This is a genomic window from Streptomyces sp. PsTaAH-124 (assembly GCF_000373685.1).
Classification (GTDB): domain Bacteria; phylum Actinomycetota; class Actinomycetes; order Streptomycetales; family Streptomycetaceae; genus Streptomyces; species Streptomyces andamanensis.
The window spans coordinates 1-57,671 of the sequence record NZ_KB892162.1 but is presented as its reverse complement, the minus strand read 5'-3'; the positions used below and the strand labels follow the sequence as shown (position 1 = coordinate 57,671).

46 protein-coding genes and 6 pseudogenes (1 of these 52 running past the window's edge) are annotated in these 57,671 nt (G+C 71.4%); 27 read left to right on the top strand and 25 right to left on the bottom strand.

Features of this window, described 5'->3' with window-relative positions:
• Positions 1-36, top strand: partial view of a siderophore-interacting protein gene (locus B086_RS0108670; protein ID WP_018566018.1) — the end only. It extends 1,809 nt beyond the left edge of the window; only the last 36 of its 1,845 coding nucleotides appear in the window; the start codon falls outside the window, past its left edge; it ends in the stop codon at positions 34-36.
• Between the two features lie 60 nt (positions 37-96).
• Complete coding sequence (locus B086_RS0108665; protein ID WP_018566017.1) at positions 97-864, top strand: class I SAM-dependent DNA methyltransferase; 768 nt, start codon at positions 97-99, stop codon at positions 862-864.
• Positions 865-897: 33 nt separating this feature from the next.
• Here the strand turns inward: B086_RS0108665 and B086_RS0108660 are convergent, their stop codons facing one another.
• The 6 genes from B086_RS0108660 to B086_RS0108635 form a co-directional block, all read right to left on the bottom strand.
• Positions 898-2,811, bottom strand: coding sequence for a DUF2264 domain-containing protein (locus tag B086_RS0108660; protein WP_018566016.1), 1,914 nt, complete (start codon positions 2,809-2,811; stop codon positions 898-900).
• 81 nt (positions 2,812-2,892) lie between these two features.
• Positions 2,893-5,289: a polysaccharide lyase 8 family protein gene (locus B086_RS0108655; RefSeq protein ID WP_018566015.1), complete on the bottom strand. Its 2,397-nt coding sequence runs from the start codon at positions 5,287-5,289 to the stop codon at positions 2,893-2,895.
• Between the two features lie 21 nt (positions 5,290-5,310).
• A complete protein-coding gene (locus tag B086_RS0108650) occupies positions 5,311-6,669 on the bottom strand; it encodes a M60 family metallopeptidase (protein WP_018566014.1) in 1,359 nt (452 codons plus the stop codon).
• A gap of 132 nt (positions 6,670-6,801) precedes the next feature.
• A complete protein-coding gene (locus B086_RS0108645; RefSeq protein WP_018566013.1) occupies positions 6,802-8,223 on the bottom strand; it encodes a M60 family metallopeptidase in 1,422 nt (473 codons plus the stop codon).
• A gap of 283 nt (positions 8,224-8,506) precedes the next feature.
• Positions 8,507-9,673: a LacI family DNA-binding transcriptional regulator gene (locus tag B086_RS0108640; RefSeq protein WP_018566012.1), complete on the bottom strand. Its 1,167-nt coding sequence runs from the start codon at positions 9,671-9,673 to the stop codon at positions 8,507-8,509.
• 74 nt (positions 9,674-9,747) lie between these two features.
• Positions 9,748-10,818 (bottom strand): hydroxyacid dehydrogenase, encoded by a 1,071-nt coding sequence (locus B086_RS0108635; protein ID WP_018566011.1) that lies wholly within the window; start codon positions 10,816-10,818, stop codon positions 9,748-9,750.
• A gap of 256 nt (positions 10,819-11,074) precedes the next feature.
• Here B086_RS0108635 and B086_RS0108630 point away from each other — a divergent pair, with 256 nt between their 5' ends.
• From B086_RS0108630 to B086_RS0108600, 6 genes are all read left to right on the top strand, one after another.
• Complete coding sequence (locus tag B086_RS0108630; protein ID WP_018566010.1) at positions 11,075-12,034, top strand: ABC transporter permease; 960 nt, start codon at positions 11,075-11,077, stop codon at positions 12,032-12,034.
• A gap of 91 nt (positions 12,035-12,125) precedes the next feature.
• Positions 12,126-12,986 carry a carbohydrate ABC transporter permease gene (locus tag B086_RS0108625; protein ID WP_018566009.1) on the top strand — a complete coding sequence of 287 codons (861 nt, stop codon included), beginning with the start codon at positions 12,126-12,128 and terminating at the stop codon, positions 12,984-12,986.
• Positions 12,987-13,086: 100 nt separating this feature from the next.
• Positions 13,087-14,760, top strand: coding sequence for an extracellular solute-binding protein (locus B086_RS0108620; RefSeq protein WP_018566008.1), 1,674 nt, complete (start codon positions 13,087-13,089; stop codon positions 14,758-14,760).
• Positions 14,757-16,214 (top strand): M1 family metallopeptidase, encoded by a 1,458-nt coding sequence (locus B086_RS0108615; protein WP_018566007.1) that lies wholly within the window; start codon positions 14,757-14,759, stop codon positions 16,212-16,214. The genes B086_RS0108620 and B086_RS0108615 overlap by 4 nt, the downstream gene beginning before the upstream one ends.
• A 283-nt stretch (positions 16,215-16,497) precedes the next feature.
• Positions 16,498-18,720: a right-handed parallel beta-helix repeat-containing protein gene (locus tag B086_RS0108605; RefSeq protein ID WP_018566005.1), complete on the top strand. Its 2,223-nt coding sequence runs from the start codon at positions 16,498-16,500 to the stop codon at positions 18,718-18,720.
• A gap of 144 nt (positions 18,721-18,864) precedes the next feature.
• Complete coding sequence (locus tag B086_RS0108600; protein ID WP_018566004.1) at positions 18,865-20,064, top strand: Gfo/Idh/MocA family protein; 1,200 nt, start codon at positions 18,865-18,867, stop codon at positions 20,062-20,064.
• Between the two features lie 338 nt (positions 20,065-20,402).
• On the opposite strand, the pseudogene B086_RS0108590 reads toward B086_RS0108600, so the two are convergent.
• From B086_RS0108590 to B086_RS45380, 3 genes and pseudogenes are all read right to left on the bottom strand, one after another.
• Positions 20,403-21,001: pseudogene (locus tag B086_RS0108590) on the bottom strand (aldehyde dehydrogenase family protein).
• Positions 21,002-21,012: 11 nt separating this feature from the next.
• The gene (locus B086_RS0108580; protein WP_026252234.1) at positions 21,013-21,930 is read right to left on the bottom strand and encodes an acetoacetate decarboxylase family protein; all 918 of its coding nucleotides are present in this window, start codon (positions 21,928-21,930) and stop codon (positions 21,013-21,015) included.
• 195 nt (positions 21,931-22,125) lie between these two features.
• Positions 22,126-22,248 (bottom strand): annotated as a pseudogene (locus B086_RS45380) (IS701 family transposase); the annotation flags it as partial.
• A 150-nt stretch (positions 22,249-22,398) separates the two neighbouring features.
• Here B086_RS45380 and B086_RS0108575 point away from each other — a divergent pair.
• A complete protein-coding gene (locus tag B086_RS0108575) occupies positions 22,399-22,974 on the top strand; it encodes a hypothetical protein (RefSeq protein ID WP_018565999.1) in 576 nt (191 codons plus the stop codon).
• Here the strand turns inward: B086_RS0108575 and B086_RS44945 are convergent.
• Positions 22,975-23,089, bottom strand: a pseudogene (locus B086_RS44945) (IS5/IS1182 family transposase); the annotation flags it as partial.
• A gap of 638 nt (positions 23,090-23,727) precedes the next feature.
• The gene (locus B086_RS0108570; RefSeq protein ID WP_018565998.1) at positions 23,728-24,660 is read right to left on the bottom strand and encodes a NucA/NucB deoxyribonuclease domain-containing protein; all 933 of its coding nucleotides are present in this window, start codon (positions 24,658-24,660) and stop codon (positions 23,728-23,730) included.
• A gap of 513 nt (positions 24,661-25,173) precedes the next feature.
• On the opposite strand from B086_RS0108570, the gene B086_RS0108565 reads away from it, so the two are divergent.
• Positions 25,174-26,469, top strand: coding sequence for a hypothetical protein (locus B086_RS0108565; protein WP_078531035.1), 1,296 nt, complete (start codon positions 25,174-25,176; stop codon positions 26,467-26,469).
• A gap of 190 nt (positions 26,470-26,659) precedes the next feature.
• On the opposite strand, the gene B086_RS0108560 is transcribed toward B086_RS0108565, so the two are convergent.
• Entirely contained in the window at positions 26,660-27,226 is a 567-nt protein-coding gene (locus B086_RS0108560; RefSeq protein WP_018565996.1) for a rhodanese-like domain-containing protein, read from the bottom strand.
• A gap of 76 nt (positions 27,227-27,302) precedes the next feature.
• Between B086_RS0108560 and B086_RS0108555 the strand changes: the two genes are divergently transcribed.
• Positions 27,303-27,584, top strand: a complete 282-nt coding sequence (locus B086_RS0108555) for a metal-sensitive transcriptional regulator (RefSeq protein WP_018565995.1) — start codon at positions 27,303-27,305, stop codon at positions 27,582-27,584.
• A gap of 29 nt (positions 27,585-27,613) precedes the next feature.
• Here B086_RS0108555 and B086_RS0108550 read toward each other — a convergent pair whose 3' ends face one another.
• From B086_RS0108550 to B086_RS0108530, 5 genes and pseudogenes are all read right to left on the bottom strand, one after another.
• A complete protein-coding gene (locus B086_RS0108550) occupies positions 27,614-28,366 on the bottom strand; it encodes a sulfite exporter TauE/SafE family protein (RefSeq protein ID WP_018565994.1) in 753 nt (250 codons plus the stop codon).
• An 80-nt stretch (positions 28,367-28,446) separates the two neighbouring features.
• Positions 28,447-28,791, bottom strand: a pseudogene (locus B086_RS39565) (rhodanese-like domain-containing protein); the annotation flags it as partial.
• A 42-nt stretch (positions 28,792-28,833) separates the two neighbouring features.
• Positions 28,834-30,222 (bottom strand): MBL fold metallo-hydrolase, encoded by a 1,389-nt coding sequence (locus B086_RS0108540; RefSeq protein WP_018565992.1) that lies wholly within the window; start codon positions 30,220-30,222, stop codon positions 28,834-28,836.
• Between the two features lie 331 nt (positions 30,223-30,553).
• A complete protein-coding gene (arsB, locus tag B086_RS0108535; RefSeq protein WP_018565991.1) occupies positions 30,554-31,687 on the bottom strand; it encodes an ACR3 family arsenite efflux transporter in 1,134 nt (377 codons plus the stop codon).
• The gene (locus B086_RS0108530; protein WP_037873144.1) at positions 31,684-32,076 is read right to left on the bottom strand and encodes an ArsR/SmtB family transcription factor; all 393 of its coding nucleotides are present in this window, start codon (positions 32,074-32,076) and stop codon (positions 31,684-31,686) included. Before B086_RS0108530 ends, arsB begins: the two co-directional genes overlap by 4 nt.
• Before the next feature lie 104 nt (positions 32,077-32,180).
• On the opposite strand from B086_RS0108530, the pseudogene arsM reads away from it, so the two are divergent.
• From arsM to B086_RS0108515, 3 genes and pseudogenes are all read left to right on the top strand, one after another.
• Positions 32,181-32,960 (top strand): annotated as a pseudogene (gene arsM / locus B086_RS39560) (arsenite methyltransferase).
• 243 nt (positions 32,961-33,203) lie between these two features.
• A complete protein-coding gene (locus tag B086_RS0108520; RefSeq protein ID WP_078531026.1) occupies positions 33,204-34,883 on the top strand; it encodes a sulfite oxidase in 1,680 nt (559 codons plus the stop codon).
• A 170-nt stretch (positions 34,884-35,053) separates the two neighbouring features.
• Positions 35,054-35,716 (top strand): fasciclin domain-containing protein, encoded by a 663-nt coding sequence (locus B086_RS0108515; RefSeq protein WP_018565986.1) that lies wholly within the window; start codon positions 35,054-35,056, stop codon positions 35,714-35,716.
• A gap of 577 nt (positions 35,717-36,293) precedes the next feature.
• On the opposite strand, the gene B086_RS0108510 is transcribed toward B086_RS0108515, so the two are convergent.
• The 3 genes from B086_RS0108510 to B086_RS42680 all read right to left on the bottom strand — a co-directional run bounded on the left by B086_RS0108510 (position 36,294) and on the right by B086_RS42680 (position 38,492).
• A complete protein-coding gene (locus B086_RS0108510; protein WP_018565985.1) occupies positions 36,294-37,043 on the bottom strand; it encodes an anti-sigma factor in 750 nt (249 codons plus the stop codon).
• A complete protein-coding gene (locus B086_RS0108505; protein ID WP_018565984.1) occupies positions 37,040-37,624 on the bottom strand; it encodes a sigma-70 family RNA polymerase sigma factor in 585 nt (194 codons plus the stop codon). The genes B086_RS0108510 and B086_RS0108505 overlap by 4 nt, the downstream gene beginning before the upstream one ends.
• A gap of 400 nt (positions 37,625-38,024) precedes the next feature.
• Positions 38,025-38,492 carry a response regulator transcription factor gene (locus B086_RS42680; protein WP_158690374.1) on the bottom strand — a complete coding sequence of 156 codons (468 nt, stop codon included), beginning with the start codon at positions 38,490-38,492 and terminating at the stop codon, positions 38,025-38,027.
• Positions 38,493-38,812: 320 nt separating this feature from the next.
• On the opposite strand from B086_RS42680, the gene B086_RS0108495 reads away from it, so the two are divergent.
• The 11 genes from B086_RS0108495 (at position 38,813) to B086_RS0108445 (ending at position 53,045) form a co-directional block, all read left to right on the top strand.
• The gene (locus tag B086_RS0108495) at positions 38,813-39,562 is read left to right on the top strand and encodes a hypothetical protein (RefSeq protein ID WP_018565983.1); all 750 of its coding nucleotides are present in this window, start codon (positions 38,813-38,815) and stop codon (positions 39,560-39,562) included.
• Positions 39,553-40,845, top strand: coding sequence for an FAD-dependent oxidoreductase (locus tag B086_RS0108490; RefSeq protein ID WP_018565982.1), 1,293 nt, complete (start codon positions 39,553-39,555; stop codon positions 40,843-40,845). Before B086_RS0108495 ends, B086_RS0108490 begins: the two co-directional genes overlap by 10 nt.
• Positions 40,845-41,645, top strand: coding sequence for a HisA/HisF-related TIM barrel protein (locus B086_RS0108485; protein WP_158690373.1), 801 nt, complete (start codon positions 40,845-40,847; stop codon positions 41,643-41,645). The genes B086_RS0108490 and B086_RS0108485 overlap by 1 nt, the downstream gene beginning before the upstream one ends.
• Positions 41,646-41,647: 2 nt before the next feature.
• Positions 41,648-42,658 (top strand): zinc-dependent alcohol dehydrogenase family protein, encoded by a 1,011-nt coding sequence (locus B086_RS0108480; RefSeq protein WP_018565980.1) that lies wholly within the window; start codon positions 41,648-41,650, stop codon positions 42,656-42,658.
• A 64-nt stretch (positions 42,659-42,722) separates the two neighbouring features.
• Complete coding sequence (locus tag B086_RS39550) at positions 42,723-44,456, top strand: amino acid adenylation domain-containing protein (RefSeq protein ID WP_051115790.1); 1,734 nt, start codon at positions 42,723-42,725, stop codon at positions 44,454-44,456.
• 58 nt (positions 44,457-44,514) lie between these two features.
• Entirely contained in the window at positions 44,515-45,216 is a 702-nt protein-coding gene (locus tag B086_RS0108470; RefSeq protein ID WP_018565979.1) for a hypothetical protein, read from the top strand.
• Positions 45,213-46,124 (top strand): SAM-dependent methyltransferase, encoded by a 912-nt coding sequence (locus tag B086_RS0108465; RefSeq protein WP_018565978.1) that lies wholly within the window; start codon positions 45,213-45,215, stop codon positions 46,122-46,124. Before B086_RS0108470 ends, B086_RS0108465 begins: the two co-directional genes overlap by 4 nt.
• 133 nt (positions 46,125-46,257) lie before the next feature.
• Positions 46,258-49,356, top strand: a complete 3,099-nt coding sequence (locus B086_RS0108460) for an amino acid adenylation domain-containing protein (protein ID WP_018565977.1) — start codon at positions 46,258-46,260, stop codon at positions 49,354-49,356.
• A 57-nt stretch (positions 49,357-49,413) separates the two neighbouring features.
• A complete protein-coding gene (locus tag B086_RS0108455; protein ID WP_018565976.1) occupies positions 49,414-50,652 on the top strand; it encodes an aminotransferase class I/II-fold pyridoxal phosphate-dependent enzyme in 1,239 nt (412 codons plus the stop codon).
• Positions 50,653-51,039: 387 nt separating this feature from the next.
• Entirely contained in the window at positions 51,040-52,719 is a 1,680-nt protein-coding gene (locus B086_RS0108450) for a chloride channel protein (protein WP_018565975.1), read from the top strand.
• An 80-nt stretch (positions 52,720-52,799) separates the two neighbouring features.
• Complete coding sequence (locus tag B086_RS0108445; protein WP_018565974.1) at positions 52,800-53,045, top strand: hypothetical protein; 246 nt, start codon at positions 52,800-52,802, stop codon at positions 53,043-53,045.
• A 201-nt stretch (positions 53,046-53,246) separates the two neighbouring features.
• On the opposite strand, the gene B086_RS0108440 is transcribed toward B086_RS0108445, so the two are convergent.
• The 4 genes from B086_RS0108440 to B086_RS0108425 all read right to left on the bottom strand — a co-directional run bounded on the left by B086_RS0108440 (position 53,247) and on the right by B086_RS0108425 (position 55,281).
• Positions 53,247-53,576 (bottom strand): hypothetical protein, encoded by a 330-nt coding sequence (locus tag B086_RS0108440; protein WP_018565973.1) that lies wholly within the window; start codon positions 53,574-53,576, stop codon positions 53,247-53,249.
• A 70-nt stretch (positions 53,577-53,646) separates the two neighbouring features.
• Entirely contained in the window at positions 53,647-53,880 is a 234-nt protein-coding gene (locus B086_RS39545) for a hypothetical protein (RefSeq protein ID WP_420712545.1), read from the bottom strand.
• 107 nt (positions 53,881-53,987) lie between these two features.
• Positions 53,988-54,683: a flavin reductase family protein gene (locus tag B086_RS0108430; RefSeq protein WP_018565972.1), complete on the bottom strand. Its 696-nt coding sequence runs from the start codon at positions 54,681-54,683 to the stop codon at positions 53,988-53,990.
• A gap of 385 nt (positions 54,684-55,068) precedes the next feature.
• Positions 55,069-55,281, bottom strand: a complete 213-nt coding sequence (locus B086_RS0108425) for a hypothetical protein (protein ID WP_018565971.1) — start codon at positions 55,279-55,281, stop codon at positions 55,069-55,071.
• 480 nt (positions 55,282-55,761) lie between these two features.
• Between B086_RS0108425 and B086_RS45885 the strand changes: the two genes are divergently transcribed.
• Complete coding sequence (locus B086_RS45885; protein WP_018565970.1) at positions 55,762-55,896, top strand: hypothetical protein; 135 nt, start codon at positions 55,762-55,764, stop codon at positions 55,894-55,896.
• 75 nt (positions 55,897-55,971) lie between these two features.
• Positions 55,972-57,091, top strand: a pseudogene (locus tag B086_RS39540) (IS630 family transposase).
• Between the two features lie 32 nt (positions 57,092-57,123).
• Here B086_RS39540 and B086_RS0108410 read toward each other — a convergent pair.
• Positions 57,124-57,357, bottom strand: coding sequence for a hypothetical protein (locus B086_RS0108410; protein WP_199790727.1), 234 nt, complete (start codon positions 57,355-57,357; stop codon positions 57,124-57,126).
• Between the last annotated feature and the right edge of the window lie 314 nt (positions 57,358-57,671).

Genomic DNA, 57,671 nt, shown 5'->3' with positions numbered 1-57,671 from the left:
CACCGCCTCTGGGTCGTCTCCCCGGCGCGGGACTGACGCCCGGGGACGGCGGATATTCGCTGGACACCGCGCGGGGCAGCGGCAAGCGTGGGAGGCATGGAGCAGTCAGAGATCTGGGACGAGGACACCGCACAGAGCTACGACACACCCGGTTCGGGCATGTTCGCGCCGGAAATCCTGGGCCCGGCCGTCGAGTTCCTGGCCCGGCTCGCGGGGGACGGGACGGCGGTCGAGTTCGCCGTCGGCACCGGCCGGGTGGCTGTTCCGCTCGCGGAGCGCGGGGTCCCGGTCACCGGCATCGAACTGTCACGGCCGATGGCGGAGCGGCTGCGCTCCAAGGCGGACGAGGCGACGGTCCCGGTGGTCATCGGTGACATGGCGACGACCGTCGTACCGGGGGAGCACACCCTCGTCTACCTCGTCTACAACACGATCTCCAACCTGCTCACCCAGGCCGAGCAGGTCGAGTGCTTCCGCAACGCCGCCCGCCACCTCGCACCCGGCGGGCGGTTCGTGGTCGAGCTGTGGGTGCCCGAGCTGCGCAAGCTCCCGCCGGGCCAGGCCGCCACCGTCTGGCGGTCCGAGCCCGGCTACATCGGCCTGGACACCTACGACACGCTGCGACAGCAGGTCGTCTCGCACCACTTCCGTTTCGACGAGACCAGGCAGGCGCGACTGACCCGCAGCCCGCACCGCTACATCTGGCCCGCCGAACTCGACCTCATGGCCCAACTGGCCGGCCTCGAACGGGAAGCCCGGTACGCGGACTGGACGGGAGCGGAGTTCACCGCCGAGTCACGGTCCCATGTCTCCGTGTACCGGCTCCCGGAACGGACCATGCCGGGGCGGCCTCGAGTGACCTGACCCCTCATGTCCCCTCAGACGGTGACCGTCTCGTCAGACCGTGACCGTCTCGCCGTCCGGGAACGTGACCGTCACCAGCCCGTCGTCCCCGCGCACGCACCGGACCGACTCGCGCAGGACCCAGGGGTGCACGACGTCACGAGTCAGCACCACCAGGGTCACATGGACGCTCTCCCCGCCCGGGTGGCGCACGGCGTGCAGGTACGGCGTCGCCGAGTGGGGACCACAGGCGTTCGCCTCGGCCTCGCGCGCGACGCCCGCCTCCTCGTCCCAGCCGTACAGCGCGGCCACGGCACTGGTCAGCCCCGATTCCGTACGGGCCAGCGCCCAGCCGGGTCCCTGCTCCGCCTGCGGGCGTACGCCGTCGGCGACCGCGTACCCGCCCTCGCGCACCGTCACGCCCTCGGGCGCCCGCACTCGGTGCACGCGCAGCTCCCACGGACCGTGCAGCACACTGGTCGACTCGATCGGGAACTCCTCGTCACAATAGGGGAGTTGTGCGAGGTGGCGGGACGACGCCCGGCGTCCCGCGCAGGCCAGCGGGACGATGCGGCGGCGCCGTGAGGGGGTGCCGTCGGCGGTGAGCAGCGCGATGTGGTTGTCGACCGTGCGGGCCCAGGCGTGCGGCGCGGACTCCGGCGCGGTGGCCGTCGAATAGGCGAGCTTGGCGTAGTGGGGATCGTCGCTCCCCGGTCCGTCCGGCGGGTTGTGGTCGCTGCCGTGGTTGACCAGGCGCACGACTCCGTCGTGCGGGGTGCCGTGCAGCAGCCAGCCCGGCGCGGGCAGTGCCGTGTACTGCGTGGACTGCTCGACGGGGAGCGGGAGTTCACGGTCCGCCCACACCGGATGGTCGGCGGGCAGCAGCAGGCCGAGGAATCCCTTGCTCGCCCAGTACGGCGACGCGGGCCCCGAGTACGCCTGCGTCGCGGGCAGGAACGTGCCGTACCAGCCCAGCGGGAGCAGCCCCCGCTCGTCCGGCACCCCGCGCTCGGCGAAGTGCCGGGCCGCACCCGAGGCGAGGCGCCGGGTCAGGCCCGGGGCGAGCGGGGTGCAGTCGGCGAGCGCGCCCAGCCACACCGGCGCCGTCGCCGCGACGCGGTACGTCAGCGACCGGCCCTGGTGCACCGGCGCGCCGTCCGCACCGAAGAACTGCGGGTAGGTGGTGAGGAACTGGGCCAGCCGCTCCCGGTACACGGCGCCGCGCCCGCCGTCCCCGTCCGGTCCCGCCATGCGGGCCCACAGGAGCGGGTACAGGTGCATCGCCCAGCCGATGTAGTAGTCGAAGTTGCGGCCGTCGCCGTCCGTGTACCAGCCGTCGCCGACGTACCAGTCCTCGATCCGGTCCAGCCCGGCGTCGATGTCCTCCTGGCTGTACGGCGCGCCGACCGAGGCGAGGAACTGCTCCGACACCACCTGGAAGAGACGCCAGTTGTTGTCCCAGGTCCGGGCGCCGACGAACCCGGAGAACCAGTCGACGACCCGCTCCTGCACCCGGGAGTCGAGCCGGTCCCAGATCCAGGGACGGGTCTCGTGCAGGGCGAGTGCGACCGAGGCGGCCTCCACCATCTGCTGGGAGCAGTCGGTGAGCACCGGCCAGGCCTCGTCGCTGTCACGGTCCGTGCCCGTTGTCAGACCCCGCGTGTACCTTTCGATGAGATGGGAGACGGCCGTGGGATCAGCGCCCTCGCGGTCGTCCTCGCCGCCCGCGCCCGCGATCCGGAAGGAGGCCAGCAGAAATGTCCGAGCGAACCCTTCGAGGCCGTCGGAGACGACCCCGGACCAACTGGCCCGGCCCGGCAGCCGGTACTGCGCGAAGCCCGGAGTGGCGTACGGCAGCAGGGCCGCGAGCTGCCGGTCGGCCAGGGCCTCCCAGTGCGCCCGCGTCCAGCCGGTCAGGGGCGAGCGGACACGGTCGGTGGGCGGGAGGGGGAAGTGCGGGGCGGGCATGGCGGTTCGCTGGCTCCTTCGTCGGACGGTGTGCGATACGGGTGGCCGGGGGTGGCGGGGCAGGAGGCGAGGGGACCGGTCTCACCGGAGCCGGGCCGTGTGGGTATGACCCCGTGAGCCGCCCACGCGGACGGTGAGCACGGGGCGGCGGCCCGGCACCACGGACACGGTGTCGTCGGCGTGGACCACCTTGCGCACGGCGAAGGGCAGCCGGACCGTCAGCTCCGTCGCCGTACGGCCCGGATCGGCCACCGCCACCGTCACGTCCCCGCCGCGGCGGCACACCAGGACGGTGCCGGGGCCGTCGGTGCCGAGCCCGTCGACCGAGCCCGCCGCCCAGAAGTGCGCCGCGAGCAGGCCGTGGCGGGGTGCGGCAACAGCCTGGACGGTGGCGTCGTTGGCGAGCACGCGCGCCGGGCGGGAGCGGGACCAGGCCAGGGTCGCGGCGGGGGTGGCGCGCGGCAGCAGGACATAGGAGTAGGACGCGGAGGCGGGGGAGGGCCCGTGGTCGAACCAGAGAGTGGCGTAGCGGCGCGTGACCGGGGTGGTGCTGCCCGCGGTGTCCGCACCGGTGTTGAGGGCGCTCCATGTGCCGGTGCGTTCCTCCCGCAGCGCGCGCAGCGGCCCGCCGGAGGGGAAGACGTACCCGCCCGTGCCCTCCAGATGGGCCCAGCGGGCGTCGTCCAGCGCGGCCGACCACCCCTGCCGCGAGGACTGCCGGTGTCCGTCGACGACGAGCCGGGGCGCGCCCTGGGCATGCAGGTTCCGGTTCTCGACGACGGTCTCGACGGTCCTGCCGTCGCTCGCGGTGATCCCGGCGCCGAGGGCGACGACCGCGTTGTCCAGGAAGAACCACGCCTTCTTGGCCCGCAGCGTCGACCCGTCCGCGATCAGCTCCATCGCGGCGGCACCGTGGCGGGCGTCGAGCACCGCACCGCCCGCGACCGCGTTCTGCGGGCGGAAGGTGCCGGTCCCGCCGCCGGTCCCGAGATCGGCCCGGACCCGGGTGTCCACCGTCGTCCCCGGCAGCCGGTACGGGTCGACGGTGGGCCAGAAGGCGTCACCGAAGACGTCCGTGTCGTCGCCGTCGTACAGGTACGTCATGCCGTCGCCGGTGTACCAGCCGTGCAGGTTCTCGCCGTTGCCCGCCTCGTAGGCGGCGATGCGCCGCGACGACAGCGACAGCGCGCACGCCCACGACCGGCGCCGGTGCACCACCCGGTCCATGTCGGCGAAGACGAAGTGCCCGTCGGGGCGGTCGGCGGGCCGCACGGTCCGATCGCCGAGGACGGCCTTCGCACGGGCCAGGTCCGGGATCCCGACGAGCGTCCGGTACGGCGTCCTCGTGTTGCGCAGGATCCAGCCCTTGGCCGCGGCGCGCCAGCGGTCCGCGTACGCGTCCGGTGCCCCCTCGGCGAGCTGGAGGATGTGCGCCACCGCGGCGGCCCCGTCGGCATGGTCCCGCGCGCGCTCGCGGGAGACGGCGCGGCCGCGCACCGCGTCCATCATCACGCCGTCGAACAGGAGAGGCTCGAAGGAGCGCTCCACGGCCTCGTACAACACCTCGACCGCCGGGTCGGTGACGGCCCAGTCGGAACCGGCGAGCAGCGCGATCAGCTGACCGGCGCCCCCGAGCAGGACACTGCCGTACGTGCCCGTGTACGCGACGTCCGAGTGCTGCACGAACGAGCCGTCCCGGTAGAAGCCGTCGCCCGAGGTGACGTACTGGAACAGGCTGTTCTTCCCCTTGTCCCGGACGTCCGACAGGCCGTCGCGGGCCAGGGCGAGCGCGGCGGGGTCGCCCGCGAGCAGCCCGCGCAGCGCGACGATGACGGCCTTGTCGGTGCGGTTGGCGCCCGTCTCGGCGAGCGTGGGGGAGTTGGTGCGGCGGTCCGGGTCGGGGACGAAACGGGCCACCGTCGCCACATAGGCGTCGCGGTCCTGCGCGGACAGTTCCGCGCGCAGCAGGACGCAGACGTCCATCAGCGCGCGGGGCGCCCCGATCTCCCAGAACCACCAGTTGCCGGTCTCGCGGCGGGAGGCGTTGTAGCCAGTGGTGTGCAGGAAGCGGAGCGCGTCGAGGAGGCCGTCGCGCACCGCCGCCTGCCCGGTGAGCGAGGTGCCGGGCGTGGCCCACGCGGTCGCGATCGTGCGCAGCCGCGGGTAGCTCTGGCCGAACATGCCCGGATCGGAGGCCGGGGACAGGTCCGCCCACAGCGCGGTGCGGCCCGCGGAGGTGTCGATCTGCCGCCACCAGGCGGCGGCCTGGGTGTCCAGGGCGGTGAGCGCGGCGGCGAAGTCCGGGTCCGCCGGGTCGAAGGCGCCGCCGGTCAACTGCTGCGCGGCCCGTGCGAGCAGCGGCTCGTAGGGGTCGTCGCCGGATGCGGCGGCGGCGCTCGCACCGCCCGCACGGGCGACGAGTCCGGCGGCGGCGCCCGCCGAGGCGAGCGCGAGGGTCTGGCGTCTGCTCAGTTCCATGGCGGATCTCTTCCTGCGGGATCAGTCGGCCAGCGTGGCCGGGTCGGTCGACGGTGCGGGGAGCTGGAGTGCGGCCAGTTCGGCGCGGCCCTCGGCGTCGATGGGGAACGCCCAGGTGGTGACGAAGAAGTCGGTGAGGTCGCGTCCGGCGACCCGGCTGGCGTAGGTGGCGAGCGCCCGGTAGCGCAGGGCCGTCTCGGTGGAGTCCGACTGCGGGTTCTCCTCGCGCACCAGCTTGTGCAGCCGGGGCCAGAAGTCCGCGCCGAAGGCCAGCTCCAGCTGACGCAGCGGCACCAGCTTCTCGTACGCGCCGAAGGACTTCTCGTACGTCAGCCCCGCCGTGCCGAACTTGGCCCGCGCGGACTGGAAGTAGTCCAGGCCCGTCTTCGGGTCGACGGTGAGGAGATTGGAGGTCCGGCCGAGGGCGCGCTGCACGGCCAGGGAGTAGATGTTCACCGTGACCTCGGTGAGCCCGGACGGCTTGTACGCGAACTGCTGATGCAGATGCCCCAGTTCGTGGTACAGCCCCCAGCCGCGGGTGAGCAGCCCCTCCACGGTCGTGGCCCGGTCGAGATAGGCGCGCGGGAACCCGTTGTACCCGTGTGTCGCGTACGCGCCGACGCCGGACGGCACCACCGACACCTCGGTGAAGTGGTAGCCGCCGGCCTTGGGCCGGTGCACCGCCTTCGAGCCGTCCAGACCGCTGATGTCGGACTCGGCGTCGATGATCCGCTCCAGGAGGCCGAGCAGCGCCGCGTGGTCCTCGTCGCGGTACAGCAGCGCTCCGTCCCGGGTGAGCGTCACGATCGAGCGCGGCCCGTGCAGCTCGACGACCGGCACATCGGTGCAGGTGTCCAACTGGTGCTGGTAGCGGGCCTCGGAGGTGCGCCCGAGCGTGAAGACCGGCATGGGCACGGAACCGCTCCGCAGCCGGACCGCTGCGCGCTGCCCGTCGCCCTCGAGGGTGAGATACACGGGTCCGCCGTGCGGGTCGGTCACGGTGTTCGCGCCGGGCCGGAGCGGGTAGGCGCGCGGTGCGGTGACGGTGCCGTAGTAGTCCCACTGCCCGATCCACAGGGTCGGCGCCGCACCGTGGTGGGGCAGTACCTCGCAGCGCAGCACGGTGCCCGGCGGGAGATAGCGGCCGGTCGGCTGGAACTCGGCGGCGCGCAGGGCCTGGCCGAGGCGCAGCCGCTCCGCCTCGGCGGAGGGACGGGCGACGAGCGGTACGACGAGGTCGCCGTGGCCATGGGCGGCGCTCGTGGTACCGGCGGGGCCCGCGGCGCGGGCGGAGCCGGCGCCGAGGCCGCCGACGGTGAGCGCGGCGCCCGTGGCCGCGGCGAGGACGGAGCGGCGGGACGGGGATGCGGGGGTGCGCATGGACATCGTCTCCTTGGGGCGATCCGTACGGTGGGCGCCGGTGGGCGGAGTGAGGGGGCGGGGCGCGCTACGGCCCGGCCCTCGCCGCGTCCTCGGCGCGGGGAGGGGACGCGGTGGCGCGGGGGAGCGCCGTCAGTCCGAGAGCGTGCTCGGGTCCGTGTCCGGCTTCGGCAGGCGCAGGGCGGCGATCTCCGCGATGCCCCGCGCGTCGACGGGCATCGCCCATGTGCCGACGAAGAAGTCCGTCAGATCGCGGCCCGCCGTGCGGGAGGCGTAGGTGGCGAGGGCGCGGTACTGGCGGGCTTCGACCTCCGGCGGGTGGTCGTAGTCCTCCACCGGCGCGTCGTGCTGGTGCTCCGTGCGGACCAGCCGGTGCAGCCGGGGCCAGAAGTCGTCGCCGAAGGCGAGTTCCAGCTGGCGCAGCGGGACCAACTGCTCGTAGGCGCCTAGGCCGTCGACGTAGGAGAGGCCGGGGGTGCCGAGCTTGGCGCGGGCGGACTGGAACCAGTTCAGGCCCGTCCGCGCGTCGACCGTGAGGAGGTTCGAGGGCTGTCCCAGGGTGCGCTGCGCCGCCAGCGAGTAGATGTTCACGGTGACTTCGGTGAGGCTGCCGGCCTGGTACGCGGCCTGCTGGTTGAGGTGTCCCAGCTCGTGGTAGAGACCCCAGCCGCGGGTGGTGAGACCGCTGACCGTGCACAGGCGGTCCATGTAGGCGCGGGGGAAGCCGTTGAAGCCGTGCCAGGCGTACGCGCCGACACCGTTGGGGACGACGCTGACCTCGTTGAAGTGGTAGCGGCCCGCCTTGGGCCGGTCGAGGGACCGACGGCCGTCGAGGCCGCTGACGCGGTCGTGCGAGCTGATGACGGTGTCGAACAGCGACATCAGGGCGGTGTGGTCCTCGTCCCGGTACAGCAGCGCGCCCTCGCGGGTGAGCGTCAGGACGGCCCGTGCCGTGACGAGTTCGACCCAGGGGACGTCGGTGACGGTGTCGAGCCGCCGCTGGAACTCCCGCTCGCTCGTCCGGCCCAGTTCGAACACGGCCATCGGCCGGGCGCCGGAGACGAAGGTGACGGCGGCCCGCCGGCCGTGTCCGGCGAAGCTGAGGTACACCGGCCCGCCGTAGCGGTCCACGACCTTGTTCAGCCCCGGACGGAGCCGGAACACCCGGGGGGCCTTCAGGTCCGTGTTCGTGTGGTAGTCGTCGAAGGTGCCGATGTGCAGCACCGGGAGCGCCCCGTGGACCGGCCGTACCCGGAGCGTGACGGCCGCGCCGGGTGCGGCGTAGCGGCCGGTGGGGATGAACTCGCTGGCCCGCAGCGACCGGTCGAGCCGCAGCCGCTCCGTCTCGGCGTCCGGAAAGGCTTCCACGAGCAGTGTGTCGCCGCTCCCTGCGCCGTGTGGCGCGGGGGAGGCGGCCGACGCGGGGGTGGCGGCCGCGGATCCGCCGCCGAGGGCCACGGCCGCACCGGCACCCGCCAGTGCGGCGAGCACGGCACGGCGACCGGCGACGGGCGGCTCGGCGGGGGCGTGGAGAGGCTTGTGGGCAGGGCGCATCCGGGAACTCCCATGGGACGAACGGCGTCAGGGCGACGAACGGGACGAGCGGGCGGCGCTGCACGTCAGCATGTAAGCGTTTGCTGTCCGGTCGCAAGGGGGTGCGCCGAGTTTCTGCTCGTTACTATGCGAACCAGCGCTCTTGCGAGCAGGATCGAGCACGTTCCTGTGTCCGGCACCGCAGGAGAGCGGCGGCACGCGCGTCCAGGAGCCCGGGCCCAGGTGCCGACGCCCCCGCGCCCCGGGTAATCGAGGGCGCGCGCAGGCACGGAGACCGCGTGCGTCAGCCCCGGCGCGCGCGCCCGCTCCCCGGGAACCCGCCCCGCGGCGGCCCCGCCGACTCCCGCACGACGATGTGCGTACCCAGGCGCAGCGTCCCGGTCGTCGGGGCGCGCCAGTCGTCCTCGTCCCCGCCGTTGAGTGCCACCCGCACCGCCTGCCGGCCCATCTCCTCCAGCGGGATCCGGACGGTGGTCAGCCGGGGCCGCAGCTCCTGGGCCACCGGGATGTCGTCGTAGCCGACCAGCGACATGTCCTGCGGGATGCGCACCCCGGCCTCCTCCATGGCCTGCGCCGCGCCGGCCGCCACGATGTCGTTCGCGGCGAACACGGCGGTGAACTCCGGTCCTTCCCGGAGCAGTTCGGCCATGCGCCGGTGACCGAAGGCGCGGCTGAAGGCGCCCGGCTGCTCCAGCAGGGGGTCCCGCCGGATGCCGCGCAGTTCGAGCGCGCGCCGGTGTCCGGCGAGCCGGTCCCGCGCCGTGGAGAGGCCGGGCGGCCCGCCCAGGTAGAGGATCCGCTCGTGGCCCTGGGTGATCAGATGGTCGGTGATCGCGAAGGCGCCGCCCTCGTTGTCGTACTCCACCCCGACCGTCGGGACGTCCTCGCCGAGCGAGGGCCGTCCGCACAGCACCAGCTTCGAACCGCCCGCGTCCAGTTCGCTTGCCCTGCGCGCCAGTTCGGCCTTGTAGGCGCGGTCCTCGACGCTGCCGCCGACCAGCACCACGGCATCCGCGCGCCGCTCGTGCATCAGCTCGATGAAGGCGAGTTCCCGCTGCGGGTCGCCCTGGGTGCAGCACACCAGGCAGAGCCGGTCACCGGCGGTGGCCTCACGTTCGACGCCGCGCGCGATGTACGCGTAGAACGGGTCGATCAGTTCACCGACGATGATGCCGACGGTGCGGCCGGAGGCACCGGCCAGCGCCCGCGCATGGGCGTTGACCACATAGCCCAGCTCCCGCATGGCCGCCTCGACGCGCTCGCGTGTGGCCGCGGCGACCGGGTAGTTGCGGTTCATGACCCGCGAGACGGTCGCCGTGGACACACCGGCCCGCCGCGCGACGTCGACGACGGTCGCGCGGCGCTGCCCGCTCCGCTCCCCCTGCCCGTCGCCCTGTACCTCGCCGTCCGGCCCGGGTGCCGTGGAACTCTGCCGGGACATCCGGTCCACCCCCTGATGGTCGTGCTGGTCTGCCTGTGCTCGGCCCGCCGCCCCAGAGACTATGGCGTGCGGCGCGGCTGCGCTCACGCGATCCGCTCCAGGTCCTCCAGGAGCACGGCGTGCGCCAGCGGCACGCCGCGCGCGTACCGGGCCAGTTCGTCGACGGCGAGCGCGCCGAGCCGGCCCACCTCGTTGCCCTGGGCACCGGCCAGATGCGGGGTGATGAAGACGTTGGGCTGGTCCCACAACGGGTGCCCGGCGGGCAGCGGTTCGGGATCCGTGACGTCGAGAACGGCGTCGATCCGGCCGCTGACCAGGTGGTCCGTGAGGGCGGCGGTGTCCACGAGCGGACCGCGCGCGGTGTTCACGAGGAGCGCGCCCGGACGCATCAGGCCCAGCCTGCGGGCGTCGAGCAGGTGCCGGGTCTCCGGGGTGTCCGGCGCGTGCAGGGTCACCACGTCGCTGGTCGCCACCAGGGTGTCCAGATCGGTGCGGGTGGCGCCGAGCAGCCCCGCCTCGGCGTCGCCGATGTACGGGTCGTACAGCAGCACCTCGGCGTCCAGGGTGCGCAGCAGCTCGGTGACGCGGCGGCCGATGCGGGAGGCGCCGACCACGCCGACGGTGATGCCGCGGGTGCCGAGCCAGTGGTGGCGGTCCAGGTCGGCGTCGGTGCGGTGGGTGCGCCGGTCCTGGAAGAGACGGGCGAGCGGGAAGGCACGCTTGGCGCCCAGGATGATCGCGGCGAGCGTGAACTCGGCGACCGGCACCGCGTTGGCCGCCGCCGCCGAGGAGACGGCGATGCCGCGCTCGTAGGCCTCCCGGCCCAGGAACGTCTTCACGGTGCCGGCCGCGTGGATCACCGCGCGCAGCCGGGGCGCCCGGTCGAGCGCGGCCCTGTCGACCGGCGGGCAGCCCCAGCCGGTGAGCAGGACCTCGCACTCGGCGAGGGCCGCGCGCGCCGACGGGCTGGTGAACTCCGCCACGACCGACGGAGGCCGGATGTCCGCGGTCTCCTCCAGGCGCGCCCGTACGGACGGCGGGAAGACGTCGTCCACGACGGAGGAGTCCATCGCGAGAACCGTGCGGGGCCGCCGCGGGGGCGGTGTGGCGTCGGCGGCCGTGGCCTCGACCGGCGCCTCGTCAGTGGTACGCACCCTGCCTCCGGACAGTAAACGTGTTCTATGGCGGACCGAACGCTAGGGAGCACGCCGCAGGACCGTCAAGGTCGGGAAGAAAATCTGACAGCCGAGTTGCCCTGTTTGCAGCAGAAATACCCCGCATAACTGGCCTGTTCGCGCTGTCATCACGACCCGTCAGATCGCCGAATCTATTGACGATGAGGTTAACCGCTTACTAACTTGCCGCCGCAGATACCAGTTCCTGCGCCAACCGGCCGAACAGGACCGCTCCATGACTGTCTCCGTACCACCGACCGCCGTCGACCGCGTTCCCCGCAAGACCCTCTGGCAGCGCGTCAAGCGCGACAAAGTGATGCTGCTGCTGTGCCTGCCCGGCTTCCTGTACTTCGTGGTGTTCCACTACGTACCGCTGCTCGGCTACCTGGTGGCCTTCCAGGACTACCAGCCCTACCTGGGCTACATGCACAGCGCCTGGACCGGCTTCACCAACTTCTCGACGGCCTTCGCCGACCCCGACTTCTGGTCGGCGACCGGCAACACGCTGGAGATCGCGCTCGTCCAGCTCGTCCTGTTCTTCCCGGTGCCGATCGGGCTCGCCCTGCTGCTCAACAGCATCGTCAGCGACAAACTCCGCCGCTTCGTGCAGAGCGTCGTGTATCTGCCGCACTTCATCGGCTGGGTGATCATCGTCTCGATCTTCCAGCAGATCCTGGGCGGCGCGGGCGTCGTGCCCGACGTGCTCGGATCGCTCGGCCTGCCGCGCTACGACATGACGACCGACCCGAACGCCTTCCCCTGGCTGCTCGCGCTCCAGGTGATGTGGAAGGACGCCGGCTGGGGCACCATCATCATCCTCGCGGCGCTGCTCTCCATCGACCGCGGCCTGTACGAGGCGGCGGCCATGGACGGCGCGGCCCGGTGGCGCCGCTTCTGGCACGTCACCCTGCCCGGCCTGTCCCCGGTGCTCGTCCTGCTGCTCATCCTCAACCTCGGCAACATCCTCACCGTCGGCTTCGAACAGATCCTGCTCCAGCGCGACGCAGTCGGACCCGACGCCGGTGAAGTCCTCGACACCTACGTCTACTTCCACGGCATCAAGGACAACCAGTGGGGAACGGCCGCCGCCGTCGGCCTGGTGAAGGCAGTGATCGGCACCGTCCTCGTCATCGGCGCCAACAAGTTCGCCCACCGGCTCGGTCATGAAGGGGTGTACCGCGGTGCTGACCGTTGAGACGTCCGCTGTGAAGACGCGCCGCGTGCGCACAGGCCGGCCCGTCCCCGAGGCGGGAGAGCTGCGCCCCTCCGGTGCCCGTCCCCCGTGGATGGAGAAACCCACCCGGGTGGGTCTCGTCCTCAAGGGCCTGGCCCTGGTGCTCGTCGTCGGCCTGGTGGCGTACCCGCTGCTCGGGGTGATCGGCACGAGCTTCGCCTCGCAGAGCGACATCATCAAGTCCAACGGGCTCGTCCTGTGGCCCGACCACCCCAGCCTCGACGCCTACCGGACCGCGTTCACCGGCGGCCGGGTGACCCGCGCCCTGTTCGTCAGCGTCGGCGTCACCGTCGTGGGCACCGCATGCAGCCTCCTCGCCACCATCGGCATGGCGTACGGACTGTCGCGCCGTGGCATCGTCGGCGGCCGGTTCATCCTCATGACCGCCCTGTTCACCATGCTCTTCAACGCGGGCGTCATCCCCAACTTCCTGCTGGTCAAGGAACTGGGCCTCTACAACACCTTCGCCGCGCTCGTCCTGCCCACCATGGTCAGCGCCTTCAACCTCGTCGTGATGCGGGCCTTCTTCATGAACCTGCCCGAGGAGCTGTACGACGCGGCGAAGGTGGACGGCGCGGGCGACCTCCGGACCCTGGTCCGCGTCGTCCTGCCGCTCTCCAAGGCGGTCATCGCCGTCGTCGGGCTGTTCTACGCCGTCTCCTACTGGAACGCGTACTTCAACGCGCTGCTGTACCTCGGCGACAACGACAAGTGGCCGCTGCCCATGGTCCTGCGCACCTTCATCCTCCAGGGCCAGAACCTCGACACCGCGGCGGCCGGCGAGGTGGTCGCCCCGCAGCAGGCCGTCCAGATGGCCGTACTGGTCATCGCCGTCGTGCCGATCCTGCTCGTCTACCCCTTCCTCCAGCGGTTCTTCACCAAGGGCGTCCTCACCGGAGCCGTCAAGGGCTGACCGCGCCCCGAAGGACAGGGCCACCGTGTCCGGCCGCACCACCCCAACCGCCCCGAACCCCGAATCCTCCCGTGCCCGCCTCGTATTGAGGAGTCCCGCCATGTCCGGCACCACATCCGTCGACCGCCGCACCCTGTTCCGCTGGGGTGCGGGCGCCGGTCTCGCCGTCGCCGCGGCACCGCTGCTCGCCGCGTGCGGCGACGGCGGCACCGCCGCCAAGGCCGAGGCCAAGAGCGCCGGTCTGCTGCCGAGCACCACGGTGCGCAACATCGGCATCAAGGCCGACCTGCCCGGCACCGCGGCGGGCGTCCCGAACGCCTTCCTGAAGTACCCGGCCGAACTGGCCCGCGCCACCCGGGGGACCCCGCTCAAGGGCGCGCAGAAGATCACCGCCGTCACCGAGACCTTCGCGCCGCTGCCGCCCGAGCGCGGCAAGAACGCGGCCTGGCGGGAGATCGAGAAACTGCTCGGCACCGAGGTCGACTTCACGGCCGTACCCGCCGACGACTACCCGGCCAAGTTCTCCACCATGGTGGCCGGCGACCAGCTGCCGGACATCTTCATGTACCCGGAGACCGGCGGCGTCGACAACATGGGCTCCTTCCTCGCCGCCAAGTGCGCCGACCTCGGCCCCCACCTCTCCGGCGACAAGGTCAAGGACTACCCGAACCTCGCGGCCGTCCCGCAGTACGCCTGGCGCGACGCCATCAAGGGCGGCAAGCTCTACGGCATCCCCATCGCCCGCTCGGGCACCGGCGGCGCGGGCTTCTACCGGGCCGACCTGCTGCGGCAGGCCGGTGTCACCGGCCTCGACCAGATCGACAGCATCGAACGCCTCGTCGAGCTGGCCAAGGACCTCACGAACACCGGCAAGAAGCAGTACTTCTTCACCGGCAGCGGCACCATCCTGCTCGCGATGTCCGCCGGGGCCCAGCACTTCTGGCACTTCGACCGGCAGACCGGCAAGTGGCGCTACCAGCTGGAGGACGACAAGTACCGCTACGCGGTCGAGACCGCCGCCAAGCTCTACAAGGCGGGCTGCTACTACCCGGGCACCGTGCAGATGTCCGGCGCCCAGAAGGCCCAGTACACGGACCTGTTCAAGAACGGCAAGGCCGCCTACGTCTACGACGGCATGCCCTCGTACCTGACCACCGCCACCGGCTACGTCGACTCCATGGCGGCCATCGACAAGTCCTTCGACGTCCGGCCCATGGTCCCCGTCGGCAAGGACGCGGTCACCTGGACCGACAACGTCTCGCTCCAGAACTGCTACATCACCAAGGCCGGAGAGCAGCGGGTGAAGGAGCTGCTGCGTCTGGCCGACTTCGCCGCCTCGCCGTTCGGATCCCTCGAATACACCCTCATCAACTACGGCGTGGAGAACACCGACTACCGGCGCGACGCGAACGGCACGCCCGTCCTCACCAAGCAGGGCACCCAGGACGTGACCGTGCCGTGGGGCAAACTCGCATCGGCGACACCCGCGTTCTTCAGCGCCACACATCCCGAGGCCGCCCGCTATGTGCACGAGGCGTACACGGTCCTCATCCCGAGGCTCATCGAGGACCCCACCCTCGGCTACTCCTCGCCGACCTGGGACTCCAAGGGGTCCGGCAGCCTCTACACCATCCACCTCGACGGCCTGAAGGACCTGATCACCGGGCGCAAGCCGATGTCCGCGTACGACGCGCTGGTCAAGAAGTGGCGCCGCGCCGGAGGCGACACCTGTCGCGCCGAGTTCGAGCAGGCCTCGCAGAAGGGGAAGAAGTGACCACCAGCAGACGCGCGTTCCTCACGAAGACGGCGGTCGCCGCCGCGGTCACCGTACCGGTGCTGGGCTCGCCGGCCCGGGCCGCGGGCTTCGACCCCCGCCCCGGCTCCGACGGCGTCGGCGACCCCCTCTTCCCGACCCTCGGCAACGGCGGCTACCAGGTCGACCACTACGACCTCACCTTCGACTTCACCCCGGTGACCTACGACTTCACCGCGCTGGTGAAGCTGAACGCGCGGGCGACGCAGGACCTTTCGGCGTTCAACCTGGACACGGACGGCCACACCATCGACTCGGTCACCGTCAACGGCCGCCGCGCCTCCCACACCCTGTCCCTCGGAATGTCGGGCCAGGAACTGACGGTCACCCCGGCCGCACCGCTCCACAAGGGCGCCCCGTTCCAGGTCACGGTCGCCTACCACGGCAACGGCAAGGCGGCGCGGTCCGGACTCACCGGCTGGCGGTTCGGCTCGGACGGCGGCTTCGCCTCGGCCGCGCAGTCGTCGCGGGCCGACACGTTCCTGCCGTGCAACGACACCCCCTCCGACAAGGCCACCTGGACCTTCCACCTCTCCGCGCCCGCCGGATACGTCGCGGCCGCCAACGGCGTCCTGACCGGCAAGGACCGACGTGCCGACGGCGCGACCGTCTGGCACTTCGCCCTGCGCGAGCGCATGCCGACGGAGCTGCTCGGCATCGCCGTCGTCAAGGGCACCTACCTGTACGGCACCTCGCACACCGGGCTGCCGCTGCGGCACATCGTCCCGCAGGGCCGCGAGGACGAGTACGCGCCGGTCGTGGCCCGTACGGCCGACCATCTCGCCTGGCTGGAACGCAAGTTCGGCCGCTACCCGTTCTCGGTGTACGGCATCCACATCTACGACGGATACACCGACGCCCTGGAGAACACGACCCTCACCCTGATGGGCACCAACTGGTTCAAGCCCGACGCCGACGGCCACCCCACGTACGAGAACACCATGGTGCACGAGCTGACCCACCAGTGGTTCGGCGACAGCGTGACGCCGCACGACTGGCAGCAGGCATGGCTCAACGAGGGGCCGGCCGTGTACTACGCCGCGCTCTACAGCCAGGAGCGCGGCTGGTCGGACATGGCCGCGAAGATGAAGGCGACGTACGCCAAGCTCGACGCGGTCCGCGCGAGCGACGGGCCGCCCGGACTGCCCGCCGCCCTCGGCGGCACCAACATCTACGACGGCGGCGCACTCGTCCTCTACGCCCTGCGACTCCGCGTCGGCACACGGAAGTTCGACCGGATCATGGGCCTGTGGCCGCGCCGCTTCAAGGGCCGCACGGTCACCAGCGAGGACTTCATCGCCCACGCCGTGACCGTGACGGGCGACCGGTCGCTGGACCGGTTCCTGCGGGACTGGCTGTTCGGCGCGAAGAACCCGCCGATGCCGGGCCACCCGGACTGGACGACCACGGCATGACCGACCACGGCATGACTGAGCCCGGGATGACCGAACCCGGCGTGGTCGAGCCCGGCGCGACCGGCTACGCAAGGACCGGCCCCGGCACGACCGGCCACCGGCTCGCCCCGGTGACCGGCTGACCCGGCAGGACGCGCGCCGCCATACCCCATCCGTCCCCCCCCCGAGCGCGAAAGAAGCGTGCCTCCCACCCCGCACCCGAACGCCGCACCCGAACGCCGCACCCCATCGTCCCGGCCCGTCCCGTCCCGTGCGGCGGGCCGTCCGAGCGGAAGGTCCTCGCATGCGACCATTCACCCCCGCGGCCCGCGCCGCCGCAGCCGCCCTGCTCACCGGCGCCGCCCTGCTCCTCGGCCCGCCGCCCGCCGCCCAGGCGGCCCCCTCGCCCAAGGTCCTGCACGCCGCACCCCACGGCTCGGGATCCCGCTGCACCCAGGGCCGCCCCTGCTCCGTCGAGGGAGCGCGGAACGCCGCCCGCGCCGTCGGCGCCCGGGACGTACGCGTCGAACTCGCCGACGGGACCTACGAACTGGACGCCCCACTGAGGCTCGGCGCCCAGGACTCCGGAGTCACCTGGACCGCCGCGCGCGGCGCGCACCCCGTGCTCTCGGGCGGCCGCACCCTGACGGACTGGTCCGTGAACGCCGACGGCACCTGGACAGCGAAGGTGCCCAAAGGCATCACGCCGCGCCAGCTGTTCGTCGACGGGCGACGCGCCGTGCGCGCCCGGGGAGGGGCCTGCGCCGCCGCCGTCTGCGACGCCACCAAGTCCGGTATGACCGGGGCGGAGAAGACCGGCATCGCCCACTGGGCGCGCCCCACCGACGCCGAGGCGGTCATCAGCGTCCGCTGGCGCAACTACCACTGCCGCATCGCCGCCGTCACCGGCGACCTCATGACCTTCGCCCAGCCCTGCTGGACCAACTCCGCCTCCGGAACCGACCGCACGGGACCGTCCTGGGACACGACGACCGTGGACTCCGCCCGCTACAGCGGAGTCGCCCACTTCGAGAATGCCCGTGAACTCCTAGACACACCGGGGGAGTTCGTGTGGGACTCGGCCGCGCACACCGTCACCTACCTGCCCCGCGCGGGCGAGAGCCCGCGCCGCTCCCGCGCCGTCACCCCGGTCACCGAGGGGCTTCTCGTCCTCGACGGCGCCCATGACGTCCGCGTCAGCGGCATCGGCTTCGCCTACGCCGCCTACCGGCAGCCGGACACCGACGAGGGCTACGCGGGCACCCAGGCCGGACTGACCCTGACCGGCGTCACCGGCCCCGTCGACCACGCGGGCCGCTTCTACACCAAGCCCGCCGCCGCCCTCACCGTACGCGCCGGCCGCCATGTGGTCATCGACCACGACGACTTCACCCACCTCGGCGGTGCGGGCGTCACCTTCGAACGGGGCACCCAGGACTCCACGCTCACCCGCTCCCGCTTCACCGACCTCTCCTCCGGCGCCGCGTACATCGGTGACACCGAACCCAGGCCGGCCCCCGAACTCACCGGGGCCCGCAATACGGTCTCCTACAACACCGTCAGCCGCACGGGCGTGGAGTACACGGACTCCGTGGGCATCTGGGCGGGCTACGAGGCCGGCACCGTCATCGACCACAACACCCTCGACCATCTTCCCTACTCCGGGATCTCCGTCGGCTGGGGCTGGAACCAGCCCGAGGCCCGGCAGTCCGTGCTCCGCGACAACCGCATCACGGACAACCGGATCACGGACGTCATGCTCGTCGAGGACGCACAGCACGACGGGGCCGCCATCTACACCCAGGGCGCCCAGCCCGGCACCGTCGTCTCCGGGAACTACATCAACCGCAGCGCGTACGGGAACACCGAGCGCGACGGCAACGGCATCTACCTCGACGAGCAGTCCAGCCACATCACCGTCACTCGTAACGTCATCACACGGGTCGGCTACAAGTGGGTGTCCAACTGGGCCGACTACGGCATCGACAACCACGCCACCGGGAACTGGACCGACACCGACGCCCCGGCCCTCGGCGGCACCGGCTCGGCCATGACCGGGAACCACACGAAGCTGGACCGCCTCCCGGCCGAGGCCGTCCGGGTCGCCGCGGCCTCCGGCGCCGGACACGCGGGCGGCGTCGAACAGCTCCGCCCCGACCTGGCCCGTACCGGCACCGCCACCCAGTCCTCCACGGACGGCACGGCGGCAGCGGCCGACGCCACCGACGGCGACACCTCCACCGACACCCGCACCCTCTCCGAGGCGGGCGCCTGGTGGCAGGTGGACCTGGGCGCCGTCCACCACGTCGGACAGGTCGAGATCTGGAACGACAGCGCCATGACCACGTCCGACTTCGACGTACAGCTCGCCGCCTCGGCGGACTTCGCCGGCGCCGTCACCACGCACATCACCGGCAAGGCACTGCGCCCCACCCTCCTGGGCACCGACACGGACGCCCGCTACCTCCGCATCCGGCTCACCGGCACCGGACGGGTCGCGCTCGCCCACGTGCTGGTGCATCCGTAGCTCCCGCCCCCGCAGCGACGCGCCGCGGACCGCTCACCGGGTCCGTGGCGCGCGCACGCTCCCTGTTCCATCGCCGTACGGCACCACTGTCCCCGCGCCGCACGGCACCACTGATCCACGATCCGACGGAAAGGCGGTCATGCCATGACCGACGCCCCCAGCGACCTGCGCCTCGGCGTCATCGGCTACGGACTGCGCGGCAGCATCGCCCGCACCGCGCACCGGCCGGGCGACGGCTCCCGGGTCACCGCGCTCGCGGACCACGACCCCGCCGCGCGGGCGGACGCGGCCCTGGCGTTCCCCGGCGCGCTGATCTGCGGCGACCACCACAAGGTGATCGCGGACCCGGACGTCGACGCCGTCCTCGTCCTCACTCCCGACCACACCCACACCGATGTCGCCCGCGAAGCGCTCGAAGCGGGCAAGCCCGTCTTCGTCGAGAAGCCTCTCGACATCACCGTCGAACGCTGCGACGCCCTCCTGCGCACCGCCCACGACACAGGCAGCCGCCTCTACGTCGGCCACAACATGCGCCACATGCCCGTCGTCCGGCTGATGCGCGACATCATCGCGCGCGGCGAGATCGGCGAGGTCAAGACCGTCTGGGTACGGCACTTCGTCGGCTACGGCGGCGACTGGTACTTCAAGGACTGGCACGCCGAACGGCAGTACACCACGGGCCTGTTGCTACAGAAGGCCGCCCACGACATCGACGTCCTGCACTGGCTCGCGAACGGCTACACCCAGCGGGTCCAGGCCCTCGGGGACCTCCTGGTCTACGGCGACAGTCCGCACCGGCGGGCACCCGGTGAACCCAAGCACGAGGACTGGTACACGAAGGACGGCCACTGGCCGCCGCACACCCAGCGCGGCCTGAACCCCGTCATCGACGTCGAGGACGTGTCCCTCGTCAACATGCGTCTCGACAACGGCGTGCTCGCGGCCTACCAGCAGTGCCACTTCACCCCCGACTACTGGCGCAACTACACCGTGATCGGGGACGCGGGACGGCTGGAGAACTTCGGGGATGGCCCCGGGGCGGTGGTGAAGGTGTGGAACTCCCACCGCTCCGCCCACCGGCCCGAAGCCGACGCCGAGTACCCCGTCCCGGACGCCGAGGACGACGCCGGACACGGCGGCGCCGACCCCCTCCTGATCGACGAGTTCGTGCGCTTCGCCCGCGACGGCGGCATCACCGACACCTCGCCGGTCGCCGCGCGCATGGCCGTCGCGGCCGGAGTCCGGGCCACCGAGTCGCTGCGCGCGGGCGGCACACCCCACGAGGTCCCCGCCCTCGACCCGGAACTGGCCGCGTACTTCGAGCGGGGCCAGACGAAGCGGTAGCGCGGAGCTGTGCCCCCGGCTGATGCGGGGGCACAGGCGTGATGTCGGACGCCGACGCGCCGCCCCGGCCCACGCGGTCGGCGGCGTCGCCGCGGGTCATTGGCTCCGAGGGCGGTGGTCCGCGCCGCGAGGCTCCCGGCCGGTGGGCACGCCTGCGCGGCGTCGGCCACACGGACGCCGCGCGCCTGGTGCGCCCCGACGGGCACATCGGCTGGCGCGGCCCCTGCCCGGCGGCCCCCTAGGCACTCACGGCCCTCGTCCGAGGCGTCCTCGCGGCACCGTGACCCCCGCGGAGCGGTGCGTCCAGGTGCAGGCGCCACACGGAGCGGGTGTCGGTCTCAGCGCACACCTGCCGCCTTGAGGAGCTTCAGCGCTCCGGTCAGCAGGGCCGCCCAGGTCTCGGGACTGATGCGCGCGGGCGGGGTGAACCCCTGGACGCGCTGATGGGCGACGGTCTGGGCCTCGGTGTACTTGAGGATGCCCTCGGCGCCGTGGCGGCGGCCGAGTCCGGAGTCGCCCACGTACCGCGAGGTGATCGCGATGTCCACCACCTCCAGGAACGCGTCGCGGCGGGTCTTGCCGTTCTCGGCCTGCATCAGATCGAGGGCCTCGACCTGGCGGGCCATGACGAGGTCGTGGAAACGCAGCAGGATCTTCTTGCGCTGCCCCAGCGAGGTGGCCGCCCACGCCTTCTGGGCGACACGGGCACGCGCGAACGCGTTCTCGACATCCGCTGGCGCGGATACTGGAAGGTCGGCCAACGGTGCGCCCGTGTAAGGGTGTTGGTGGTGACCCACAGGGCGTCGGGCGCCGCGGCGACACGTGCCGCCAGCCGCTCGATCCGGGCCGGAGTCAGCGACGCGGGCAGCCCGGTGCCGCGGGCGGAGCCCGGTGACACGGCGGTGGCGATGGCGGTGGCGGCGTGATCGGTGGCCATCAGAGGGCTCCTCACTCCGGGCTCCGGACCGAGGTCGGGACGGGCATGTGCAGAGCGAGCTGGCCCTCGGCCATGACATCGAGCTGAACCGGCCGGACGGGCCTGAGGGAACGCAGGTCGTCGGCCATGCGGCCCTCCCCGGCCTGGAGCGTGACACCGCGCGGGAGGAGCGTGGTCCCGGCCGACAGCACATTGGTCTGGCTCAGGGTCGAGTGCCACGCCCCGCCGATCGACGTGTACGAGGTGAGGGACGAGACCCGCTCACCGCTGCGGTACGGGGTCTGGGCCGGTGTCGCCGCCGAGAGCGCCAGGTCGGTCCCGCCGGTGTCGTTGGCCACGCGCGCCGTCGTCCGGTCGGCGTCGATGCCGACGTCGAGCCCGGTGACCCACTTCGGGAAGCCGTAGCCGTCGTGACCGCGTACCTGGGCGATCTCCGTGCTCACCGGCAGGGAGAGGACGTAGGAGTCGAGGCGCTCGTTCTTGAGGGCGGCGACCAGATCGACGAACCCGAGCCTGCCGTGCCGCGCCGGCTTCACGGCGACCCCGACGGCGGCTTCGGTGTAGAAATCGATGTCGCACACGTCGTACCGGAAGAACATCACCGACACCAGTCCCAGACCCGGCGCGACCTCCAGCGGCGCCAGCTCCCGGGGCAGCCGGGAACGGATCGCGCGGGAAGGCGCCAGCATCGTCAGCCGGGCGGTCGAGACGCGGTAGTAGAAGTTCGGGGTGAGCGTCGGGCCGATGGGGGAGTCGACACGTGTCTTGGGCAGCCGCCGGAAGAAGTCCACACCACTGACACGGGAATCACGGGCCACCTCGTCGAGATCGGTGTCCATCCGGTACCGGTCGTACAACCCGCCCTTGGGAACCGTGACCGTCCGGCCACCCAGATCGACCTTCACTGACTCCTGCCGGGGCGATGACATGCCACTGCTCCCTCGCTCAGATGTTAGCGGTGATTACATCACGGTAGTCATGGATGTAAGCACCGTCAACAACGAGGGGCGCCGCCATGTCGCCGGACGGCCCGGATCGGCGGCAGAGCGCTTCCGCCGTGCCCGCAGAGGCGCCGGGGTCTCGCCGAGCCCAACTGCCCGGCAGCGGTGCGGCACGCACGTTCAAGAGCGCCCGATGCGCAGCTCCCGGTCCACCGCCGCGTGCCCGTGCATCCTGACGCAGACGAGGCAGACCGTGTCCTGGGAGTTCTCGATCCGTCCAGCCGTTCCGGTGTACTGGCGCTGGACATCGATCGGGACGAGAAAAAGCTGCTCGTCGCCCGCTGACGATGCCAGGCAGCGGCCGATGTCAGGCAGCGGCCGATGTCAGGCGGCGGCCATCGAAGAATACGATCTACAGCTGAAGTATCAGGGCGATGACAACGAGGAGCATCAGCGGTGTTGGAGACCTATCTGTCCTGGTACCGCGAGGGTCGGATGGACGAATCCGAGTTCCGCTCGGTCGCCGACCATTTGGCCCGGTCCGGGATCACCGTTGAACACCCGACGCTGGGCTGCGGGATGCTGTTGGATGTCGTGGGGGAACAGGTGAAGCTGCCTGTGGGACGCATGCTGGAGCTTGTCGGCCTGTCGGTCGGGCCTCTCTGTATGCAGTTCTGGCTGTCGGCTGACACGGACGTGGTGTGCGACGTCAGATACGTCGCGCCGGACATCCAGGTCCTCACTTTTGTCCTCGGCGGGTTGACCGAGAACGAGTGTGAGCAGGCCACCGACGCCGTCCAGCGGTTGGTCCAGCAGGAGTTGGACAGGACTGTCGCGCTGCTCATCGATGTGGGCGGCGAAACAGCGGACGAGGACGACGACGCGCTGGTCCTGTACGGCCGACTGCCGAGAGGTCCGCGCCCGGACCGAGTGCAGTTCCGGACGGACCGACTCAGCGCCGTCCCGGCCGTTCTCGCCGGAGCAGAGGTGACGGACCTCGGCAACGGGCTGAGTGCAGTCCGCTGGCAATGATCATCGTGCCGGTTCGCGGAGCCAGAGGATGACCGCTGCGAGGCGGAGTCCGCCCCGGTACCGGGGCGGCAAGTTCCTCGAACCGTGTCGCGACGGCGCGGAACTGCTTGAGCCGGGTCTGCCCCTCATGGCCCGCCCAGGTCATAACGGACAGCCTTGCAACTTCTCGAAGAGGTAGATGCAATAGCTTCATCATCCGACTACGCTGTGCCGGTCACGAAGGATCGCTCCGCGCCCGCGGGGATAGCCCTCAATCTACGCGACCGTGCGGCACCCTCATCTGGTCCTCCCCGCTTCTGCGGGGGGTAGCTCCTTCGCGGCAATGCTCTTGAGTTAGGCCGTCGCCCGCGTGCACAACCCTGCCCTTGCAGATCGCGGCGAGGTAGATGGCGGCGGTCTTGTCGTAGCGACTGGCCAGGCCGTGCCACTGCTCGAGTCCGTTGATGCATCATTCGACGGTGTTCCGCTGCCCATCTGTCTCACGGCCGAAGGCCGATAAAGGCCCGCCGAGCCGGCCGTGCCTCTTGCGATCGGCAGCCTGGTCAGCGGGTTGCGGGATCGCACCCCGAATCCTGCGCCGCCGCAAGTGCGAGCAGATCAAGCGGTACGGGTGTGCCTTGTCGGCCAGTATCACATCATCCGGCGTGGTCACAGCAAGCTCCGAAAGGCACGGCCCCACCCCCAGCCGCCGTGGGCGGACCTGAAAAGCCCCTGACCTGCCTCCCCGGGTGCCAGTGGAGGCAGGCAGGTCCTCTACGGGGTGATGATCACCTGGTAGGACTCACCGTCGAGGATGCGGTCGGACTGTACAGCGCGCCCCAGCTCGCCGCCCGCAGCGGTGTTGTCGTCCTTGTCGACATGGGCCCGGATGCAGGGCGCGTTGGGTGGGGTGCCCCGGTCGACGGCGACGCCCGAGACGTCCCACACGCCGCCGGTCTGGCGCGGGGTGATGTCAATACACAGCTCACCGTCATTCCCGCCCTGCCAGGACCTGGCGAAGGGGTACTCGTCGCAGGAGTCATTGGGTACACCGGTGGCACCCCGGGGGAAGCTGTACGGCCCACGGTCACAGGTCTTGGCGCGCCTCTTCTCGGCTTCCGGGTCAAGAGGGTCGATATACCGCGACAGCAGGTGGCCTGCGTCGCCGAATTTTCCCGTGAGGTTCTTCTGCGCCCACTCGTAGGCGACGGCTGCCCCCCGGTAGCGGGACTTCGAGAAGGTCACATTGGGCGTGTGCCCGAAGACGATGCAGCCGGGAGTCTTGCCGACTTCCGCGTCACAGCGCACGTCGGGGCCGTCGAAGATCGCGCTGTCATACCCGGGAACGCCGACCGCGCCGACGGCGGCGCCGTCCACGTAGTAGGTGGGCATGATGTGGGAGACATCTGTTTTGGCGGCGACGCTGGACATGTACGTGATGGTGCTCTGCTCGTTGTCGCCGCCCTTGGTCACGACCGCGTGTGCGCCACCCCAGGCCGGTCCTGTCGTGCTGCACATGCCGCTGCACGTGGCATTCACGGCCACTTCCACGGCAGACACGCTTTCGTCCATGTCGCCGGGGACAGCGATGATGTCCTCATCCCACTTCCCGTTGTAGGAGTCGAGCATCCCGACGGCCAGAAGGACGATGTGAGCCTCGCCGATCTGCACGTTCTTGTCGTCGAGGAGAATGTATTTGAGGGGCATCCTTGTGCAGTACGCGTGCCGGTCGGAGATGACACGTTCACTGGAGTGTTCGAGGCAGAGTTTGGCTGCTGCGGCCGGGTCGGCTGGGGCACGGGCTGGGGCGAGGTCCGCGATGGGATCCGCCCCGATACAAGTCCAGGCCGCACCACGCTTCCGCGGGGCGGATCCGGCAGGGGTAGCCGTGCACGTGCCGTGGCCCTGAGGGGGGACCCGGCTCGATGACGACGCTGTCGCCGGTGAGGTGCCCATGGCACACAGGGCTGCGGTGAGGGCGAGCGAGGCTATTGCCCCCAGGCCGCGACTGATGTGTTGCACAGGGTGGTCCCTTCCTTCGGTGCCCCCTTGGCGGGCATACCGAAGGTATGGAACCGGACAACTCCCGTTCATACCAACCGAGAACACGACAGTTCTTGATCCTATTTGGCCAGTTGTGGTATGGCTCTGCCACTCCCGGCGGCGCTAGTTTCACTCACGCTCACCTCACAGACCACGCACAACAGGGGGAAAGCAATGATGCGCCGCACAACAACGCGCCGGGGCAGAGGGCTCGGAGCGCTCATAGCCGCCGCGATGGTCGCTGTGGGCCTGGCCGCCACCTCGGCCGCGGCCACTCCGGCCGTGGCGAGCCAGACCGCCGTCACTCCGGCAGTCTCCGGGCAGGTGGTCCAGCCCGGCCAGACCTGCACCGCAGCCGATCTCGGTACCCGCCACCCGGTCATCAAGAGCGCCGAAGTCGCCCCCACCATCACGCACTTCAAGGGCTGGTACGTCACAGACGGCTCAACCGGCAACCAGAGCGTCAACACGAACACCACGGAGACCATCTCTGTCTCCGTCGGTCTGAACGGCACCGTGCAGGGCAGCTTCGCCGTCGAGGCCCTCGGCTCCGTCGGCGCGAGCCTGGGCCTGAACGTCCAGGTCAACTACACCCACACGTCCAGCACCTCCCAGACGATCTCGTGGAACTTCCGCCAGCCCGGCTACTACGGCGTGTACGAGGGAACGAAGAAGGTCACCGGCACCTACGGCAGTCTCAACTGCAACCGCTCGGACGCGGGCGGCCTGAAGTGGACCGAGGGCCCCGACACCGGCAGCTACACCACTTTCACCACTCTCGAAGAAGGCGCGGTGCGCTGCGAGGACAAGGTTCCCGCCAACAGCATCATGGCCAAGGCCCAGGGCCTGTTGGACTGCGGCTCCCTTGCCGCCACCGCGAAGCACCCGGCAGGTCCCGTCTCCTCGGCCAAGGCCGACCAGGCCAAGCGCGACGCCGACAACGCCGCCGCAGCCGCCAAGTCCGACCAGAGCAGGAAGGCCACCCAGGCTGCCCAGGCCCCCGAGCCCACCACGCGCGCCTCTCTGGACTGCCAGCCCGGTGCCTACAAGATCGACGTTCCTGGCAAGCCTCTGAACTGGAGTGCACCGCTCCTGTCCAACGACGGCATCCGCCTGCGTGAATCCAATTTCTCCAGCGCCCACCTGGACAACTGGCGCCTGTGCAACGTGACAGAGAACAACGGAGTCCTCGAGGCTTCCCTGTGGAACTGGGGCAACGGCGGATGCGCGACCATCCCGGCGAACATCGCCAACCAGGAGCAGGCCTACCTGACAACGGCCACCTGCGGGGAGGACGACCTCCAGCGCTTCTACATCTACCGCGACGTACCCGGCAGCTCGAAGATCGGTCTGCAGAACAAGTACACCGGTTCCATGATGGGGCACGATCGGTACGCGGACGGGGAGTTCATCCGCCAGTACTCCAGCGGCAGGCAGGATGGATCCGGCACATACACCCTGACCGGAGTCTGACGGCTCACACATCGTGAGGCTCGGCGCCGCACGTGAACCCAGGCGCTGCCGGTTCCGTGCGGGGCCTTCCGTATCTCTGCCCCGAGCGCAGCCTCGGGGGACTGGTGCCCGCGCTGAGTGCCCCCTGTTGGATGCGGAGAACCCCTGCCGACGGGGACACCGTGAGCGAGGTCCCGCACGCCCGGTGGTGTCAGTCGGCCAGGGCGGCGAGCGTGGCGTCCAGATCGGTGGCGGTCGGCCGGTTGTAGGGGAGTTTCGCGAGGACCTTCGCCATGGCGCAGGTGTTGGTGCGAGCGGAGAGGACCAGGCCCCCCGCGACGCCCGCGGAGAGCCAGCGGGCCGCGTTCCAGCGCTCTCCGGCGATGAGGCTGGTCAGGACGAGGGCACCGGCGGTGAAGCGGACTTGGCGGTCCACGGCCCAGGGGGCGCGGGTGCCGGTGGGGCGGTCGGTGGCGTGGCCGAGCTGTGTCCAGGCGGTGGTGCCGCCGGTGAGGGTGGCGGCGGTGATCCCGTGATCGGCCAGGTGTCGGCAGGCGGTCGCGGAGCGGGCGCCCGAGGCGCACACGATGAGGAGGTCGCCGCGGGCCGCGGTGGTCTTCAGGGCGGGCAGGGCGGCGTCGAGATGGCCGAGGGGGATGTTGTGGGCGCCGGGCAGGTGGCCGGAGGCGTATTCGCCGGGAGTGCGCACGTCGATGACGGCCAGCTCGTGCAGGCGGACGCTGGCCTGGTCGGCGGTGAGGGCGGTGGTGGGGGCCACGGGGATCTTCCTTCGCTCGGGTCAGGGCACCCCTTCGCTAAGATACCCAAGGGGGTATCTCGAAGGAGTGTGGGTCATGGAACTGGCGATGGCGGCTGAGGAACTGAAGACGGTGGTCAACCGGCTGCGCCGGGCGCAGGGCCAGATCGCGGGTGTGATCAAGATGATCGAGGAGGGCCGGGACTGCGAGGACGTCGTCACCCAACTCGCCGCCGCGTCGCGGGCTCTGGACAGGGCCGGATTCGCGATCATCGCCACCGGTTTGCAGCGCTGCCTGACCGACGAGGACATGACCGCGTCCGGCGACCGGGAGCAGATGCGTTCCCGGCTGGAGAAGCTGTTCCTGTCCCTGGCCTGAGCCGTGGTGCCGATCGTCCGTCCGGCTCTTCAGGTGAGGGCGTCGATGAGCATGGCGGCCGCCACGACCAGCAGCACGGCGGCGAAGATCCGTTGCAGCAGAGTGCCGGTGACCTTGGCGGCCAGGCGCTTGCCGTCCCAGGCACCCAGGACCGCCGTCCCGGCGAAGGGCCCGACCACCGCCCAGTCGACGCCGGCGGTGGTGGCGCCGCGGGTGGCCAGGGAAGCCAGTGAGTTCGCCGAGATGACCAGCAGGCTGGTACCGACGGCCGCCTGCATCTCGAAGGCCAGCACGGTGGCCAGGGCCGGGACGGCGAGGAACCCTCCGCCGACCCCGAGCAGTCCGGTCAGCGCACCCAGTCCCGCGCCGGTTCCGGCGGCCTTGGCGGGCCGCACCTCGCCGGTCGCCGGGCCGGTGGCGGCCCGGCCGGGGCGCAGCATCCTGACCGCGGCGAGCGCGGCGACGACGGCGAACCCGACGGTCAGTACGGGCTGGGGCAGCCGGGATGCGGCGGCTCCCGCCACGGCCGCGGGCAGGAGGCCGGCCGCGGCGAACAGGGCACCGGCTTTCCAGCGGACCCTGCCGGTACGGGCATGGGCGTACAGGGCGGTGAGCGAGGTGGCCGTGACGATGATCAGGCTGGCGGTGGTCGCGGCGGCCGGGGTGAAGCCGAGCAGGTAGACCAGCGCCGGGACGGCCAGGACGCTGCCGCCCCCGCCGAGCGCGCCGAGCGCGAGTCCGACCACCGCCCCCGCGACCAGGGCGAGGACCAGAGCGCTCACGCTATGACGCCGTTGCCGTTGCCGTTGCCGTTGCCGTTGCCGTTGCCGTTGCCGTTGCCGTTGCTGTTGCTGTTGCTGTCGCCGTCGCCCGGACCGCTGACCGGCAGCCCGGCACGCGCCCATGCGGTCATGCCGCCGGTGACGTCCGTGGCCTGTACGCCGCGTCCGGCGAGCAGCCTGGCGGCCTGCCGGGAGCGGTGCCCCGAGCGGCAGATCGCGACCACCGGCCTGCCCCGCACCGCTGCCGGGAGCGGCGCCCCCGTCACCAGGCGGGAGAGAGGCAGGTGCAGCGCCTCGGGCGCGTGCCCGGCGTTCCACTCCGGCGTTTCGCGGACGTCCAGCAGGAGTGCGGTGCCGTCACTGACCTGCTGGTGGGCCGCCTGAGGGGTGAGGCGGCCGGGGCCGCGGCGAAGAAGGGAGAACATCGGTTGATCACTTTCATGCAGGTGGCGGCGCGGTGGAGAGTGTCAGTCGGTGTGGTCGGTGAGGGTGTGGGTGAGGGGCAGTCCTGCCTCGGCGGCGGCGACGAAGGCGTCGTCGATGGCGACCACGTCACGGCCCGCGGCGTCGAGGAGGGAGGCCGCGATCGCGGCGCGCATCCCGCCGGCGCAGTGCACCCACACGCTTCCCTGCGGCACCTCACCGATGCGGCCGCGCAGCTCGTGGACCGGGACGTGGACCGAGCCGGTCACGAAGCCGCCCGCACGCTCGGAATCCCGCCGCACATCCAGGACGACCACGTCGTCGCCGCGTTCACGGACATCGGCGAGGTCGGCGAAGCGAGCCCGGGGAAAGGAGGCGAGCTGCTCGCCGGGACGGACCCAGAGGGCGGGGTCGCCGGTGGTGGCGGCGGCCGGGCGGTCGATGCCCACCCGGGCCAGCTCTCGCTGCGCGGCGGCGATCTGCTCCGGGGACTCGGCGAGCAGGGTGACCGGCTTGCCCCACGGGATCAGCCAGGCCAGGTAGGTGGCGAGCTTGCCCTCGCCCTCGAAGTTGTACGAGCCGGCCACGTGTCCGGCGGCGAAGGCCGTACGACTGCGCAGATCCACCACCCACTCGCCCGCGGCCAGCCGAGAGGCGATCTCCTCGCCGTCCGCGCGCCTTGGCGGGGTGAGGTCGACCGGCGCGGGGCCTGCGGCGTTGGCCGGGCCGATGTACGCGTAGTAGGCGGGTACGTCGTCCAGCCCGGCGAGCATCTGCGCGACGAAGGTCTCCACGTCCAGGGTCAGCGCGTCGTTGGCGGCGCGCTCCTTGCCGATCGTGGTCGTGGTCGCGTCCCCCTCGGCCTGCGCGGAGGAGCAGAAGCTGCCGAATCCGTGCGTGGGCAGCACCTGCACATCGTCGTCCAGTTCGTCGGCAAGACGGTGCACGGAGGCGTGCTGGGCGCGGGCCAGCTGCTCGGTCAGCCGCGGCTCGACCAGGTCCGGGCGGCCCACGGTGCCGATGAGCAGTGAGCCGCCGGTGAACGCCGCCACACCGTGCCCGTCCTCGGCAAGGACGTAGGAGGTGTGGTGCGGAGTGTGTCCGGGAGTGGCGATCGCGCGCAGTACGAGTCCCTCGTCGACCGTCACGGTTTCGCCGTCGGCAACCGGTGTGCGGGCGAACGACACGTGTGCCCCAGCCGGCACCAGGTATCTGGCTCCGGTGACTCGCGCCAGCTCCAGGCCGCCGGTGACGTAGTCGTTGTGCACATGGGTCTCGGCCACGAAAGCGATCCGAACCCCGCGGCGGGCCGCCGCGGCCATGACCTGGTCGATGTCGCGCGGCGGGTCGACGGCCACGGCGGCACGGGGTCCACCGGCCAGGTAGCTGCGGTTGCCCAGACCCTCGATTTCCAGGGTGTCGACGAAGAACACGACTCATGACTCCTCTCCAGCGATGTACCCCCGGGGGTATCTGAACCCACCATAACAGCAATACCCCAGGGGGTATTTTCGAGGCGGTTCCCTGCGGAATGTGCGGCGGGAGTGCCGGGCGGCGGGGTGATGGTGGAGAAGGCGGCGAGGATCTTCCCGATGCGGCCGTGCGTCAGTTCCGCGGACCGCTGGCTGGGGCCCAGGGGAGCAGCCCGTCCAGCAGCACCCCTACGCGGTCGCCGATCTCGTCCCGGATCCGCCGCACGGCGTCGGGCCCCGGCCCGCCGGGTAGTCGAGCTTCCAGACGAACAGGACCGAGAGCCTGGCGCCTTCAGACGCGGGGGGAGCCTTCCGGAGGGGCGCCCGGCGAGACCGCCGGGGAAGGGGAAGGGGGAGGGACAAGGGAAGGGGAGCCGGGGAAGCAGCGGCGCGCGGCGAGCGCCACGTACACGAGACCGATGAGGACCGGCACTTCGATGAGCGGGCCGACGACGCCGGCGAGGGCCTGACCGCTGGTGGCGCCGAACGTGGCGATGGCCACCGCGATGGCGAGCTCGAAATTGTTGCCCGCGGCCGTGAAGGCGAGCGTCGCCGTCCTGGAGTAGCCGAGGCCGACTGCCCTGCCCAGGGCCATGGTTCCCGTCCACATCAGCACGAAGTACGCGAGCAGCGGCAGCGCGATGCGGACGACATCGAGGGGTGCGGAAGTGATGGCGTCGCCCTGGAGGGCGAAGAGCACGACGATGGTGAACAGCAGTCCGTACAGGGCGAACGGCCCGATGCGCGGGATCAGCCTGCTCTCGTACCAGGTGCGGCCCTTGGCCTTCTCGCCCAGACGCCGGGTCAGGAATCCGGCGGCCAGCGGGATGCCCAGGAAGATCAGGACACTGCGGGCGATCTCCCAGGCCGAGACGTCCAGGGCCGTCTGTTCCAGGCCCAGCCAGCCAGGCAGTACGGACAGATAGAACCAGCCGAGCAGGCCGAACGCGATCACCTGGAAGACGGAGTTGAGGGCGACCAGGACGGCGGCGGCCTCACGGTCGCCGCAGGCGAGGTCGTTCCAGATGACGACCATGGCGATGCAGCGCGCCAGGCCGACGACGATCAGGCCGGTGCGGTACTCGGGCAGGTCCGGCAGGAGGAGCCAGGCGAGCGCGAACATCAGTGCCGGGCCGCACACCCAGTTCAGTAGCAGCGAGGGGACCAGCAGGCGACGGTCGTGGGTGACGGTGCCGAGCCGGTCGTAACGGACCTTGGCGAGGACCGGGTACATCATCACCAGCAGGCCGAGCGCGATCGGCAGGGAGACGCCGGTGACGGTGACCTGGGCCAGCAGGTTGCCGAGGCCAGGGGTGAGACGGCCCAGTCCGAGCCCGGCGGCCATCGCGACGAGGATCCACACCGCCAGGTAGCGGTCCAGGAAGGACAGCCGCGCCGCCACCGGCGCGGTGGCGCCGTCGCTCACGAGGACGTCTCCACGGCGGCGGGCTGTCCGGGGCGGGTGAGGACGTCGGCGAGCTTGTCGGTCGCCTCGGGCAGCAGCCAGTAGTAGACCCAGGTGCCGCGGCGCTCGCAGTCGATGAGCCCGGCCTGCCGGAGCAGCTTGAGGTGGTGGGAGATCGTCGGCTGGGAGAGGTCGAACGCGGGGGTGAGGTCGCAGACGCAGATCTCGCCGCCCGCGCGCGAGGCGATCATCGACAGCAGGCGGAGGCGGACGGGGTCGCCGAGCGCCTTGAAGACCTTGGCCAGCTCGACCGCATGCTCTTCGCCGAGCGGTGCGCTCAGCAGGGTCGGGCGGCAGTCGCTCTCTTCCTGCTCTTCCTGGCCGAGCACGACCAGCTCTTGTTTCGACATTCTTCTATGTTGAAGAACTTCGATCCAAGATGCAAGGCTGTATCGACAGCCATCGAAACAAGACGGTCCGGGGTTCCGGTTCTGTCCCCTCTCGGAGGAACGCCATGCACGATCACTCCACCGACCTGCGTGAAACCGTCCGCGAACGCTACGCCGCCGCTGCCGTACAGGTCACCGAAGGCGGCTCGGCCTGTTGCGGCCCACAGGCCGTCGAGGTCGGCGACAACTTCGGCTCGACGCTCTAGGCGGCCGACGAGCGCGACACCCTCCCCGCCGAGGCGGTCGCCGCTTCCCTCGGCTGCGGGAACCCCACCGCCGTGGCTGACCTCCGCGAGGGCGAGCGAGTCCTCGACCTCGGCTCCGGCGGAGGCATCGACGTCCTGCTCTCCGCCCGCCGCGTCGGCCCCGCAGGCAAGGTGTACGGCCTGGACATGACCGAGGAGATGCTCGCCCTGGCGCCGGCCAACCAGAAGAGGGCGGGCGCCACGAACGTCGAGTTCCTCAAGGGCACCATCGAGGCCATCCCGCTGCCTGCGGACACCGTCGACGTCGTCATCTCCAACTGCGTGATCAATCTGTCCACGGACAAGCCGGCTGTCTTCGGCGAGATGTACCGCGTGCTGGCCCCGGGTGGCCGTATCGGCATCTCCGACGTCGTCGCCGACGACTCGCTCACGCCGGTCCAGCGCGCGGAGCGCGGCGACCACGTCGGCTGCATCTCCGGCGCCCTCTCCTTCGCCGAGTATCGCCGGGGCCTGGAGGCAGCGGGCTTCACCGGCATCGAACTCACACCGGCCCACGCGGTCGCGGACGGCATGCACTCCGCCATCGTCCGCGCCGTCAAACCCACCATCGCCACCGGTACCGCCCCGCGCCCTCTGTGAAAGCGAGCCCGTGCTGCGGCTGACCGAACCGAAGCCTCGGCGGCGCGGCTGCCGAGGCTCCACCTGAACTGGCGACAGCACTGCACCTGTTGTGCCCGCCGACCTGAAACAGACCGGCGCCGAGCTGCACGACCCCCCCCACCGGCCGGCCTCGCGCCGCACACTGCGCCCAGCGGCCCGAGCCGTCTCCCCCTCCCGCGGGCAACCGCCGGGCGGATTGGTCCGGGACCGCTTTTTCACCCGATGAGGTCACGGACCAATCCGCCCGTCGGCCGGACTCGGATTCCCACCGTGAGGGACGAAGCGAAGGATCAGCGACCACGGCCGGTCCGGCCCCGTTTCGCGCTGGGCGCGGTGAGCGGCGCGCTGGCCGGCTTCGCGGCGCTGGCGGTGGCCGAGCTGGTCGCCGTGCCGGTGCGCCCGCAGTCCAGTCCGGTCGTCGCGGTGGGCGGCGCGGCCATCGACGCGACGCCCGCCGCGGTCAAGGACTGGGCGATCCGCCACTTCGGCACCTGCGACAAACTCGTACTGCAATCCGGCATCCTCGCCGTCCTGACCGTACTGGCTCTCGTGTCGGGTGCACTGGCCGTACGGTTCCGGCGGGCCGCGGCTGCTGGAGTTCTTCTCCTCGGCGCCGTCGGGGCGTCGGCCGCCGTCGACCGCCCCGACTCCACCGGCCTCACCGACGCCCTGCCGTCCGTCGCGGGAGCCATCGCCGGAGCGCTGCTCCTGTACGTGCTGGCAGGCCGGCTGGCCGTCGTGAGGCGGTCACCGGCACCGGCGCCAGGACCCGTGACCGGGGAAGGGGGAGACGGCTCGCCCGCAGACGCCGGATGGGACAGGCGGGGGTTCGTCGTCGCGGCGGCTTCCGCGGCGGCGGCCTCCGCCGTGCTGGGAGCGACCGGCCGGTCGCTGAACGCCACACGCGGCCAGAGCGCCGTCATCTCCCGAAGGACGGTCGTGCTGCCCTCTCCAGGGTCACCGGCACCACCGCTGCCCGAGGGGACTGGGCTGCGCGTTGCGGGCATCGGTCCCTTCGTCACCCCGAACAAGGACTTCTACCGGGTGGACACCGCGCTGGTGGTGCCCAAGGTGGACGCCACTGCCTGGCGGCTGCGCATCCACGGCAGAGGCGTGAGCCGGCCCGCCACGTACTCCTTCGACGATCTGCTGCGCCGAGACCTGACCGAGCGGGACATCACCCTGACATGTGTGTCGAACGAGGTCGGCGGGCCCTACGTCGGCAACGCCCGCTGGATCGGCGTACGCCTGGCCGGACTGCTCGCCGAGTGCGGTGTGCAGCCGCCCTCCCGCGGCGGCCCGGCGGACCAGTTGGTGGCCCGTTCTGTGGACGGCATGACGATCGGCAGCCCGGTCGAGGATGTGATGGACGGCCGCGATGCCCTGCTCGCCCTCGGCATGAACGGTGAACCGCTGCCCTTCGAACACGGCTTCCCCGTCCGGATGGTCGTCCCCGGCCTGTACGGATATGTGTCGGCCTGCAAGTGGATCGAGGACATCGAACTCACCACGTTCGACTCCTACGACCCCTACTGGGTCAGACGCGGCTGGTCCCGCAGGGCGCCGGTCAAGACCGAGTCGCGCATCGACACCCCCAAACCGTTCGCCCGGCCCAGGGCCGGCCTGGTGATGATCGCCGGAGTCGCCTGGGCCCAGCACCGGGGCATCGACAAGGTCGAGGTACGTGTCGACGACGGCCCCTGGCAGGAGGCCCGCCTGGCCGCCGAGGACACCCGGGACACCTGGCGCCAGTGGTCCCTGCCCTGGCAGGCCACCGAGGGCGGACACACCCTCACGGTGCGCGCCACCGACCGCACCGGCGCGGTGCAGACGGACGAACGGACCCGCACCATTCCCGACGGCGCCAGCGGCCGGCACTCCGTGGTCGTGACCGTCGACTGAACACGCCCGGTCCGCCTGCCTCTGACTCCCTTCCTCTGACTCCCTGCCTCTGACTCCTTGCCTCTGACTCCCCTGCCTCCGCGACAAGGGCCTCGTGCCCTCCTCGAACCACCTTCCGCAACAACCCCGACGCGGCCGCACAGCGCCGCGCAGTTCAACAGGAGAACAAGATGAACACCCGTATCAGTCGTGCCACCGGCCTCTTCGCAGCCGCGGCTGTACTGCCGCTGGCCCTGACCGCCTGCTCCGGCGACGGCAGCGACTCCGCCAAGTCCGGACCGTCCGGCAACGCGTCGGCCTCCGCCACCAGGAGCAGTGACGACATGGGCGGTTCGAGCAGCGCCACGAGCAGCATGGACCAGCCCTTCGGCACCGCCTGTTCGGCCGTGCCGAAGAACGGCGCCGGTTCCTTCGACGGCATGGCCAAGGACCCGGTGGCCACCGCCGCCTCCCACAACCCCGTGCTCTCCACCCTCGTCACCGCGGTGAAGAAGGCCGGCCTGGTCGACACCCTCAACAACGCGCAGAACATCACCGTCTTCGCACCCACCAACGACGCCTTCGGCAAGATCCCGAAGGCGACCCTCGACAAGGTCCTCAGCGACAAGGCCGAGCTGACGAAGATCCTCACCTACCACGTGGTCGGCAAGCGGCTCACTCCCCAGGACCTGGCGAACGGCTCCTTCGGCACCCTGGAGAAGTCCGGGCTCACCACCTCCGGATCCGGCGAGTCCTACACGGTCAACGGCTCCGCCAAGGTCGTCTGCGGCAATGTCAGGACCGCCAACGCCAACGTCTACATCATCGACACCGTCCTGATGCCGAAGATGTGACGCCCCGGCGGCGCAGGCCACGTGTGAGTGGTCGGCCGACGCCCCACGGGCCGGTCCGTCCCCGCCTTCCCCAGGGCGGCGGAGACGGACCGGCCCCGACACAGCTCCGACGACGACCTCGGATCGGGGGAGCAGCATCCAGGAGCCGTCCGGTGCGACACGGCACGCCGAGGAAGAAGACCGATCAGGCGAAACGGCGACCGGGGCACGCACCGCACGACCGCCACCGCCACCGGCAGCGGCATCGACGCCGACCACGTCCACGTCCACGTCCAGGTCCGGGTCCACGACGGTGCGCGGATCACGACGCTGACGGTGCCACGGTCCTCCGCCGCGTCCCCTCCCGGCCCGGAGCGTCCCGCACCGGTCGGCGCCGGTGGCTCCGGGCCGCGCGCGAACGACCGGCCGCAGGCCCGTAGCGCCCGGTACGGCGCAGACCACCGCGCTCAGCAGCCCGAGAACACCCCGTCGGCTGCCCTGACGACCGGCCGACGGCGCGGTACGCGCCCGTCCCGGCCGGTCGTCCGCCGTGTCGGCGCCGCCGTGGGCGGCCCGACCGCAGCCGTCCGCGAGTCGTTCACGACGGGATGTCGAGCAGCCCGACGGGCTCGGTGGTCGGCCGTGGCGAGCCGCCGGCCGGCTCCACGGTGATGCCGACCCCGGAGGCTTGCTCGACGGGTCCCCGCATCAGCACCGCCTGACTGACCCGGTCAGGCTTCAGCAGACCGGCCGGACGCATCCGGCCGCCGTCGGCGAACCACAGCTCGTACACCTTGCCCCGCGGCGGTTCCGCCAGCCCCGAGGCGACGAACACGGCCCGGTCACGAGCCGTGGAGACCACCAGCGTGCCCGTACCGCCCGCCAGTTGGGCCGAGCGCGTCCGGGCGTCCGGCGCGGCCAGCACCCCCGCCACCTCGTCGGCGTGCCGCTCTGCCTCGGCCGTCTGCAGATGGGCCTCCTGGGCCCGCTCGTACTGCCACACGGCCGTGCCCCCGAACGCCGCCGCGGCGGCCGCACAGGCAGCCAGTGCCCATCGCAGGGGGCCGCCGAGGCGCGGCACGCGACGCCTGGCCTGATCGACGGCCGCGGGACCCGGCGGCGCCTGCCGCACCGTGGTGATGCGGTGCAGCACCTGCTCGCGCAGCGCGGGACGGGCCGCCATGCCGGAGGCCGACGCCAGCCGCGCGGCTGTGGCGGTGAACTCCGCCACCTCCCGCTCGCAGTCCGCGCAGCCGGCCAGGTGCCGTTCGAAGGCCGCGCGCTCGTCGTCGGGCAGCGCGTGCAGGGCGTAGGCACCCGTCAGAGTGTGCGGATCGGTCGTGGTCACGCGGTCACCCCCAGGCAGTCACGGAGCCGGATGAGGCCGTCGCGCAGCCGGGTCTTCACTGTGCCCAGCGGCAGCGTCAGCGCCTCGGCGACCTGCCGGTAGGTCAGGCCGCGGTAGTAGGCCAGGGTGACCGACTGCCGCTGCAACTCGGTCAGGGTACGCAAGCAGCGCCGTACCTGTTCCCGCTCCAGCCGCGTCTCGACCTGCTCGGTCACCTCGTCGTACGCCGGAGTCCGTTCCAGCAGGGCGGCCTTGGTGTCCCGTGCGGCGGCCGCCTCCACGGACCGCACCCGGTCCACCGCGCGGCGGTGCGCCAGCGTCAGGATCCAGTTGATGGCCGTACCCCGCTCGGGCCGGTAGCGCGGGGCCGTGCGCCACACCTCGACCAGTACGTCCTGCGCCACCTCCTCCGACTGCGCCCGGTCACGCAGCACCGCCCGGACGACACCGAGCACCGGTCCGGCCACCGCGTCGTAGACCGCGGCGAACGCATCCTGATCACCCAGCGCCACCGCGTGCAGCAGTTGTTGCAGGTCAGGCTTGGACGACGGATGGGCGCCGATGTGAACGGCTTCTTCCACAAGAAGTCTCCTTGAGTGTGACGGTGCGGACTTCCCCGGGTAATCCGAGGCCGCACAGCCCGGGGATTGGTCACGCCGCCCGCATCCGCCGTCCGTACTCGTGTTCCGCGGCCCCTTCGCACGCCCCGCAGAGCTGGAACCGTCCCGGCGGCGTCCGGCGCTGCGCGAGCGGGCCCGGTCGGCGCGGACGAAGCGGCCGACATCCTCCGGCTGGAGATCCTCGGCGATACCGGGACCAGTGTCGCTCACCTCCGCGCGAGCGGTGGCCCGTCCCTGGCGAGGGAGAGCGTCACGTCAGTGCCGGGCGGTGTGTGGCGGGTGCGTGCGTCGGCGAGAAGGCCGCCAGTTCGACCGGCCCCAGCTTCGACAGCAGATGCTCGTACGCGACTGTGTCCGCTACTCACCCCAGGTGCGGTCCGCGCGGCCGTCCAAAACCGGAACCGGGATCGGGACCGGAACCGGGATCGGGCCGCCCGGAGACGCCGAGGAATTTCGCGACGGCCTCGGTCCGACTGGACACTTTGAGCTTCCGGTAGATCTCGTGGAGATTGTTTTTGACGGTACGCTCGGCTATGCCGAGATCGCGTCCGATCTGCCGGTTCGACATTCCGGTCAGAAGGAGTCGGAAGACCTGTCGCTCCCGCTCGGTGAAGGAGCCCGTGATTTCCTCACGACGGTCTTCGTCACGGCTTGGGGAACCGGTGGCAGCACCCGGCTGCGGAACTGATCGGCCCGGCAGGGCGAGCTGCGCCGCCTCATGCGCGTCCAGCAGTTCTCTCAGGAGGACGGTCAGCACTTCGAGATCCGTGAGCACCTGCCGAAGAGTGCGTGCGATCTCCTGACGGCAGGCTTCTTCCTCAGTGGGCACGGCGCCGCTCCCAGGGACGGAGCTGTCCCTCGGGACCGGGCCGCCGACCCGAGCAGGACAGGGCAGGACAGGGCGGGACAGATGTCAGTACGGCAATCATTCCCCTTTTCCCGGCGCCGGATGGCTTGCGATCCGGTCAACTCCCTTTTCCGCCGCCTTCGCCGATGTGCGGTCACCATAACGCTCGCATCTGCCGGTCCGGAACGCGGTCACCAAGTGCCGTATCGAAGGTACCGAATGATGCGCCGTTATCCGGAGAGAGGCTCGGGCACCCGTGGCCGTGAACATTCGTCAGAACGAGATGCCAGGAAGAAACAATCATGAATGGCGATTCCGCCTGTACCGCCGAAGGGCTGCTCAGGCGTCACGATGAGGTCATCCGGCAGCACGACAATCCTCTGCTGCGGTCGGCCCGTTCCGGACGGGTCGAGCAGACACACCTCCTGCGCATGGTCCAGGCGGACCTGTGGTGCATGGAAGCCGAGACGGTCGCCTACGCCGTACTCCTCGCCCGGTTCCCGAACGGCCCGGCGGGCGATCTGTTCGCCGAGCTGAACTCCACCCTGCGCACGCTCAGGCCGAGGCTCGACACCTGTGCGCGCGCCCTGGGTCCCCTTTCCGGCGAGGCGTCCGCCTTCCCGGAGACCGATGGCGCCTTCGCCTTCCCCGCCGCCGTCTCCTGGATGAGCCTGCACGCCGAGCGGGCCGCTGCGGCGCTGGCGCTCCGTTCGGACTTCGCGATCTACGCACGGGAGTGCCGCGAACTGGTGCACACGCTGGCGGACACGGCGACCCCCGTGCCCGAAGCCTTCCGGGACTACTACGACATGCTGGCCCCGGTGAAGCTGCTCGACCTGGCCGCGGCCACGGTGGAGGACGGCCTCCGCCACGGCGACGCCCCCGGGCGCGCCGATTCCACCACCAGGCTGCTGGTGTCGGGACTTGACGGCTTCTGGCGGTTCGCGGCGGGCCTGCGGCCGTCGTCGGCCGCCGGGAGCGCGGCCGCACCCGTACCAGCATCCGCATCCGCATCCGCACCCGCACCGGAAGGCTCACGCACATGCGCGTAGGCATAGCGGGCGGCGGACTGGCGGGGCTCACCCTCGCCTGGTTGCTCGACGGAACCCATGAAGTACTGCTGCTGGAGGAACGCCCCAGGCTCGGAGGGAACGCCGTCTCGTTCCTCACGACCGAGGGGGGACTGCCGTACACCGTCGATCTCGGTGTCAGGGAGACACCCGTCGAGCTGTCTCCGGTCTGGCGGCACCTCGTGGCCGAGGTCGGCCTCCCGGCCGAGGACCTCGTGCCGAGCAGCACCTCCCGGGTGGTGTTCGACCCCCGTGAGCCCTCCGCTCGATGGGTCTCGCCCGCGACCTGCGCAGACACCGCGCGGCAGGTGACGACCGGTGGGCAGGCGTACGAGGCCATGGTCCGGCTCGCCGAGGAGTCCGCCCGATGGGAGGCGGAGCGGATGTCCTGGGACGTCACGTTCGGTGACGTCCTCGACTCCTGGCGACTGGCGCCCGCGGCCGAACACCTGCTGTGCGCCCTGCCCGCGTCGCTGTACGGCACCACGCTGACGGCGGTGCGTGCCCTGTCGGCACGGGCCGTGGGGGCGACGGCCGCTCAGCCGGACCGCCCCGGGTGCACAACCTACCTGCGCTCGGGCACCGGTTCACTCGTCCAAGGGCTCGCCTCCGGCGCACGCTCGGCCACGATCCGGCTGGGCGCCCGTCTGCGCACCGTCCGCCGGGCGGCGGACGGTCTCGAACTGGTGGAGACCGGCGGGGCTGTCCACCGCGTGGACGCCGTGGCGCTGGCGCTCCCGGCGGACCGCGCCAGAACGGTGCTCGCCGGCCCGGCGGACATGGAGGACCGGCGAGCCGGCCCGGCGGACACGGTGGACCGGCTGGCCGACCTGGAGGCCGTCGAATACCGCGACGTGACCTACGTACTGCACCGTGATCCCTTCGGGATGCCGGGGGAGCGGCCCGCGTGGTCCGCCTCCAACATCACGCTGCAAGGGCAATGGAGCGAGACGACGACGTGGTACGGCCCCTCGCTCGGGCTCGGCCTGTTCGTCAGCCAGCTCGGCCACCGCTCCGGCCGCCCCCGGCGGGAACTGGCCCGCGCCTCCTTCCGGGCGGCACCTCCCACCCCGCGGGCGAGCCGTGCCCGGCACAGGCTCGGAGCGGTACGGGACGGGCAGCGGGTCTTCTTCCTCGGACACTGCACCACACCCGTGGAGACACAGGAAGCGGCCATGGCCTCGGCCTTGGCCGTCGCACACCACCTGGCGCCCCGCGGCGAACGGCTGCGACGGCTTCCCCACCCCGACAAGGCGGACGACTGATGCGACCGACAGAATCCCGGCGGAGCCCCTCCCCGGCGCTCCTGGCCCGGCAGATGATCCCCTGCATCGACGTACGGGAGGGAGCGGCGACCAGCCCGTCCGGGGCCGGGGGCCTGTCCGATCCGTGCGACGTGGTCGGCATCGCCGCCGGATACGCCCGTGACGGCGCGGAGCAGGTGTTCCTGGACATCGTCGACGCGTGGCCCGAATCCGGCTATCTGCCCGGACTCCTGGGCGAGTTGAAGGCGACCGGTCTCGACCTGCTCGTCTCCGTGCAGCACGGCACCCTGCCCTCGCCCCGGACCTGCGCGGAGATACTGACGGCGGGCGCGACCGCGGTCTCGGTCAGCACCAGCATGGTCGCGGAACCCGACCGCGTGGCACAGACGGCCCAGCTGATCGGGCCACGGCGGCTCATGGGCGTCGTCAACTGCTCGGGGGACCGGCGGCACGGCTGGCACACCCTCGTCGACGGCGGCGCCACCCCCACCACCGTGGACGCCCTGCACGTGGCCCGGCGGTTCGGCGATCTCAAGGTGCGCGCCCTGCTCGCCAACAGCGTGGACCGCGAAGGCACGGGCAGCGGCTACGACCTGGACCTCACCCGGGCCATGGCCCACGCGTCCGGGCTCCCGGCCATCGCCTCCGGCGGTGCCGGCTCGGCGGAGCAACTGGCCGACGCGCTACGGGACGGCGATGCCGCCCATGTGCTCGTCAACGACGTGGTGCACAGCGGCCGGGAGACCATCGGCTCCCTGAGCGAAGCCCTGTGCCGGTGTCTCGCCGACGAGGCGGACTGACCATGCGCGCTCTGGCCTTCAGCGGATACGGCGATCCCGCCCGCGTCCTGCGCATGGCGGAACTTCCCCGCCCCGAACCCGGCCCGCGCCACCTGAGGATCAGGCTCGCCGCACGCCCGGTCAATCCCTCGGACCTGCTGTTCGTGCGGGGGGCCTACGGCCGGGAGGCATGTTTCACCCCGCACCAGGGCGACGGCGCCGGAAGCAGCGGCTGGGCCGTCGCGGGCTTCGAGGGCGCGGGCACCGTGCAGGCACTGGGCGAGGGGACAGGAGGACCGGCCCCCGGGACCCGGGTGGCCGTCTCGGCCACGGGGACCTGGCAGGAAGAGGTATGTGTGCCGGAAAGCGACGTGTTCCCCCTCCCGGACGGCGTTCCCCTGGACGTCGGCTGCCAGCTGACGGTGAACCCGTACACCGCTGTTCTGCTGCTTCGCGAAACCGCCCTGGAACGGGGTGACACGCTGCTCTTGACCGCGGGCGCCTCCGCGGTGAGCCGCATGACCGTCCACCTGGCCCGCGCCCGCGGCATCCGCTGCCTGCCCGTGGTCCGGCGCACGAAGCAGGCCCGCGCGCTGGCGCACCTGGGCGCGGAGCCCGTACTGGCCACCTCGACCCGCACGCTGACCGGGACGGCGCTCGCCGTCGCGGGTCAGCGCCGGGTGGACGCCGTCCTCGACGCGGTGGGAGGCGCCATGGGCACCGCCGCACTGCGCTGCCTCCGCCCCGGCGGGCAGTTCCTCTCCTACGGCATGCTCTCCGGCAGCCCGATCCGTGTGTCCCCCGACGAACTGGTCTTCCGCCAGGTGACCCTGCGCGGCTTCTGGCTTCCCGAGGGCATGAAGCGCCTGGACGGCCAGGAGTCGCGGCGGCTCACCGGGGAGGTCGAGGCGGCCGTGGCGCATGGCCTGCCCGGACTGGAGGTCGCGGAACACCATGACCTCGCCGACTTCCGTGCCGCGCTGTGCCGCACTCGGCGCCCGGGGCGCACCGGGAGAGTCGTACTCACGGGGTGACCGGCTCGCTCCTCCTTCCCCCCTCCCCCCCGCATTTCATCCGCCGCACGAGAAGGGACCGACCATGCCCTCCACCGAACTCGCACCGCACGGGTGTGCCCCCGCGCGGGACGACACAGGCGCGGGCTACCCGCGTGACGCCCTCCTCCCGGAACTCTTCACCGAGCAGGTACGCAAGACACCGGACAGCGTCGCCCTGGTCCGGGGGAACGACCGGTGGACCTTCCGTGAACTGCACGAGCGCACACGCCGTGCCACCGCGTGCCTGCGCGCCCGCGGGGTGCGGCGCGGTGACGTCGTCGCCGTGCTGCTGGAACCCTCCGCGCCGTGGGTGACCGCCGTGCTCGCCGTTCTCGCAGCGGGCGCCGTCTACCTGCCCATCGATCCCCGCACCCCGCGCAACCGCCTCGCCACCCTGGTCGAGGACGCGTCACCGAAGTGCCTCGTGACCGCACCGGAGACCGAGGTCCCCCCGCCGGTGCCGCCCGTGGCCCGGGTCACCACCCGCGACCTGGACCGCGCGCAGGCGCCCCGGTCCGGCGTGTCCCGGCCCGCCGGAACAGCGGCGACCGATGCCGCGTACCTGATCTACACGTCCGGCTCGACCGGTGTCCCCAAGGGTGTGCTGTGCTCCCACCGGGGACTGGTCCGCTTCGTCACCGCGGACCATCCGGCGGTGCCTCGGCCCGGTGACCGCCTGCTGGCCACGGCCAGCCCGGCGTTCGACGTCTCGTGCTACGAAGTGTTCTGCACCCTGCTCAACGGAGCATGCCTCGTACTGCCGGAGCCGGGCGACCTGCTCGACACCGAGGCACTGGCACAGAGCCTGCGGGACCACCGCATCACCACCCTGTGGCTCAGCGCGGGACTCTTCCACGTGCACGCGCAGACGGCACCGCATCTCTTCTCCGGTCTGCGCTGCCTGATGGTCGGCGGTGACACGGTCAGCCCCGGCACGGTCCGCGCCGTGCTGGCCCACGGCGCCCCGGACACCCTGGTCAACGGCTACGGACCGACCGAGAACGGTGTCATCAGCACCTCGTACGTGGTGCGTGAGCTGCCCGAGGACGCCGAACTGGTGCCCATCGGCACCGAAGTGCCCGCCACCACCGCCCATGTGGTGCGCCCGGACGGCGGCCTCGCCGCACCGGGCCAGGAGGGAGAGCTGTGGCTCGGCGGAGACGGCGTGGCGCTCGGCTACCTCAACGATCCGCGACGCACCGCGGAGCGCTTCGTCGCCGACCGCTTCGGCGGTGACGCGCGGGCCCGGCTCTACCGCACGGGCGACATCGTCCGCCGACGGGCCGACGGGGTACTGGAGTTCCACGGCCGCAAGGACAGGCAGGTGAAGCTGCGGGGCTTCAGGGTGGAACTCGGAGAGGTCGAGGCGGTGCTGTCCGCCCATCCCGACGTCCGGGAGGCCGCCGTCGGCGTACTGGGCGAAGGGCCGGGACAACACCTCGGCGCGGTCGTGGTCGGCGCCCCCGGGGCGGAGTCCACCGCACTCGTCCGGCGCCTGTCCGAGCACGCCCGGGACCGTCTGCCGGACCACATGGTGCCCAGCAGGATCGTATGTGTCCCGCATCTGCCGCTGACGGTCAGCGGAAAGGCGGACCGCGGCCGTCTGCTGGCGCGGCTCGCCCGGCCGGAAGCCCGCAGCCCGGCCCGAGACCCCGAGGAGGACGCGGACGAGGCGGCCGCGCCCCATGTCCCGCCGTGCGCCCGGCCGCGTACCGCGCAGGGGAGCGACCGCCCTCCGCCGCCCGCTCGACCCGGGCCCCCGCCCGCCGCGCCGTGAGCCGCAGCCTCCGCCCCCACGACAACGACACCCCAGCGCACCGACAGAAGGGAAACACATGTCCTCCCGCACCCACGTCGACGCCAAGTCCCTGGCCGACCAGGTCCGGCAGTCCGTCGCCGCCACGGAACCCGGCAGTCCGCTCACCCGCACGCCCGTGACCGGCCCCGGCACCGTCGAACCGCTGCGGCGCCTGGTCCAGATCGAGTACCAGTCGCACGCGGTCGAACTCGTCGCGTACGGAACCCTGCTGAGCCGGTTCCCCCATGATCCCGCCGCCGAACTCTGGCTGAGGCTGGGCCGCGTCGTCCGCGAGGCGACCCCCAAGCTGCTGCACGTCGGCCGGTCGCTGCACATGGACGAGGCGGATCTGGCGGACTGGTCGACGGAACTCGGCGCCTACTCCTTCCACGGCGCGGTCTCCTGGGTCGCGTCGTCCGGAAGCCAGGCGGCGGCCGCCCTGGCGGCCCACACCGACATGCAGGTCTACTACGCCGGTGCCACCGCCGTCGCCCGACGCCTGCGTGACACCGACGCGGAAGCCCCGCAGGAGTTCATCGACTACTACGACGACCCGGGCGACGACGCGCTGAACAAACTCGCCCTGGCGGTCACCCAGGACGGTCTCGACCGCGGCGACGACCCGAGCGGGGCCCTGTTCCACGCCCGCCGCGTCGCGGACTCGCTGCTGGCGGCCTGGCGGGTCGCGTCCGCCGAGGCGGCCACGGGACGGCGCACACCCGGGAAGGAGAACCGGTGAGCCCCGTCGCCGGTCCGGGGTACGAGGTGGTGCCGGGCGGCCACGCCGACACCTTCCGTGACCACGTGGTCCGTGCCTACCAGGACGCGCCCGGTGACTGGCAGAAGGTCCTCGGGGAGCAACTGCACTTCCAGTGGGGCGTCTTCGGCCACCCCGACTCGCCCCGTCCGGTGTCCCTCGACGAGGCCGGCCTCAGGCATCTGCGGTGCCAGCTCGCGGTGGCCGGCGCCTTCGGGCTCCGGCACCCAGCCCCGCGGCGCATCCTGGACGTGGGATGCGGCTGGGGCGCCACGCTGCGACACCTGGCGGCCGACTTCCCCGACTGCCCCCGGCTGGACGGCATCAACATCAGTACCGAACAACTCGCTTACTGCGCCGGGCAGTCGGACGGAACCGACCGGATCCGCCTCTATCTGTGCGACGCCGCCGACATCGCCGGACTGCCCGACGGTGCACGGCCCTACGATCTGGTGCTGGCCCGGGGAGCCATCACCCACTTCCCCCCTCAGGTGTACGAGAGCGCCGCCGAGGCACTGGCCCGGCGCATGCGGCCCGGGGGACTGCTCGTCGTCTCCGAGACGCTCTACAGCGAGGAAGTCCTCGCTGCCGAGCAGCAGTTGCCCCTGAACGAGGATCATCTCGCCCTGGGCCACCGCAAGTCACTGAAATATGTCACCGAGGTCCTGCGGGACAACGGATTCCGGGTCCTGGACGAGCGCCCGCTTCCGTCACCGGAGGACGCCGCCCGCTGGGTGCTGGAACTGAAGAGCAACATCGACACGCACTTCCCGCACGGAGCGAGCCCGCCCCTCGAAGCGATCAGGGCCATGGCCGCGGAACTCGCCACCGCCCTGCTCCAGCGCCGGGCGTCGGTGCACAGCATCGTCGCCGAACGGCGGGAGGCGTAGCCCCCAACCCGCGCGTCACCCCCGCCCGCGTCCGCGTCCGCGTCTCCTCCGCCCCGGCGACACCCCCGTGACGGAGGAGACCGGGCAGGCGACACGCGGCACACCCGAACTCCCGTACCGAGGAGCAGTCGTCATGACCACCCAGGACACACCCACTCCCGACTCCGTGCCCCGGCACGCGCGCAGCTGGAACCAGGCGTCCGTCGCCTACCCCCGGGACGCCACCATCCCCGCCCTGTTCACGGAACAGGCCGACGCCCGCCCCGAGGCACCGGCGGTGGAATGGGCCGACGGGGCCTGGACGTACGGGGAACTGGCCGCGCGGGTCCGGCGCGGCGCCGCCGGACTGCGGGCCCGCGGAGTCCGCGCCGGGGACGTGGTGGCGGTACTGATGCCCCGGTCCCCGGAGGCCGTGGCCACCCTTCTGGCCGTCCTGCACGCGGGCGGGGTGTACCTCCCCCTCGACCCGGACCAGCCCGCCGAGCGCACGCACCGGATCCTGCGGGACGCCCGCGCACACCTGGCCGTCCACCGCACGGACGACACCGTGGAGACGCCCGAACGGACGACGGCCGTCGCCGGAGACGAACTGTTCGCCGGATCCGCCGACGCCGACCCGCGGTGGTGGCAGGAACGCGACGCCGGTGAGGCGGCCTACATCATCTACACGTCCGGATCGACCGGCGCCCCCAAAGGCGTCATGTGTCCCCACCGCGGTCAGACCAGGATGGCCCGCGGACCCGGCGACCTGCGCGTCCTGGACGACGACCGGGTACTCGCAACCACCGACCTGACGTTCGACGTCTCGTGCTTCGAGGTCTTCTCCACCCTCGCGAACGGCGCCTGCCTGATCCTCGCGCAGGACGGGGACCTGCTGGACCCGAAGACCCTGGAGAACGTACTGCGCGACCGGCACGTCAGCGTGATGTGGCTCAGCGCGGGCCTCTTCCACCAGCACGCCCACATCGCGCCGCAGATGTTCTCCCGACTGCGCTGCCTCATCGCGGGCGGTGACGTGCTCAGCCCCCGCGCGGTGCGTTCCGTGCTGGAGAAGGGCCGGCCCCGCACCCTGCTCAACGGCTACGGCCCCACCGAGAACTCCTCCCTGTCCACCGTGCACCGGGTGCACGACCTGCCGGCTCGGGCCGAGAACGTACCGATCGGCGTGCCGGTCCCCGGATCGACCGCCTATGTGGTGCGCGAGGACGGCCAGATCGCGGCACCGGGCGAGACGGGCGAGCTGTGGGTCGGCGGGGACGGCGTCGCCCTGGGATACCTCAATGACCCGCGGCGGACCGCCGAACACTTCGTGCCGGACCACTGGAGCCCCGGCCCCGTGGGCGGACGGCTGTACCGCACCGGTGACCTGGCGCGCTGGCGCGAGGACGGAGCGCTCGAATTCCTCGGGCGGCGCGACCGGCAGGTGAAGATCCGCGGCTACCGCGTGGAACTGGACGAGGTCGAGTCGGTGCTGTCCGCGCACCCGAGCGTGCAGCAGACCGCCGTCGACGTGGTGGGCGAGGGCGCGGGGGAGCGGCTGGTCGCCGCTGTCGTGGCGCCCTCCGGAGAACAGCGCGACACCCTCGTACGCCGACTGCACGAGCACCTGCGTGACCGGCTGCCCACCTACATGGTCCCGACGCGCCTCACCGTGGTGGACACGCTGCCCCTCACGTCCAGCGGCAAGGTCGACCGCCGCTCGCTGGCCTCACTGACCTCACCCGCGCCGGCCGACGAGGACGACGCACCCCGCGGCGAGACCGAGCGGATCCTCGCCGGAGTGTGGCGCGACGTGCTGGGGCTCGACGCGGTCGGGCGCGACGCCCGCTTCTTCGGCCTGGGCGGCACCTCCCTGCGCGCCACCCAGATCACCGCCGCGGTCCGCGAACGGCTCAAGGCCGGAGCCGGGTCCGGACGCGCCATGATCCGCAGTCTGGTCGCCGACCCGACCCTGAGCGAATTCGCTATGACCGTGGAGGGACTCCTCGCCGGACGCGAGGAACCGGAGCGCGCCGAGACCGACTTCACGGCCGAGAGCCACCTCGCCCCGGAACTCCGCTACCGCGCACCCCGGTCGGGCGACCCCCGGGCGCCCCGCCAGGTCCTGCTGACCGGCGCCACCGGATTCCTGGGGGTCTACCTCACCGACCGGCTGATCCGCGGCGGCGTGGACCGGGTGCACTGCCTGATCCGGGCAGACGGTCCCGCCCAGGCCACCGGACGGCTCGCCGCCAGGATGCGACGCTACGGAGTGGATCCCGAACCGCTGCTCGACCATGTCGTGCCCGTGCCCGGCGAACTGGCCGAGCCGCACTTCGGACTGGCTGACCCCGCATGGGACCGCCTGGCCCGCGACACCGACCTGATCGTGCACTGCGGCTCCCGGGTGAACTTCGCCTACCCCTACCGCGCGCTGGCCCCGGTCAACGTCGGCGGCACCCGCACCGTACTGGAACTGGCGGACCGGCACACCACCAAACCGGTCCACTACATCTCCACGATCGCGGTGATCGCCGGATTCGGCACCGCCGGTGTCGGCCACGTCGACGAGGACACACCTCTCGACCACGCGGACCGGCTGTCCCTGGGATACCCCGAGACCAAGTGGGTCGCCGAACGCCTCGTCGCCGAGGCCGGCCGGCGCGGACTGCCCGTGGCCGTCCACCGCCCCTACGAGGTGACCGGCACCGTGGACCGCGGCATCTGGAACACGGACACCATGATGTGCGCCCTGTTCCGCACCATCGCGGAGACGGGACTCGCCCCCGACATGTGCCTGCCGCTCGACTTCGTGCCCGTGGACCACACGGCGGACGCGATCACCCACATCATCACCCACCAGGAACCCGACGGCCGGGTCTACCACCTCACCAACCCCCGCGACGCCCGGCTGCCGCTGCTCGTGGAACGCCTGATCGCCATGGGGTACGAGATCCGGACCGTCTCCTACGACGCGTGGACGGAGATGCTCGCCGACCTGACGGCCCGGCTGCCCGACCACCCCATGGCCCCGTACGTGGCGATGTTCGCCGAACCCGCCCACGACAGCGAGGTCTCCGTCAAGCAGATGTACACCGACGGCGTCTTCCCCTCCTTCGGCCGCCGCAACGCGGAGGCGGCGCTCGCCGACAGCGCACTGGTCTGCCCGCCCGTCGACGCCCGACTCCTCGACACCTATCTGCGCGAGTTCCGGCGCACGGGATTCCTGGCGCCGCCCGACGCCCTGCGATGACCGCGCTCCGCCGCCGCCCCCGCCCGCGCTCGCCCCGACTCCCAGCGAGGCCCCCTCATGACCCGCCACGCCGACATCCGCACGTCACCGAAACTGTCCGGCATCTCCTACAGTCTGCGCGGACCGCTGGCCGCGCAGGCCGAACGCATGCGAGCGGCCGGCAAGGACGTCCTCGCGCTGAACCTCGGGGACCCGGCGGCGTACGGACTGCCCCCCGACCCCGAGGTGGTCCGCGCCGTACGCGACAACCTGGACCGCGCATGCGGATACAGCGCCGCGCAGGGACTTCCGGCCGCGCGGGAAGCGGTGGCCCGCCACTACCGGGCCAAAGGACTCGGTACGGTCCGCCCGCGCGATGTCTATCTGGGGAACGGCGTGTCGGAGCTCGCGGCACTGTCCCTGCACGCGTTGCTGGGCCCGGGTGACGAGATCCTGGTCCCGGCACCGGACTACCCCATGTGGACGGCCTCCGCCGTCCTGGCCGGCGGCTCGCCCGTGCACTACCGGTGCGACGAGGCGTCGGCGTGGTTCCCGGACCCGGCGGACATCGCACGCAGGACGACCGACCGCACACGTGCCCTGCTCGTCATCAACCCCAACAACCCCACCGGCGCCGTCTGGCCCCCCGAGATCCTCGACGCCATCGCCGAAGTGGCCCGCTGCCACGGCCTGGTGCTGCTGGCGGACGAGATCTACGCCGACTTCCTGTACGACGGCACCCCGCACACTCCGCTCGCGACCCGGGCCCCGGACGTCCCCTGCCTGACGTTCGGCGGCCTCTCCAAGCGAGGCCGCATCCCCGGATACCGCGTGGGGTGGCTGGTCCTGACCGGCTGCCCCGCCCGCGACAACGCCCTGACCTCCGCACTGGACACGCTCGTGTCCCTGCGGCTGTGCCCCGGCGTTCCCGCCCAGCACGCGGTGGAAGCCGCGCTGCGCGCCGACGACACCACCGCCCTGACCGCCCCCGGAGGCGAACTGCGCCGACGACGGGACCACTTGTGCCGTCTGCTCGACGACCTCCCCGGCGTGCGGACCGTCAAGCCGCACGGGGCCTTCTACGCGTTCCCGGGGATCGACCGCGGACGGTACCGGCTGGGGGACGACGCGTCCCTGGCCGACGAACTGCTGTGCGAGGTAGGGCTGTTGGTTGTTCCGGGCTCCGGTCTCGGCCCGGTGCCGTCCGGCCACTTGCGGGTCGTCACCCTCCCGCCGACCGAGATCCTCACCGAGGCGGTGACGAGGCTGACACGGTTCCTCGACCGACGTACAAGGGCGCCGGCCGGGTGCGGGTGAGCGGCGGGGTGCCGCCACCCCGCGCGGCTACGGAGAACGAAGCCGCCGCCTTCGTCGGCGCGTGGAACGCGGTGACCCGCCCGGCAAGCCCGACTACGCGACGACCGCGGTCGGTGTCTCGCACTGCGGTGCCGGGTGCACGCCTGGCTGATCCACTCCGGGATCAGAGAAGCCATGTGACGTCGGAGCTCCTCCCTCCTCCGAGTCCGGCCCACCCGCGGTGCGGCCCTCTTGACATGTTTTGCATAATGCAAACGTGAGGAAGGGGAAGTGATGCGGCCCACCCAGGCAGCCATGCAGGACAGACGACCGGCCCACGAGACGGGACAGCGCCCCGCGGCGCCGGGCGGACCTGCGGTCGGCATGCGAGCGGCGCCCTGGATCCCGATGGCACTCGCGGTGATCGTGGGGGCGGGGGCCGGAGCGGGCTCCCTCGTCTTCCGGTGGTGCATCCAGACCTTCACCCGGCTGCTCACCGGCCACGGCGACTACGCGGCGGCTCCCGGCACGGCGAACCCTCACCTGCCCTGGCTCGGCCCGTACTTCGTGCTGCTCACCCCGGTGATCGGTGGACTGCTGTACGGACCGCTGGTGAACCGGTTCGCCAAGGAGGCGCGCGGGCACGGAGTGCCCGAGGTGATGCTGGCGGTCGCCCAGCGCGGCGGGCGGATCAGCCCGAAGGTAGCGGTGGTCAAGACGCTCGCCTCGGCCCTGACCATCGGTTCCGGCGGCTCGGTGGGCCGGGAGGGCCCGATCGTGCAGATCGGCTCCGCGCTCGGCTCCACCCTCGGCCGCCTCCTCAAGGTGACCGAGGGCCGGATGCGACTCCTCGTCGCGTGCGGCGCCGCCGGCGGCATCGCCGCCACCTTCAACGCACCGCTCGCCGGCGTCTTCTTCGCCATGGAACTGATCCTGCGCACCTTCACCGCGGAGGCGTTCGGCGCGACCGTACTGGCCAGCGTCACCGCGAGCGTCATCGGCCGGGCCGCCTTCGGCGACAGCGCCTTCCTCAGCCTCCCGGACTTCCACGTCGACCACCTCGCGCAGTACGGCCTCTTCGCCCTGCTCGGCATCGCCGCCGCGATCGTCGGTGTGGGCTTCGCCCGCTTCCTCTACCTGGTCGAAGACGCCTGCGACTGGCTCTGGCGCGGCCCGGAGTGGCTGCGCCCGGCGGCCGGAGGACTGCTGCTGGGCCTCGTGCTGCTGGCCCTGCCGCAAATGTACGGCGTCGGCTACCCGGTGCTCCAGAAGGCGACCGAGGGCGGTTACGCCGTAGGCTTCCTACTCCTGCTGATGCTGGGCAAGATGCTCGCGACCAGCCTCACGATCGGCATCGGCGGCTCGGGCGGGGTCTTCGCGCCCAGCCTCTTCATCGGCGCGATGCTCGGCTCCGCCTACGGGATCACCGTCCACCACCTCCTGCCCGGCACCGCGGGCGCGGTGGGCGCGTACGCCCTGGTCGGCATGGGAGCCGTGTTCGCGGGCTCGGCCAGGGCGCCGATCACCGCCGTGGTCATCCTCTTCGAACTGACCGGCGAGTACTCGATCATCCTGCCGCTGATGCTGGCGATCGTGCTGGCCACCGCCGTCAGCCACCTCCTGTCCCACGGCACGGTCTACACCCTCAAACTGCACCGCCGCGGCATCGATCTCGAAGGGCCCGCGCGCGGGGCGCGGCTCGGCGGCCAGCGGGTCGGCGCCGTGATGGGCCCCCTGCCCGCACCGCTGCCCGCCTCCACTCCGCTGGCCGAGGCGGCCGACCTGCTGAGCCGCTCCGGCCACGGCGCCCTCCCCGTCTTCGACAGCGCCGGGAACTACGTCGGCGTCGTCACCGCGCAAGCGGTCGCCGAAGCACTCGCGGAACAACCCGAGGGAGCGCCCGCCGAGGTCGGACAGCTCACCGAACCACCCGCGCCGGTCACCGCCGACGAACCCCTCGCCCACGCCCTGCACACCCTGCTCTCGGCGGCGGGAACAGGACTGCCGGTCCTGGATCCCGCACGCGCCGTACCCGTCGGCTGGCTCAGCCACCAGAGCGCCCTGCGAGCCGTGCACACAGCCGCCTGAAACCCACCGCACCACCCATTTTGCACTGTGCAAAATGGGGTAGGCGTGAAGTGTACGGAACCGTCTCACAAGGAGGTCTGATGCACTCCGAGCATGTCCAGCGTGCAGACTCCTTCACGTGCCTCGACTGCGGGCACGGCTGGGAGGGCGTGTACGACATCGACGTCACGGTGGACGAACACGCCCGGATCAGCGCCGCCCACCGTCTGGAGGAAAGGCGGGTGCCCTCGCCGCTGCAGTCGCCCTGCTGCCCGAAGTGCGAAAGCCACAAGATACGCATCATGCGGCCCGGACGTGTCGCCGCGGCACGCCTGCGCGAGAGGTGAGAGCAAGCGGCAGCAAGGCACACATCAGGGCATGGACCGGCCTCTCGGATCTCCCGGTGCCGGCGGTGCCGCGGCGGGCGGTCACCCAGGGGCGGCGGCCGGGGCGGTGGTACTGGGCCGGGTTCGCGCCGCAGGTCCCAGGCGCCCGCACCCGCCCGGGGGCGGTGGCAGCCGACAAGGCATGCTCGTCTAGGCCGTGTTCTAGAACTCGCTGACCTGCCTGGTTGGCCGTCCGGGGAAGTCACGGACGGCCAACCACATGGTGAGGTCGCGGGCGATGTCGTTGATGCTGCTCGCCGTGGTGACGTCGTTCTCGTTGCGGGTGGTGTCGCGGCGGACGATCTCGTAGCCGCCTTCATCGAGGACGGTCACGGAGGCGAACCAGGCGGGGTTGTCCTCGTCGGGCTGGACGACGACGAAGGTGTTGTCGGAGTCGTTGAGGTCGCTGATCATCATGAACAGCGCGTCCTCGGAGGGGTCGTCGATGCGGTCGCCGTTCTCGCTGTCGGCGCCGTAGTACTGAGCCCCCATCGTGGCCTTCCCCTCACCTTTTCACCTGGTCGCGGTCAGCATGGCATGAGAAGCCGACAGCTGAGGCCGGTCACAGCCGTTCGCCGATCGCGGCGATGAGGACGGTGGCTTCGAATCGGACGGCGAGCCTGTCGAACCGGGTGGCGACCGCGCGGTTGCGCTTGAGCCGGTAGATCCCGCACTCGACCAGGTGCCGGGCCTTGTAGTCCTCGCGATCGAAGGCCGGAGGCCGGAGGCCGGCCGTCGGCCTTCCCCCGCCGCTTGCGGTGGGCGGCCTGACCGGTTCGGCGAGTACTCCACGCACGAACTCGGCATCCAGCCCGAAGCGTACGACCCCAAGCCGGACGTCGACTTCACCCCGCTGCGTGAGCAGGATCTGCCCACCGCCGGCTTGGGCCGGGCCGCCTGATCTCAGTTGGGCGCCGTGTCGGCGAGTACAGGCTCTGCGGCAGACCCTGCGGAGCTGCGGGGTGTCTGGGCGCGGTAGGAGTGGCCGAGTTCCGGGCCGAGTCCGAAGTAGTGGCGGAAGTTGTAGATGAGGGGGCTCCAGGCGGCGGGATCGATGTGGTCGGTGCCCGGAACGACGATGCGGGAGTCGGCATGCACCTTGCACACGACGGCCTCGACGATGACGAAATCCCCGGAGGCATCCGGTTGCACCCGCTTGGCGCGGGCCTCCAGCTGGATCGGGCATCCGGCGACGCGAGGCGGCCGGACCAGGTGGGACGGTTCGCTGGTCATGCCGGCTGCGGCGAACTTGTCCGGCTCGAAGCGGCAGCCCTCGGGCTTGGTCGTGGGCACTGGATTCCGGCCGGTCAGTGGCGCCAGCCGCTCCACCGCCGGCCACTGGGCAGGGGCTGGCAGGCTGATCACCAGATCGGGGCGGCTGCCGAGGTTGTACGCGGTCTGCCCCTCACGGCCCAGTCCGATCACAACCGTCCGCCCGAGGGCCCATGCGGATGATATCGGGGCGAGGTTGAACGAGCCGTCCTGATTCTCCGTCGACAGGAGTACCACGGGCGTCCCGAAGTACAGGATGCTCGGCTCGATCTCCAGGTAGGTGGCGACTGTCTGTGCGGGCAGGATGCTGGGAGGTGCCGTGTTCATGGTGAGCAGCCTAGGGTCCGGTTGTTTCGGCCGGGACCGAAGTGTCACCGGGGACAACGGACCGCATGGACATGCGGCGCCGATGTCACCGCCGACGGCGATGATCGGTGCCTTCGTCCTCGCGACGGCTGTCTGGACGAGCGTCTTGAAGCCGCTGCTGGCTTCGTGCACCCGACGACGGCAGCGGCGGCTGCCAGGTACACGACGTACGCGCCCGCGGGCGCCCGTCCGGCGGGGCCGGTCCTGCTGGAAACGGGCCTCGGCGAACGGTGACCGGGCCGGGCACAGGCTGCCCGGCCCGTGCCGCGCCAGGGGCCTGCCGGCGTACCGCGCGAAGCCGTGAGGCGCCCCGGACGGGTGGAGGCGCCTTCGTGCGACGTGCTCCTCAGCAGGTCACGGTGCGTTGGTAGGTGCCCCAGTCCCAGTAGTAGACGAAGTACTGGCCGTTGCGCAGCTTGGTGCAGGAGCTGTCGTAGTCGTGCTTGATGATGACCTTCACCTTCATCGTCTTGCCGCACTTGTTCGAAACGTGGACCCACTTCACCTTCGGGCCCGTGATCCGTCCGATGCAGCTGGGCGCTGTGCCGCCCTTCAGCATGACCGTGGACTCCTGCGTAGGCTGGGCAGTCGCCGCGGGTGCGCTCAGGAGCGCGGCGGCTGAGATCACCCCGATCGCTCCGAGCGAGCTGGCAGCCCGGCGGATGTGCCGTGCGGATAAGGACCGCTGCGTACTGGTGGATGCCAAGATGCTGATCCCTTCTCTTGCGCCGGGTCTCTGCCGCACCATCGCTCATGGCCCTGCGCCGTGCGGGGCGGCATCTCCTGCCCACCGTTCCCGACGCTTCCGAAAGTACGGACTTGTCTCCCGAGTCACATCCCGCAGCTGTATGACCCTTTGTTCCCCCCGGTGCATCAGTCGGGTAAACCGCGGCGGTACCCGGCGCCGCACGGTCCGTCGGGCGCGGTATCCGAGGCGCGAGGCACGTTGTTCCTGCGCCGGTACGCTCGCCGGCCTCTCGGGCTGGAGTGGGCGACGGCGGAAGGAGCGGCGTGATGACCGCGCCCGAGGAAGGGCGGCGTGCAGGACGCTGTGCAGCGGCACGCGCCCACCAGGGCCTTCGCGGAGGGTGTCATCTCGGCTGTGCTGTCCGACCCGGGGGTGCAGGAGGCGCGGCAGCGGGTGGAGGCGGCGGAGACAGGGCTAGTGCTGTGACCAGATAGTTTCGCCGGGTTGGTGGTCGGAGCGGTGGGATGCGCGGTGACGTCCGTTCCGACTGCTGGGGGTGTGGTGGCTGAGCCTGTGCGGGTGCGCAGACTGACCGACCAGGAGGGGCAGAAGCTGCAGCAGATCGTGCGTCGGAGCAGTACCAACTCGGTGCGCTACCGGCGGGCGATGACGCTGCTGGCGTCCGTCGGCGGGAACCGGGTGCCAGCGATCGCCCAGCTGGTCCAGGCCGACGAGGACACGGTGCGGGATGTGATCCACCAGTTCAACGAGATCGGCCTGGCCGCCTGGACCCTCGGTGGGCGGGAGGCCGTCCCCGCCTACTCAGCGATGACGACGAGGATTTCGTCATCCAGACGGCCCCCACACGCCCCACCAAGCTCGGCCGGCCCTTCACCCGCTGGTCGATCCGCAAACCCGCCGCCCATCTGCGCCGCGTGCACAGCCGCGCCATCCGTAGCGGCCGTGAGGCCTTACGGTGTCTGCTGCTGCGCCGCGGCGTCACCTTCCGGCGCACCAAGTCGTGGAAGGCGTCGCCCGACCCCGAACGCAGTACCAAGCTCGACCGCATCGAACAGGTGCTGGACCGCTTCCCGGACCGGGCCTTCGCCTTCGACGAGTTCGGGCCCCTGGGGATCCGGCCCGCCCCGGGCTCGTGCTGGGCCGAGCAGAGCAAGCCCAACCGGTTGCCGGCGACCTACCGCCGCACCCACGGTGTCACCTACTTCCACGGCTGCCACTCCGTCGGCGACGACCGACTGTGGACATCAACCGCCGCCGCAAGGGCACCGCCAACAGCCTGGCCGCACTGAAATCGATCCGCGCCGCCCGGCCCGACGGTGCCCACCTCTGCATCATCTTGGACAACCTCTCCGCCCATACCGGAGTGCACATCCGCGGCTGGGCGAAGAAGAACAAGGTTGAGCTCTGCTTCACTCCGACCTGCGCCTCCTCGGCCAACCCGATCGAGGCGCACTTCGGCCCGCTGCGGCAGTTCACCCTGGCCGACTTCCACCACCGCAGCCACCTCGCGCAGACCCGGGCCCTGCACCGCTACCTGCGCTGGCGCAACGCCAACGTCCGTCACCCCGACGTGCACGTCGCCCAGCGCAAAGAACGCGCTCGCACCCGCAGCGAGAAAGGCATCCGCTGGGGCGGACAGGCCAGGGAAACCGCAGCCTGATACTGGAGCCGGCCGACGCCGATAGCGGACGGTCAGGGCTCAGACTCGCAGGCAGACCGGTACTCGTCCAGGAGATGGAAGAACGCCATCAGTGGGTCTTCTCCATCGGCATGCCGCTCGATGGCATCAGCCCAGCCACAAGACATCGACCAGCCTCGACGAGCGCGCAGCCACTCGGCGAACGGACCACCGGGCGACAGGGTGAAATGCTCGTCGCCCCCGTGAACGGACAGAGCCGTGGCATAGCCGATCAAGATGTTCTGCAAGTCCCGCAGACACCCCTGGCGAACCCACATGGAGGGACGCAGCCGGATCTGGTCCAGGACGTCCTGGACGTCCCCGCACTGGTGGATAGGTCGCGGACTTTGCCTCTAGTCAACTGACACAGACCAGACTCTACGATCAAACCCGGTGAACCTTCCCGGTCATGGTACTAGGCACCCCTGACGTCGGATTGATGCGCATCGGCTTGGCAGCTTTGCTACTGGACGGCATCCGTGCCATCACCGAGTACGTCTATGGTGATCACCCGGTGGCATTCGATGACGAGGGTCTACGGGCGCTGCTGCGCTCTCACTTC

Coding starts and splice junctions, on each gene's coding strand:
- B086_RS0108660 (WP_018566016.1), bottom strand. CDS start 2,811: ATGCCCGCCCCGCACTTCCCCCTCCCGCCCACCGACCGTGTCCGCTCG.
- B086_RS0108650 (WP_018566014.1), bottom strand. CDS start 6,669: ATGCGCACCCCCGCATCCCCGTCCCGCCGCTCCGTCCTCGCCGCGGCC.
- B086_RS0108520 (WP_078531026.1), top strand. CDS start 33,204: ATGAGGTCACGGACCAATCCGCCCGTCGGCCGGACTCGGATTCCCACC.
- B086_RS0108440 (WP_018565973.1), bottom strand. CDS start 53,576: ATGGGGGCTCAGTACTACGGCGCCGACAGCGAGAACGGCGACCGCATC.
- B086_RS0108580 (WP_026252234.1), bottom strand. CDS start 21,930: ATGTCATCGCCCCGGCAGGAGTCAGTGAAGGTCGATCTGGGTGGCCGG.
- B086_RS0108645 (WP_018566013.1), bottom strand. CDS start 8,223: ATGCGCCCTGCCCACAAGCCTCTCCACGCCCCCGCCGAGCCGCCCGTC.
- B086_RS0108455 (WP_018565976.1), top strand. CDS start 49,414: ATGACCCGCCACGCCGACATCCGCACGTCACCGAAACTGTCCGGCATC.
- B086_RS0108495 (WP_018565983.1), top strand. CDS start 38,813: ATGAATGGCGATTCCGCCTGTACCGCCGAAGGGCTGCTCAGGCGTCAC.
- B086_RS0108430 (WP_018565972.1), bottom strand. CDS start 54,683: ATGAACACGGCACCTCCCAGCATCCTGCCCGCACAGACAGTCGCCACC.
- B086_RS39550 (WP_051115790.1), top strand. CDS start 42,723: ATGCCCTCCACCGAACTCGCACCGCACGGGTGTGCCCCCGCGCGGGAC.
- B086_RS0108555 (WP_018565995.1), top strand. CDS start 27,303: ATGGAACTGGCGATGGCGGCTGAGGAACTGAAGACGGTGGTCAACCGG.
- B086_RS0108600 (WP_018566004.1), top strand. CDS start 18,865: ATGACCGACGCCCCCAGCGACCTGCGCCTCGGCGTCATCGGCTACGGA.
- B086_RS0108530 (WP_037873144.1), bottom strand. CDS start 32,076: ATGTCGAAACAAGAGCTGGTCGTGCTCGGCCAGGAAGAGCAGGAAGAG.
- B086_RS0108605 (WP_018566005.1), top strand. CDS start 16,498: ATGCGACCATTCACCCCCGCGGCCCGCGCCGCCGCAGCCGCCCTGCTC.
- B086_RS0108625 (WP_018566009.1), top strand. CDS start 12,126: ATGGAGAAACCCACCCGGGTGGGTCTCGTCCTCAAGGGCCTGGCCCTG.
- B086_RS0108630 (WP_018566010.1), top strand. CDS start 11,075: ATGACTGTCTCCGTACCACCGACCGCCGTCGACCGCGTTCCCCGCAAG.
- B086_RS0108565 (WP_078531035.1), top strand. CDS start 25,174: ATGCGCCGCACAACAACGCGCCGGGGCAGAGGGCTCGGAGCGCTCATA.
- B086_RS0108445 (WP_018565974.1), top strand. CDS start 52,800: ATGCACTCCGAGCATGTCCAGCGTGCAGACTCCTTCACGTGCCTCGAC.
- B086_RS0108470 (WP_018565979.1), top strand. CDS start 44,515: ATGTCCTCCCGCACCCACGTCGACGCCAAGTCCCTGGCCGACCAGGTC.
- B086_RS0108620 (WP_018566008.1), top strand. CDS start 13,087: ATGTCCGGCACCACATCCGTCGACCGCCGCACCCTGTTCCGCTGGGGT.
- B086_RS0108460 (WP_018565977.1), top strand. CDS start 46,258: ATGACCACCCAGGACACACCCACTCCCGACTCCGTGCCCCGGCACGCG.
- B086_RS0108570 (WP_018565998.1), bottom strand. CDS start 24,660: ATGCCCCTCAAATACATTCTCCTCGACGACAAGAACGTGCAGATCGGC.
- B086_RS0108490 (WP_018565982.1), top strand. CDS start 39,553: ATGCGCGTAGGCATAGCGGGCGGCGGACTGGCGGGGCTCACCCTCGCC.
- B086_RS0108515 (WP_018565986.1), top strand. CDS start 35,054: ATGAACACCCGTATCAGTCGTGCCACCGGCCTCTTCGCAGCCGCGGCT.
- B086_RS0108450 (WP_018565975.1), top strand. CDS start 51,040: ATGGCACTCGCGGTGATCGTGGGGGCGGGGGCCGGAGCGGGCTCCCTC.
- B086_RS0108480 (WP_018565980.1), top strand. CDS start 41,648: ATGCGCGCTCTGGCCTTCAGCGGATACGGCGATCCCGCCCGCGTCCTG.
- B086_RS0108485 (WP_158690373.1), top strand. CDS start 40,845: ATGCGACCGACAGAATCCCGGCGGAGCCCCTCCCCGGCGCTCCTGGCC.
- B086_RS0108665 (WP_018566017.1), top strand. CDS start 97: ATGGAGCAGTCAGAGATCTGGGACGAGGACACCGCACAGAGCTACGAC.
- B086_RS0108425 (WP_018565971.1), bottom strand. CDS start 55,281: ATGCTGAAGGGCGGCACAGCGCCCAGCTGCATCGGACGGATCACGGGC.
- B086_RS0108655 (WP_018566015.1), bottom strand. CDS start 5,289: ATGGAACTGAGCAGACGCCAGACCCTCGCGCTCGCCTCGGCGGGCGCC.